The following is a 55778-nucleotide window of genomic DNA, read 5'->3' as shown; positions in this document are numbered from 1 at the left end:
AAGCAGTGGGCATCGCGGAGGAATTCTGCCGATCAAAATTAAAGCCGCAGCAAACTGCGGTGTTGGATCGGCTACCACATTAGCAGTCTGGATTCGCCGGATCGGCGCTGGAGTAAATCAAAAAATCAAGTGTGACTGCTGCTGACCGAAGCGGACATCCGGGGCCTGAAGAAACAGTACTCTGCATTCGACAATGTGACGAAGCGCATATGAGACCGAACAAGATTGCGCCTTCACGCGGCCGCGACGGGCTTTTCGATCGTCTTGATGGCTCTCTCTGGCTCCTCCTCGGAGATCAACTCGTTCGTGAGCGGGCCGAGAACCTTGCGAAGCGCTGCGCAAAAGCTAGCATCTCGCTGGCAGAGGGCGACGACCGCATTCTCGTAGTTTTCCTTGGCCGGGAAGAGGAGCTTCGTAGAAATCGCACCATAGCATCCAGACTTCCGGAGCTGATATCTGGTCATTAATTCGTCGAGTTTCTTGTCCCTGACCAAGCTCTCGAAGACCTCAATTTCGTCGTTCAGCACTGTCTCGAAGTCGAGAGTGATCGGAGTCGCCGTTCCTTCCAGCAAATCTTTTGCTTTCGGCAGACAGCCGAACACGCTATCGCGCGCCTTCCTTTCACAGCGAAGGGCGCACAGGTTCCTCATAGTATTCGGATCACTTAAGGCTTTCAGTGCAGCCGCTTCGCATGCCTCAAGCAATTTCGAGGCATCCTTGCCCTGATGCTCGGCCTGTTGCTTTGCCATCGCCTCCCGGGCCACCCGGCCGAAGTAAAGGGATTCGATGGAGCATACGCTGAGCGCATGGATGTGTTCGGTGGCCAGCTTTTCGACTTCCTCTTCGGGCCTGTTGTCACGATCCACCAAGCCGAAGGCTTCGACCCAGTGAAGGTTTTCCGCTGACCTCAGCCCGCGCACCGCTTCAATTACATTCGGGCAACCACCCTTTGGAGTCACGGAGACCGTCGGGAACAGAATACCGTAGAGGCGTCGATCAAGACTGGTCTCGTCCCCTTCCACGAACAGGATTCGCTTCCGAGACCCAAGGATTGCTGCGCGAAGGTCCTGGGGTAGGTCGGACCGGGGTTCGAGTAGCTCCAAGTCAAAACTTTGAGGCTCCTCACCCGCCCAGGTGCAGCTTCGGAGGATGAGTGTGGAAGCCCCTTCTTCCACAGTGGGAAGAGCAATCTCGTGGGTGCCGATGATGAAAGCGCAGTCAGGTCGTCTCTTGAACAGCGCAGCTAGCAGGGGTTCGGTTATTGATCGGTGCAGGTGCCGTTCCGGCTCGTCGACGAGGAAGATTGTTCCTGCTCGTGCCGATACGACGTCGGTTGCCAGCAAGATCGCGTTTCTTTCTCCGTCCGAAAGCTTCGACACGCCGATCAGAGTGGTATCGCCATGGCAGCCCTTGAGGAGATCGTCATCCGTAATCTCTATCTGAACGGAAAGGGCGCCTTGGCGGAGGATCTCATTTAAATCTTGGAGGGGAGAAGGATTCTTACGTTTGTAGCTCTCGACACTTTCTCCGCTCGCTTCACATGCCTTAATTAACTCTCGATGCCAGTGGTTCTCTTTCGATATAAATGAAGAAATGGCAAGCCCAATCCGTTCACCCGCGTGTTCTTCGATATACCGGGCGCGATGATTGCGGGAATGGGTAAGAATACTGCTTTCATAAGTGTGGCGCTGGAATGGAGCGAATGTCGCTCCATCGCCTGACAACCAATTCTGCCGATGTGCGGAAATCCGCTTGATGAGTGTCATAGGCAGTTGCTGGATGATAACGGAAAGGAGCGCGGATTTCCCTGCGCCGTTCGGTCCCACAATGTAGAAGACCGACCCCGGAACGATCGTCATTCGAAGCTCTCCAGCAGCTTTCTTGACGACGACACTGTGCGTATCGGCTTTACCCCCGTTAGCCATTTCTGGTCCCCCTTCACCGGTGCAGCAACTCTGGTCCATGCAATCAGCTAATCCGCCACCACGACTATGCCATTGAACTCGATAGCGGCCTTGAGGTTGAGCCGACCATTTAAACGGCCTCTGGACCGGCTCGGCCAAACCATGGATAGCTTGTCCTCGAATCAGACCGCTTGTGCAAGGGAGGCCCTATGACCGTCGAACTTTGGCTCGCCTTCACGGCCGCGGCAGCGATCATGGTTGCGATTCCGGGGCCGACCGTGATGCTCGTCGTCAGCTACGCCCTCGGCGAAGGGCGCCGCTCCGCCTGGGCGACCGTGGTCGGCGTCGCGCTCGGCGACTTCACCGCGATGACGCTCTCGCTTCTCGGCCTCGGCGCTCTGCTGGCGACGTCGGCGGCGCTGTTCACCCTGCTGAAATGGGTCGGCGCGGCCTATCTGATCTATCTCGGAATCAGGCTCTGGCGTGCCGAGCCGTCCGTCGATCAAGGCGGAGCCGGGAACGGCGGGCGGTCGCACCGGTCGATGATGGGGCATGCCTTCGCGGTCACGGCGCTCAATCCCAAGAGCATCGTGTTCTTCGTCGCCTTCCTGCCGCAGTTCATCAATGCGGGCGCACCGCTCCTGCCCCAGATGGCGGTGCTGGAGGCGACGTTCCTCATATTGGCGACGCTGAACGCCGCGCTCTATGCCTATCTGGCGGGCCGCCTGCGCGGAGCCATCCGGAAGCCCTCGGTCCTGAAGGCGATCAACCGGGTCGGTGGCGGCATCTTGATCGGCGCCGGTGTGGCTACCGCCGCGCTGAAGCGCGCCACCTAACCCGGTAGCTTTCTCGGGGCCTTTACTCCCCGGTGCCGCCGACGGTGAGCGCCTCGATCTTCAGGGTCGGCTGGCCGACGCCGACGGGAACGCCTTGGCCCTCCTTGCCGCAGGTGCCGATGCCGGGGTCGAGCTGCATGTCGTTGCCGATCATGCTGACCTTGGTCAGCACATCGGGGCCGTTGCCGATCAGCGTCGCGCCTTTCACCGCCGGGCCGATCTTGCCGTCCTCGATTTTGTAGGCCTCGGTGCAGGTGAAGACGAACTTGCCGGAGGTGATGTCGACCTGCCCGCCGCCGAAATTCACGGCGTAAAGGCCCTTCTTCACCGAACGGAGGATCTCCGCAGGGTCCTGCTTGCCGGACAGCATGCAGGTGTTGGTCATGCGCGGCATCGGGATATGCGCGAAGCTCTCCCGCCGCCCGTTGCCGGTGGGCTTCATGCCCATCAGCCGTGCGTTCTGCCGGTCCTGCATGAAGCCGACCAGGATGCCGTCCTCGATCAGCGTCGTCGATTGCGAGGGCGTGCCCTCGTCGTCGATGGTGAGCGAGCCGCGCCGGTCGGCGATCGTGCCGTCGTCGACGACGGTGACGCCCGGGGCCGCGATGCGCTGTCCGAGCAGGCCGGCGAAGGCCGAGGTCTTCTTGCGGTTGAAGTCGCCCTCCAGCCCATGGCCGATCGCCTCATGCAGCAGGATGCCGGGCCAGCCGGGGCCGAGCACGACCGGCATCTCGCCCGCCGGCGCCGCCACGGATTCGAGATTGACCAGCGCCTGGCGCAGCGCCTCGTCCACCCCAGCCTGCCAGCTCGCCGGGTCGAGATAGGCCTGGTAGGAGGTCCGCCCGCCGGTGCCATGGCTGCCGGTCTCCATCCGGTCGCCCTCGCCGACCATCACCGTGATGTTGATCCGGACGAGTGGGCGGACGTCGGCCACGCGCACGCCGTCGGCGCGGATGATCTGCACCGCCTGCCAGACGCCGGAGAGCGAAGCCATGACCTGGCGCACGCGGGGGTCCTTCGCCCGCGCATAGGCGTCGATCTCGGCGAGCAGCTTCACCTTCGTCTCGAAATCGACTTGGGCCAGCGGGTTTGCGTCCGTGTAGAGGCCGCGGTTGGTACCCGTCGGCGCCATCGCCATGCTGCCGCCCCGCCCCGCATGCACCGCCTTCACCGTCTCGGCGGCGCGGGCGATCGCTTCTTCCGACAGCTCGCTGGCATGGGCATAGCCGGCGGCCTCGCCGGCGATCGAGCGCAGGCCGAAACCCTGTGTCGTGTCGAAGCTCGCGCTCTTCAGCCGACCGTCGTCATAGCTCAGCGCCTCCGACTGGCTGTATTCCAGGAACAATTCGCCGTCGTCGGCGCCCTTCAGCGCCTCGTTCACGCGGCTCTCGACGCGGCCGCGGTCGAGGCCGGCGCGCACGAAGAACAGGTCGTCCGTCAAGGCGAGGTTGGTCATCGATGAATTCCTTAGTCTGCGTGGGTCTGCGCGGGTTCGGTCGTTTCGTGGCGCGATTGCCTGTTGGAGATATAGGCGCGTTCGCCCGCGATGTCACCGCGGCCGGCTCTCGTGAGAGGCGCTTTATCTGCTTCGGCTCTGATGTATCATCCCGCCCCGGCCAGCACCCGGCGAGAATGCCGGGAAGAATGCCAGAAAGAATGAAGGAGGCGAAGCGATGGTGACTCCCCCGACGGTCGACGAAATCGCTGAAATGCGCGCCCGACTCGGCGACCGGATCGTGGAGACGCCGGTGCATCGTTGGCGCAGCGCCGATCTCGCCCAGGCCGTCGGTCCCGAAACCGATGTCCTCCTGAAGCTGGAGCTCTTCCAGCACACCGGGACCTTCAAGCCGCGCGGGGCCCTCTCGGTCATGTTGAACCTGCCGGACGAGCAGGCGGCGCGCGGCGTGACGGCGGTAAGCGCCGGCAACCACGCCATCGCCGTCGCCTACGCCGCGCGGCTTCTGGGAACCTCCGCGAAGGTCGTGATGCCGAAGACGGCGAGCCCGTTCCGGGTGGAGCGATGCAAGCAGTACGGTGCCGAGGTCGTGCTCGCAGACACGATCGCGGCGGCCTTCGACACGGTGCGCCGGATCGAGGAGACCGAGGGGCTGACCCTCGTCCATCCGTTCGAAGGGCCCTTCACGGTCCTCGGGACCGCCACGCTGGGGTGGGAACTCTGCCGTCAGGCGGGCGACGCCCTCGATGCCGTGATCATCCCGATCGGCGGTGGCGGCCTGAGCGCCGGCGTCTCGAGCGCACTCAAGGCGGTCTGGCCCGAATGCCGGGTCTTCGGCGTCGAGCCCGAGGGTGCGCCCACTTTGTCCAAAAGTTTCGCCGCCGGCGAGCCCATGGCGATTGACAGGGTGGACACCATTGCCGACAGCCTCGGGGCACCGTACGCCATGCCCCTGACCTTCGGGATCCTCCGCCGGAACCTCGAACGGATCGTCCTCGTCGACGATGATGCCCTGCGGCGGGCGATGCACCTCCTGTTCCGGGACATGAAGCTGGCGGTCGAGCCGGCCGGGGCCGCCGCGACGGCGGCGCTCATGGGCCCGCTCCGCGACGAGCTTCGGGGCAAGCGCGTTGGGCTCATCGTCTGCGGCGCGAACATCGATACCGCGACCTATGCCCGCCACATCGGCGCGGCCGAACAGGCACTCTCCGGCGGTTAAGCGCCGATCATCTGCTCGACATCGCGGAGCGCGGACAGCGCGAACCGCTTTTCGACGTCAAAACGCTCATCGGCTTGCGATGCCTTGTCGCACGGCCGGCTCTCGGCCATGAGGAGACGCAATACCTGAAGCTTGAAGGCGACGCCCGCGAGCGTAAGGGCCGGCGTGGCGACGATCCGGCGCTCCAGGGCGAACCGACGATCTAGAGTTGCCTCAAACCGCCGTTCCAGTTCCGCCTCTTCTGGACGACCCTCCGCGTCATCATACAGTTTCCACAACCGCGCCTGCTCGGCGACGACCTCTCGCCACTCTTCGGTGAGTGCCGTCAGGGCGTCTTCGGCGGGCGCGGCAGCGGGGCTTGTGCTGCCGTGGGTTCGAATGGTTCTGGACATGACGACACCTCCATCGGTCTCGGGCCGGAACCGGTGCGGGTGTCGGTGGCACTCCGCCGGTCAGCCAAACCTCTCGAATCGCGAGTCTTAGAAGCGCCCCACGAGGATCGGTCTGCGAGAGGTGGTGCCGCGTCCAGGATTTGCCTGCGGCGGCTCTCAGGGAGCATGCCCCAGAGCCGCAGGATGGCGACAACGGTCGGGGGAACCGCCCGGCGGCCGGTGGCCCATCGGTTGATGGTTCCCCGGTCTGCCGGCTGACCGGACAGATATTGCAGGATCCGGCCAAAATCAGCTTGCGTCAGGTCGAGCGAGGCAAGTGTCTCGCGAAACTCCCCATCGATCATGACCAAGATCATAGACGATCCAGCTGTTAGTGTCACGATACCTCCAGACCTACCAAACCTTGTGTTCTGGCCAAATCTTGTGTTCTGGCGACCCTCTCCCGCAGTGATCTGCACCTCTGCGGACGCTGTAGCCCGCCGCGACGCTTTCGCCTCATTCCGCCGCCACGGTCCGGAAACTCGCCCTTTTGAGCTTCGCCCGCGCGTCCGCGACCTTCTCGCTCCAGATCCGCACCGACTCCTTGTTGTGCTGGATGGCGTCGCGGGCGAAGGCGATCTGGTGCGCCCGACCCGCGGAGTCCGGCCGTCGCAGCACGGCGCGGAATTGGCGGACCGAGATGCGCAGCCACCGCAGATGCTCGGCCCGGATGTTCTCGTAGCGCAGCAAATCTGCCCGTAGCACGGCCCGTGGACGGTAGTGCTCCCAGCGGTGGCGCTGGGCCGCTTCGTCGAGAAGCCGGCTGCGGTCGTGCGGGCCGTTGTAACGGCGCTCCAGCTGTCCGAGTTCGGCAAGGATATCCGCCTCCGAACGCGGCGGGCGCGCGAAGCGACCGGTGGTATCGGTCATGACGCGATCCTCCCGCCTTGGGACCGGGCGGCGGCGCTCGCATCGAATGCCACGGCTCGGGCGTCATGGTCGAAGACGGCGCGCGACAGTGCCGAACAGCCGCTCGCCACATCGCGGGGCGCGAGCTCGATTCGCATGGGTATTCCTTTTTTGTTCATAAAAATAGGCCATTGGCCTATGGAACGCAAAGGGAATTATAGGCCAATGGCCTATTTTCGGGATGGCTGCCCGCGGAATGGGGCGGAGGGCGATGACCGCAGAGGCGGGCGCGCCATCCATTGGCGCGCCCGCCCTCGCCGCGACAGATCGTCGCACATTTACCCTCTCGCAAGTCTGGAGCTCTATAAGAGCGTCCGAACCGCGCGGGAAGCGGCTGGACTCCCCGCGGAATCAAGCGGCGCCCGGCTTTCCGGGACTTGTGATGTTGCTACCGTCCGTGTAGGTTCCGCCGCGGCGGGGTCGACGCTCTTGGGGGGCCTTGCCAGCGAACATCACGAACGGTCGAGTGGCGGGGGACCTTTCGCCCGGTCCCGCCGGTGCTCGTGATGGCGCCGATTCGGGCCGATTTGGTGGGGCGAGCTTGGACGGAGAGAGAATGTCTTTGGCGAGAGGTTTTGCGTTTCTCGGAACGCTGACGGTTTCGGCTGCCGCGCTGGCGGCGCCGGCGTTGGCGGGCGCTCCGGAGCCCTGGCAGTTGGGTTTCCAGGAGGCAGCCACGCCGACGATGGAAATGCTCCATGAATTCCACAATTGGCTGCTGGTGATCATCACCGCCATCTCGGTCTTCGTTCTGGCGCTGCTGATCTATGTGATGGTCCGCTTCAACGAGAGGCGGAACCCGGTTCCCTCGAGAACCTCCCATCACACCGTCATCGAGGTGATCTGGACGGTTGTGCCGGTCCTGATCCTGGTCGGGATCGCGATCCCGTCTTTCAAGATCCTGTACTTCACCGACCACGTCGAAAATGCCGACATGACCATCAAGGCGGTCGGCCATCAGTGGTACTGGTCCTACGAGTACCCGGACAACGGCAACTTTACCTTCGATGCCTTCCCTGTCGCGGAAGAGGACCTCGGTCCCGGACAGCTCCGGCTGCTGGAGACGGACAACCGCGTCGTGGTGCCGGTCGACACGAACATCCGGGTTCTAGTGACGGGCAGCGACGTGCTGCACTCCTGGGCGATTCCCGGCTTCGGCGTGAAGAAGGATGCCGTTCCCGGCCGATTGAACGAGACCTGGTTCCGCGTCACGAAGGAGGGCGTCTATTACGGCCAGTGCTCGGAACTCTGCGGTGTCGGCCACGCCTACATGCCGATCGCCGTCGAGGCGGTCTCGAAGGAAGAGTTCGCGCAGTGGGTCGCCGAGGCTCAGCAGAATTTCGCGCGGGTCGACGGTCCGACGACGACCGTGGCCCAGACGCAGAGCGCGAACTAAGGCGTAGAGGAAGGAACGGATCATGAGCAGCGGGACGGTCCAGCACACCGACCATCACGACCACCATCCGACGGGATGGCGTCGTTACCTCTATTCGACGAACCACAAGGACATCGGCACGATGTACTTGGTGTTCGCCATCATCGCCGGCCTCCTCGGCGGCGCCGCTTCCGTGATGATGCGCATGGAACTGCATGTGCCTGGACTGCAGTACCTGATGGTCGATGGGCAGCCGGACGGGCAGATGTGGAACGTGCTGATCACCGCGCACGGCCTGATCATGATCTTCTTCATGGTCATGCCGGCGATGATCGGCGGATTCGGCAACTGGTTCGTGCCGCTGATGATCGGCGCGCCGGACATGGCCTTCCCGCGGATGAACAACATCAGCTTCTGGCTGCTCGTGCCGGCCTTCCTGCTGCTGCTCGGCTCCGCCTTCGTCGGCCAAGGCGCGGGCACCGGCTGGACAATCTATCCGCCGTTGGCGTCCGTCCTAGGCCATAGCGGACCATCGGTCGACCTGGTGATCTTCGCGCTCCACCTTGCCGGCGCCTCGTCGATCCTGGGCGCGATCAACTTCATCACCACGATCTTCAACATGCGCGCGCCGGGCATGACGCTCCACAAGATGCCGCTGTTTGTCTGGTCGGTGCTGGTGACCGCGTTCCTGCTGCTCCTATCCCTGCCGGTGCTGGGCGGCGCGATCACGATGCTGCTGACCGACCGCAACTTCGGCACCACCTTCTTCGATCCAGCCGGTGGCGGCGATCCGATCCTGTTCCAGCACCTGTTCTGGTTCTTCGGCCATCCCGAGGTGTACATCCTGATCCTGCCGGGCTTCGGCATGATCAGCCATATCGTCTCGACCTTCTCGAAGAAGCCGGTGTTCGGCTATATGGGCATGGCCTACGCGATGGTCGCGATCGGGGTGGTCGGCTTCGTCGTCTGGGCGCACCATATGTTCACGACCGGCATCGGCGTCGACACCCGGGCCTATTTCACGGCGGCGACGATGGTGATCGCGGTGCCGACCGGCATCAAGATCTTCTCCTGGATCGCGACGATGTGGGGCGGCTCGATCCGCTTCGACACGCCGATGCTGTGGGCGATCGGCTTCATTTTCCTGTTCACCGTCGGCGGTGTTACCGGAATCGTGCTGGCGAATGCCGGCATCGACATCGCGATGCACGATACCTATTACGTGGTGGCCCACTTCCATTACGTACTGTCGCTGGGCGCCGTGTTCGCGATCTTCGCCGGATTCTACTACTGGATCGGGAAGATGTCGGGGCGCCAGTACCCCGAGTTCTGGGGCAAGGTACACTTCTGGTTGACCTTCGTCGGCGTCAATATCACCTTCTTCCCCATGCACTTCCTCGGCCTTGCCGGGATGCCGCGGCGCTATCCGGACTATCCGGATGCCTATGCCGGGTGGAACGAGGTGGCGTCGATCGGCTCCTATGTCAGCTTTGCCGCAACGATCCTGTTCGTTGTGATCGCCATCTATACGGTGTTCTTCGGCAAGCGTATCGGCGCCAATCCCTGGGGCGAGGGTGCGACGACCTTGGAGTGGACGGTCAGTTCGCCGCCGCCGTTCCACAGCTTCGATGAGTTGCCCCGGGTCAAGTGACCGAGTCGAGCGATCGATCAAGCGATCCGGGGTCGGCGATGCCGGTAGCCGGGGTGGAGTCTTGAGCCGTGTCTGACGCGAGTATACAGCTTGGAGCTTCGGGCGAGGGCGTTCTCCGCGAGGAGGACGCCCGGGTCGCCGACTTCTTCGTGCTGCTGAAGCCGCGGGTGATGTCGCTCGTTGTCTTCAGCGGGCTGGCAGGCCTCGTGGTCGCGCCCGGTGATCTCCATCCGGTGCTCGCTTGCGTCGCGGTGCTCTGCATTGCTGTGGGTTCGGGCGCCGCGGGCGCCATCAATATGTGGTATGACCGCGACATCGACGCGGTGATGCAGCGCACCCGTCGCCGGCCGATTCCGGACGGCCGCGTGGAGGCGAGCGAGGCGCTCGGGTTCGGCGTCGTGCTGGCTCTCGGCGCGGTGATGATGATGGGGCTCGCCGTCAATTGGCTTGCGGCCGGGTTGCTGGCGGCGGCGATCGGTTTCTATGTCTTCATCTATACGATGTGGCTGAAGCGTCGGACCCCCCAGAACATCGTCATCGGCGGTGCCGCCGGGGCCTTTCCACCGATGATCGGCTGGGCGGCGGTCACCGGCGAGGTCGGTGTTCCGGCGATCGTTCTCTTCCTGCTGATCTTCATGTGGACGCCGCCGCATTTCTGGGCCCTGTCCCTGTATCGCCAGGGTGATTACGCCAAGGCCGGCGTGCCGATGCTGCCGGTCGTCGCCGGGCCGCAGGCGACGAAGCGGCAGATGCTGATCTACACGTTACTGCTGTTTCCCCTGGCGCTGATGCCGACGCTGCTCGGCATCGCCGGCTGGGTCTATGGCGCGGCCGCCCTGGTGCTCGGCGCTCTCTTCATCCTCATGGCCGTCCGGGTCCTGCTCGGCGAGGGTGATCGGGGCGAACGCAGCGCGCGGCAGATGTTCGGCTTCTCAATCCTGTACCTATTCCTTCTCTTCGCCCTCCTGATCATCGACCGGTCGCCGGGGCTTCTGGGGGGATGGTCGTGAGCCAGCGCGATCGTAACGGGCCGGGGGAGCGGGCGACCTCCCAACCGCCGGCCAATGGCGACCCGCGCCTTCAGCAGCGGCATCGGCGGTCGAAGAATATCGCCCTGCTACTGATCCTGGTGGGCTTCGCCGTGCTGATCTATATCGTTGCCATCATCCGCATGAGCGGCGGCTGAGGACGGTCGAGGATGAGTAGGACAACCGCGAGCAAGAATCTGAGCGTCATGGCCATACTCCTCGGCGTCGTCGCCGGCATGGTTGGGCTCGCCTTCGCATCCGTCCCGCTCTACCGCCTGTTCTGCCAGGTGACCGGCTATGGCGGCTATACGCAGCGGGCCGATGCGGCGCCCGATGTGGTCAGCGATCGGCTGATGACGGTCCGCTTCAATGCCGACGTCGACGACCGTCTGCCCTGGTCCTTCTATCCGGAGCAGCGGAAAGTCACGATGCCCATCGGCGAGACCTCGCTGGCCTTCTACAAGGCGGAGAACCGGTCGAGCCGGGCCGTGACCGGCACGGCGACGTTCAACGTGACGCCGGCCAAGGCCGGCCAGTATTTCGCGAAGATCGACTGCTTCTGCTTTACGGAGCAGACCCTGCAGCCGGGGCAGAGCGTCGACATGCCGGTCAGCTTCTTCGTCGATCCGGCGATCCTCGACGATCCGAACCTGGACGAGGTCAAGACGATCACGCTGTCCTACACCTTCTTCGAGGCGCTCGATCAGCCGGATGCCGCGCCGGAGGTCAGCAGCGCAACCGGTGCGAACGACACGAATTCAGCAAGAGAAGGCTCAGTCAATTGACGGCCGCCGTACCACATAGCAAGGATAAGCAAGGGATGAGCGACACGCACGCCGCCGGTCATCAGCACAAGCACCCGTACCACCTGGTCGACCCGAGCCCTTGGCCGGTATTCGGCTCCTTTGCCGGATTCGTCGCGGCGGTGGGGCTGGTGCTCTACATGCACGACTACACGCCCTGGGTGCTGCCGATCGGCGTTTTCCTGATCGCGCTGACGATGTTCATGTGGTGGCGCGACGTGATCAAGGAGGCGACCTACGAGCGCCTGCACACGCCGATCGTGAAGATCGGCTTGCGCTACGGCATGGCGCTGTTCATCGCCTCCGAGGTGATGTTCTTCGCCGCCTTCTTCTGGGCCTATTTCAACGCCGCGTTGTTCCCGACCGAAGCGATCGGCTCCGTCTGGCCGCCGGAGAACATCCGCACCTTCGATCCCTTCGACATTCCGCTGCTGAACACGTTGATCCTGCTAATGTCTGGCGTGACCGTCACCTGGGCGCACCACGCCCTGCGCGAGCGCGACCGCCAGGGTATGCTGCAGGGGCTGGCCCTCACCGTCATGCTCGGTGCGATCTTCACCGCGCTTCAGGCGTATGAGTATGCCCATGCCGCGTTCGGCTTCACCGACGGCATCTATCCGTCGACCTTCTTCATGGCGACCGGCTTCCACGGCTTCCACGTGATCGTCGGGACGATCTTCCTGATTGTCACCTTCTGGCGTGCCTACAAGGGGCACTTCACCCCGGACGAGCATTTCGGGTTCGAGGCCGCCGCCTGGTACTGGCACTTCGTCGATGTCGTCTGGCTGTTCCTCTTCGTCTCGATCTATATCTGGGGCGCCGGAACGCCGGCCGCGCATTGAGGCCGGGCAGGCATTGAGTCATGCAGGCAGGTGGGTACCATCTGCGGCAGTCGCCGTTCCGGACCGGGCTCGCCTGCCGCTGCCCACGCTGTGGCCGGGGACGGCTATTCACAGGCTTCCTGACGCTGCGGGCGACATGCCCGGTCTGCAGCCTCGATTACAGCAAGGCGGACACCGGCGACGGCCCGGCGGTTCTGATCATCCTTCTGCTCGGCGCTCTCGTCGTGCCGATGGCGCTGGTTCTCGAAGCGCAGGCCGGGCCGCCCTTCTGGGTTCACGTGCTGATCTGGCCGCCGCTGATTCTCGGCGGCGCGCTTGGGCTGCTGCGGCCGATGAAGGCTGTCATGGTCGCGCTGCAGTTCCGCCACAAAGCAGGGGCATAGCCGCGGCCGAACCTCGCGCCGCCACCATGCCGATTGCCCAGTCATGACATCGATGAAGTTCCGCCCGATCTTCTGGCCGACTGTCTTCACCATCCCGGCGGTGTTGATCCTGCTCGCGCTCGGCACTTGGCAGCTTCAGCGCATGCAGTGGAAGGAGGCGCAGATCGCCGAGCGCGTCGAGCGGACGACCTCGGCACCCATCCCGCTGCCGCGGGGCGATGACCTGTCGGCGGACGAGCGCGACGCCCTCCAGTACCGCCGCGTCGTCGTCACCGGCGAGTTCCTGCATGATCGCGAGATGTACCTCGCCGCCCGCTCGATGCGGGGCAATCCGGGTTATCAGGTGGTGACGCCGTTCCGGCTCGCAGAACCTGGGCCCGGGGCAGACCCTGGGGCAGACCCCGGGGCAGACCATGTGCTGATCAACCGCGGCTGGGTCCCGATCGACAACAAGGACCCGGCGACGCGACAGCCCGGGCAGATCGAGGGGCAGGTGACTGTCGACGGGATCATCCGGCTGGACGGCCGGCCCGGCTGGCTGGCACCCGACAACCAGCCGGAGGACAATATCTGGTTCTGGGTCGATCTGCCGACGATGGCGGCGCATGCGGATCTTGCCGGCGATGTGGCGCCGGTCTATCTCGATGCCGGCAAGGCCGAGGTCCCCGGCACTTATCCGCTCGGCGGCCAGACCCGCATCCAGCTTCCCAACGACCATCTGCAATATGCGCTCACCTGGTACAGTCTGGCGGTCGCGCTCGTGGTGATCTACCTTGTCTATCACCGGCAGAAGCCGGAACAGGAAGCTTCCCAGTAGGAATCTCCCAGTAGGAGTCTCGATGTCCGCCTATCAGGAGCTTGAACGGCGCTTCCATCGGCTGCGCGCGCTGCGCGACGCGACCGGGGTGCTGCATTGGGACATGTCGACGATGATGCCGTCGGGCGGGGCCGCGGCGCGGGCGGAACAGCTCGCCAGCCTGCAGGTTGTCTGCCATGGCATCCTGGTCGATCCGGCCTTGGCCGATCTGATGGACGAAGCCGGCGCGGGGGTGGAGGCGCTCGATCCGTGGCAGGCGGCAAATCTGCGCGAGATGCGGCACCAGTGGATCCACGCCACGGCTGTCGATGCGAAGCTTGTCGAGGCGCTGTCGAAGGCCGTCAGCCTCTGCGAGACGGTCTGGCGCAAGGCTCGCCCGGCGGCGGATTTCACCATGGTGCGGCCGGCGCTAGCCGAGGTTCTCGCGCTGGTGCGCGAGGCCGGTCAAGCCAAGACGGCCCGTCTCGGCTGCTCGACCTACGAGGCGCTGCTCGACGAATATGAGCCGGGCGGGCGGACGGTGGAGATCGACCGCATTTTCGACGATCTCGCCGCCTTTCTGCCCGACTTTCGCGAGGCCGTGCTGGCGCGCCAGCGGACGCTGCCGGACTCGATCGAGCCTGCCGGGCCGTTTCCCGTCGCGGCGCAGCGCGCGCTCGCCGAACGGCTGATGACGCAGCTCGGCTTCGAGTTCGATCACGGGCGGCTCGACACCAGCCTGCATCCGTTCTGCGGCGGCGTGCCGGACGACGTCCGCATCACCACGCGCTATGACGAGTCCGATTTCGCCTCGGCCCTGATGGGCGTGCTGCATGAGACCGGCCATGCGCTCTATGAGCGCGGCCTGCCGGTCGATTGGCGCTTTCAGCCGGTCGGGCAGGCGCGCGGCATGAGCGTGCATGAAAGCCAATCGCTGCTGATCGAGATGCAGGCCTGCCGCTCGCGCTCCTTCATCGAGTATCTGGCCCCGCTGCTGCGCCAGACCTTCGCCACCGGCTCTCCTGCGCGAGCCTGGGATGCGGAGAACCTCTATCGCCTCTATACACGGGTGGAGCCGGGCTATATCCGGGTCGACGCCGACGAGGTGACCTATCCGGCGCATGTGATTCTCCGCTATCGGCTGGAGAAGGACATGATCGCCGGCGCGCTCGACCTGGCCGATCTACCGGCGGCCTGGAACGCCGGGATGCAGGACCTGCTCGGCATTACGCCGCCCACCGACCGCGAGGGCTGCCTGCAGGACATCCATTGGTTCGACGGTGCCTGGGGCTATTTCCCGACCTATACCCTGGGCGCGATGACGGCGGCGCAGCTCTTCGACGCCGCCCGCCGCGCCCACCCCGAAATTCCCAAGGCGATCGCCCGCGGCGATTTCACGCCCTTGCTCGGCTGGCTTCGGGAGAAGGTCCATTCGAAGGGCTCGCTGCTGTCGACCGACGATCTGCTGCACCAGGCTACCGGCCGACCGCTCGATCCGGCGATCTTCAAGCATCATCTGCGGAGCCGCTATCTCGATTAATGACAAGGGATGACGTGCCCTGGTCGGTGTTGCACCGTCAGGGGGCGGTCGATAGTCTAGGCCGCCTTTAGTCCAGGCCCTAAATCCGAACTGGATCGGAGCACCTCCTGTTGCGTTATATCAGTACTCGGGGCGCCGCCCCGGCACTTGCCTTCGACGAAGCGTTGCTGGCCGGGCTGGCGCGCGACGGGGGCCTTTATGTGCCGGAAAGCTGGCCGCAGTTCAGCGCCGCGGATATTCGGTCCCTGTCCGGTCTCGACTATGTTGAGTTGGCGGTCCGCGTGATGGCGCCGTTCCTCGGCGGCCGGATTCCCGAGGCGGACTTCGCCGCCCTCGTCGAGGACGCCTATGCCGGCTTCAACCACGCCGCCGTGGTCCCCCTGAAGCAACTCGACGGGCGGACCTGGCTGATGGAGCTGTTTCACGGCCCGACGCTGGCTTTCAAGGACGTGGCGATGCAGCTCCTCGGGCGGCTCTTCGACTATGTCCTGCGCCGGCGTGGCGAGCGCGTCACCATCGTCGGCGCGACCTCCGGCGATACGGGATCGGCGGCGATCGAGGCCTGCCGCGACCGCGACACGATCGATATCTTCATTCTGCACCCCCTCGGCCGTGTCTCGGAGGTGCAGCGCCGCCAGATGACGACTGTCGATTCACCGAACGTCTGGAACATCGCGGTCGAAGGAACGTTCGACGACTGCCAGGATCTGCTGAAAGCGATGTTCAATGACGCCCAGTTCCGCGACGAGATGAACCTGTCGGCCGTCAACTCGATCAACTGGGCGCGGGTGATGGCGCAGGTCGTCTATTACTTCGCCGCGGCCGTCGCACTCGGCGCGCCCGAGCGGGCGGTTGCCTTCGCCGTTCCGACCGGAAATTTCGGCAATGTCTATGCCGGTTATGCGGCCCGCGAGATGGGCTTGGCGATAGACCAGCTGGTGATCGGCTCCAACAGCAACGACGTGTTGACCCGCTTCCTGGCGACCGGCCAGATGACGATCGAGTCGGTGCGCCCGACCTTGAGTCCGAGCATGGACATCCAGGTATCGAGCAACGTCGAGCGGCTCCTGTTCGACCTCTATGAGCGTGACGGCGTGGCGCTCTCCAAAGCGATGGCGAGCTTCCGCCGGAACGGCCGTCTCGCCGTCGGCGACGACCGCTGGCGCGCCGCCAGGGCGCTGTTCGACGGCTTCCGCTTGGACGACGCCGACACGCTGCAGGCGATCGCCGAAGTCTACCGCCAAAGCGGCGAGCTACTCGATCCGCACACCGCGATCGGCGTCGCCGCCGGCCATGCCTGCTATCGCCGCCATGGGGCGGTGCCGATGGTCGCGTTGGCCACCGCGCACCCGGCCAAGTTCCCCGAGGCGGTCGAGCGGGCGACGGGCCTTCGACCGGCGATGCCGAACCGTCTCGCCGACCTGTTCGGACGGCCGGAGCGGGCCGATATCCTGCCGAATGATCTCAGGGTCGTGCAGGCCTTCATGCGCGACCGTCGCACCAAGGGGGGCGCGTGAGCGAGAGTATGATCGAAGACACCGGCATTCGCGTCACCACGCTCGACAACGGCCTGCGCGTCGCCACCGACGCGATGCCGGCGGTCGACACGGTCTCGCTCGGCATCTGGGCCGGCGTCGGCACGCGCAACGAGCCGGCGGCGGTCAACGGCGTCGCGCATCTGCTGGAGCATATGGCCTTCAAGGGGACGGATCGGCGCTCGGCGCGCGACATCGCGGTCGAGATCGAAGCCGTGGGCGGCCACCTGAACGCCTACACCTCGCGCGAGCAGACGGCCTACTATGCCAAGGTCCTGGTCGAGGACCTGCCGCTCGCGGTCGACATCATCGCCGACATTCTTCAGCATTCGACCTTCGACGAGGGCGAGCTGGCGCGCGAGCGCGCCGTGGTGCTGCAGGAGATCGGGCAGGCGGAGGACACGCCGGACGACATCATCTTCGACCATTTCCAGGAGACCGCCTATCCCGGCCAGGCGCTGGGCCGCCCCGTGCTGGGCTTGGCCGAAATCGTCGGCAGCCTTCCGCGCGAGGCGATCCGCGGCTATCTGCACCGCCACTATCGCGCCGATCGCCTCGTTCTCGCCGCCGCTGGGCGGATCGAGCACGACCGGCTGGTCGAACTGGCCGCCGCCGCGTTTCGAAACCTGCCGACCGGAGAACCGGAATCGATCGAGCCGGCTCGATACCAGGGCGGCGACTTCCGTCAGCCCCGCGATCTCGAACAGGTCCATCTGGTCCTCGGGTTCGATGGCGTCGGATACCGGGACCCGGACCACTATGCCGCGTCGGTGCTGTCGACATTGCTCGGCGGCGGCATGTCGTCGCGCCTGTTCCAGGAGATTCGCGAGAAGCGTGGTCTCGTCTACAGCATCTACAGCTTCGCTTCCGCCTATACCGATGGCGGGCTGTTCGGCATCTATGCCGGGACCGGCGAGACGGAGGCGGCGGACCTGGTTCCGCTGATCTGCGATGAGCTCGTCCGGTTGCCCGAGACGCTCGATGACGAGGAGATCCGGCGTGCCCGCGCGCAGCTCAAGGCTGGCATCCTGATGGCGCGCGAGAGCACCGGCGCGCGCTGCGAGCAGCTGGCACAGCATTTGCTCGTGTTCGACCGGCCGTTGTCGACCGCCGAGGTCGTGGCGAAAATCGATGCCGTCGATGGCCCGCAGTTGAGCCGTGTCGCGCGTCGCTTGGCGGCGAGCCGGCCGACCGTGGCGGCGCTTGGCCCGATCGATCGGGTCGAGGCGTTCGACGCCATCGCCGCCCGGCTTCGCTGACGGAGAGATCATGGACGGGTCCCCGGCGCGGGGTCTGCCGATCGGCGGAGAGGGCCGGTGATCCGCTTCGGCTGGACGCGGTTTTACATTCCGCGCACTGCCAAGCTCACCGGACCGCGCGTTTATCTCTCTCCGCCACGCTTCGCGGATTGGCACGCCTGGGCGGACCTGCGCGCCCGCAGCCGCGATTTCCTGATTCCATGGGAACCGGCCTGGTCGTCCGATGCTCTGGGACGGGCAGCCTATCGCCGGCGGCTGCGGCATATCGCGCTCGAATGGCGCGACGATGCGGGCTACAGCTTCGCGATCTTCCGACGCGAGGACGACGCGCTGCTCGGCGGCGTCACGCTCAGCAACATTCGCCGCGGCGTCGCCCAGACGGCGAGCCTCGGCTACTGGATCGGGGCGCCCTTCGCCCGGCAGGGCTTCATGACCGAGACGCTCCAGAGCCTGCTGCCCTTCGCCTTCGATCGTCTCGGGCTGCACCGGATCGAGGCGGCCTGCCTACCGCACAACGCAGCCAGCCGCGGGCTATTGACGAAGATCGGATTCCGCGAGGAAGGCTATGCCCGGGCCTATCTGAAGATCAATGGCAGCTGGCAGGACCACGTGCTCTACGGGCTGCTGCGCGACGATCCGTGGCTGAAGAAGTAAGGGCAGGTTTCAAACCCGGCCCTTGCGATAGGATCAGGGCGACAGGATCAGGCGTGTCCGGCTTCACCGGACAGCTGGTTGATGTCGATGCCGATCTTGCCGATGGCATGTTCCCACTTTGTGTCGAGATCGTTGCCGAAAATGAGCTGCTCGTCCGGGGGGACGGAGAGCCAGCCGTTCGCCTGCATCTCGGCATCGAGCTGGCCCGGCCCCCATCCGGCATAGCCGAGCGCGAGCAGGCTGTGCCGCGGCCCGGTTCCGTCGGCCATGTCTTTCAGGATGTCGATGCTGGCCGTCAGCGCCACGCCCTCGTCTACGAGCATCGTCCCGTTATGCACGTAATCCGCCGAATGCAGGACGAACCCGCGGCCCGACTCGACCGGCCCGCCGAAATGCACGCGGATCTCCTCGCCCAGGTCGCCGCTGTCGATTCCGAGCTGCGCCAGCAGGGCCGGGAAGCTGATCGACTCGACCAGCCGGTTGAGCACCAGCCCCATCGCCCCATCGGCATTGTGCGCGCAGACATAGATGACCGTCCTGGTGAACCGGACGTCCCGCATCTGCGGCATCGCGACCAGCAACTGACCGGTCAGATAGCCATTCGTTGAAAATGCCGAATTCATAGTCATTTAGCTAGGATCTCCGGCAACGGATCGCAAGGATATCGGTGGTCTGTCGAGTGATTATACACGGATTTGTGAGGCCGGAAGGCTGCCGGATGCCTTACAATCGCAATCCATGAGCAACGCATCCGAATATCCGGCTCGGAGGCCCTCCGGCCCGGGCTCCACCCGGCGGTTCGTCGCGGCGGCGTTTGCCGCTGTCCTGATGGCCCTCCTGCCGATTGCGGTTTCCGCCGAGCAGGGGGCGGCGTCCGATTGGGCCCATACGGATCAGACAGCTGTCCGGCTGGTCTCGGCGGTCGCGGGCGTCGGCGATCTCGACGCGATTCCGCTCGGCCTTCAGTTTACGCTGAAGCCGGGCTGGAAGACCTACTGGCGTTCGCCGGGCGACGCCGGCATTCCGGTGACGGTGGATTGGACCGGATCGGAGAATCTGGCCTCGGCGGACATGGCCTGGCCCGTGCCGCACCGTTTTACCCTGTTCGGACTCGACACCTTCGGTTATGAGCGCGAGGTGGTGTTTCCGATCGCGGTCCGCCCGACTCGGGCCGGCGAGCCGGTCAGGTTGCGCGCCGCGGTCAATTATCTGGTCTGCGAGCAGATCTGCATCCCCCATCAGACGGTGCTCGCGCTCGATCTTCCCGCGGGACCGGCGAGCCCGACGGGCCACGGTCAATTGATCGACCGCTTCGCCGATCAGGTCCCGGGAGACGGCGTCGCGCACGACCTTCGTCTCGAGCGGATCGGCCTTACTGGCGGCCCGGAGGCCCCGGTGCTGGAGGTGGTGGCGCAGTCGCGCATTCCCTTCGCGGCACCGGATCTGATCGTCGAGGGGCCGCCCGGCCTCTATTTCGCCGCGCCGGAGGTGACGCTGAGCGACGGCGGCACCCGGGCGGTCCTGCGGGCGCCGGTAACCCTTGATGAGGGGGCGCCTGCCCTGACCGATGCCTCGCTGACCCTGACGCTGGTCGACGGCACACGCGGTCTGGAGCGGGACGTGGCGAGCCTTGCCGCCGGACCGGGGCATTCGGCTCCATTGGCCGCCTCTACGGCGCTTCTGCCGATGCTGATGGTGGCCCTGCTGGGCGGGCTGATCCTCAATTTGATGCCCTGCGTCCTTCCCGTCCTTTCATTGAAGCTTCTGGGAGTCGTCGGTCATGGTGGCGGCGCGGCGCGCGCCGTCCGCGCCTCGTTCCTCGCTTCGGCCGCGGGTGTACTTGTTTCGTTCCTGGCGCTCGCCGGCGTTCTGGCGTCCCTGAAGATGGCGGGGGTGGCGGTCGGCTGGGGTATCCAGTTCCAGCAGCCACTGTTTCTGGTCGCCATGGTGCTGATGCTGACGCTCTTCGCCTGCAATCTGTGGGGCTGGTTCGAGATCCCGCTGCCCGGCTGGCTAGGCGGGGTCGCCGGCGGCAAGCCGGGCGCGCCGGAAGGGCACGGCCTGGGCGGTCATTTCGTGACTGGCGCCTTCGCGACGCTCCTGGCGACGCCCTGCTCGGCGCCGTTCCTCGGCACCGCCGTCGGCTTCGCCCTGGCGCACGGCGGCGGCGAAATCTTCGCGATCTTCGCCGCGCTGGGCCTGGGCCTCGCCGCGCCGTACCTTCTGGTCGCGGCGGTTCCGTCCCTGGCGACGCGGCTGCCGCGTCCTGGCCGCTGGATGATCACGCTCCGGCGCATCCTGGCCGTCGCCCTGGCGGGGACCGCCCTGTGGCTCCTGAGCGTTCTGGCGGCGCAGATCAGCCCGACGGCGGCCCTGCTGGTTGGCGGGCTGATGCTGGCAGTCGCCGGCGCACTCTGGGCCCGTCGCCGACTGCCGGATGGATTCCGCCTTGCGACGCCGGCGGCGGTCGGCCTGTTGGCCCTGGTCGCCTTTCTTCTGCCGGCGGAGATGTCGGAGCGGCCGGCCGCTGCCGAGGTGGAAGTGGGCGAAGGGCTGTGGCGGCCCTTCGAGGCCGCGCAGATCGCGGAGTTGGTGGCTTCGGGGAAATCGGTATTTGTCGACGTGACCGCCGACTGGTGCATTACCTGCCAAGTGAACAAGCGCATGGTGCTGGGGTCCGCAGATGTCGCCGAGCGGCTGGCCGGCGAGGGCATGGTCGCGATGCGTGCCGACTGGACGCGTCCCGATGACGCGATCGCCGCCTATCTCGCCTCGTTCGGCCGCTACGGAATTCCGTTCAACGTCGTCTATGGCCCCGGCGCGCCAGAGGGTGTTCCGCTTCCCGAATTGCTGACCGAGGGCACCGTGCTCGACGCGATCGACCGAGCCGACGGACGGGCGGCCGGGCGGGCTGGGGGCTGACGCCGATCGGATTCTGACTCTGGACAGAAGTCGCGGCATGCCTATGTTTCGGAAGCGGCCAGCCAAGGCCTCGATGTTCCGGTTCTCAAAGTTCTTAAAAACGAAAGGACGCAGTCATGACGATCAAGGTCGGCGACAAGATCCCCTCGGTCACCCTGAAGGCGATGCAGGACGGCAATATGAAGGCGGTCACCACCGACGAGCTGTTCAAGGGGAAGAAGGTGGTGCTGTTCGCGCTGCCCGGTGCCTTCACGCCGACCTGCTCGGCAAAGCATCTGCCGGGATTCGTCCAGAACGCGGACGCGCTCAAGGCGAAGGGCGTCGACGCGATCGCCTGCCTGTCGGTCAATGATGCCTTTGTCATGAACGCCTGGGGCAAGGACCAGAAGGTCGAGGACAAGGTGATGATGCTGGCCGACGGCAATGGCGAATTCTCGCGGGCGGTCGGCCTCACCATGGACGGCACCGGCTACGGCATGGGCGAGCGCTCGCAGCGCTATGCCATGGTCGTCGACGACGGCGTGGTGAAGACGCTCAATGTTGAAGCCCCCGGCGCCTTCGAGGTGTCGAGCGCCGAGGCGGTCATGAAGGCGCTTTGAATTGTACCCTCTCCCAGTTTGCGGGGAGAGGGAGGGATCCGCAGAGCGGGAGGGTGAGGGGTTATCCAAAAATTCATTTGCGCGCGTCCGCGCGCAAGCCCCTCCCCTTGGTCCCGTCCCGCAATAAGAGGAGTAGACTCCGTGCTCTAACGACCGAAGCGCTTCAACCCGTCGCGGGCCAGCGCGTCGGCGCGCTCGTTCTCGGGGTGTCCGGCATGGCCGCGGACCCAGTGCCATTCGATCCGGTGCGGCAGGGTCGCCGCTTCCAGCCGCTGCCACAGATCGATATTCTTGACCGGCTTCCGGTCGGCCGTCTTCCAGCCCTTGGCTTTCCAGCCGCGCAGCCATTTCGTGATGCCGTCACGCAGATACATGCTGTCGGTGTGGATGCGTACCGTGACCGGTCGCTTCAGGCTCTCGAGCGCCTGGATCGCCGCCATCAGCTCCATCCGGTTGTTCGTCGTCGGTGATTCGCCGCCGCTCAGCTCCCGTTCGACGCCGTTGTAGCGCAGTACCGCGCCCCAGCCGCCGGGCCCTGGATTTCCACTGCAGGCACCGTCGGTATAGATGTCGACGACTCGCCCCTCTTCTGATTTCGCCGCCATTATTCCAATCCGTAAGCGCCGGGGCCGCGCACCTCGGTGTGGAAGCGCAGCTTGTGCAGATATTCGAGCGGATCCTTCGGCTTGACGAAGGCCCCTACCGGATGATGCAGCCAGTCATAGAGTCGGGTCAGCAGGAACCGGATGGCGCTGCCGCGCGCCAGGATGGGCAGGGCGGCAAGCTCGCTCACCGGGAAGGGACGCACCTTCCGATAGCTCGCCAGCATCAGCCGCGCCTTGGTCGTATTGAAGCTGCCGTCCGCCTCGAAGCACCAGGCATTGAGGCAGATCGCCAGGTCGTAGGCGAAGAAGTCGTTGCAGGCGAAGTAGAAGTCGATCAGGCCGGAGAGCCGGTCACCGAGGAAGAAGACGTTGTCGGGAAACAGATCGGCATGGATCACGCCGGTCGCCAACTCCGTCGGCCAGCAGGATTCGAGCTTTTCGAGCTCCGCCGAAAGCTGATCGGCGAGGCCCGGCCGAACCTCGTCGGCGCGGTCCGCGCAGGCCGCGAACAACCGCCGCCACCCGGCGAGCGACAGGTCGTTGGGCCGGGCACCATCGAAGCTGCTGCCGGCCAGATGCATGCGGGCGAGGGTCTCGCCCAGAAGCTGGCAGTGGCGCGGCGTCGGACGGCGCGGCCACATCCCTTCGAGAAAGCTGATGATCGCCGCGGGCCGGCCGCACAGCTCGCGCAGGGCGTCGCCGTCGCGGCCCTTGATCGGGGTCGGGCAGGCGATGCCATGGGCGGCCAAATGCTCCATCAGGCCGAGGAAGAACGGCAGATCCGCCCGCGCCACCCGCTTCTCGTAGAGAGTGAGGATGTAGGAGTCTTCGCCGGCGCGCAGCAGGAAGTTGCTGTTCTCGACGCCTTCGGCGATGCCCTTGCAGGAGATGACGGGCCCGATCTCGTACTGCGCGACGAACGCCTCGAGCTCGCCGTCGGGAACTTCGGTGTAGACAGCCATGGCGCGCTCAGGCCCCGTGCAGGAAAAAGCTATGCACTAAGCGCCCGCGGCAGCTTGAAATGGACGTCCTCACGGCTGACCACGGTCTCCTCGATCGTGACCGTGAACCGCTCGCGGCAGGCGGCGATCACTTCCTCGACAAGCGTTTCCGGTGCCGAGGCGCCGGCGGAGACGCCGAGCTTGCCGACGCCTTCGAGCCAGCGCCAGTCGATCTCCTCGGCGCGCTGCACCAGCAGCGCGCGCGGGCAGCCGGCGCTCTTCGCCACTTCCACGAGCCGCACCGAGTTCGAGGAATTGGGCGCGCCCAGAACCAGGACTGCATCGCATTGCGCGGCGATAGCCTTGATCGCCTGCTGCCGGTTCGTGGTGGCGTAGCAGATATCTTCCCGCTTCGGCCCCTGGATCTCGGGGAAGCGGCGCTGCAGCACGGTAATGATGTCCGCCGTGTCGTCGACCGACAGCGTCGTCTGTGTGATGTGGGCGAGATTGTGCGTATCCGCCGGCTGCACGCTTTCCGCCTCCGCGCGCGTCTCGACCAGCGTGACCGCGCCGGGTGGCAGCTGCCCCATGGTGCCAACGACCTCGGGATGGCCGGCATGGCCGATCAGGATGATGTGCCGCCCCGCCGCATGATGGCGCTCGGCCTCGCGATGAACCTTGCTGACCAGGGGGCAGGTGGCGTCGAGATACAGCATGGCGCGCCGCTTCGCCTCCTCCGGCACCGATTTCGGCACGCCATGGGCGGAGAATACCACGGGCGCGTCGTCGGGCACCTCGTCCAGCTCGTCGACGAATACCGCGCCCTTGGCCTCCAGGCTTTCGACCACAAAACGGTTATGGACGATCTCGTGCCGGACATAGACCGGCGCGCCATAGGTCTCCAGCGCCTTCTCGACGATCTGGATCGCCCGGTCGACGCCGGCGCAAAATCCACGCGGCGCCGCCAGCAGGATGGTCAGCGGCGGACGTTCCATGATTCCTGTCCCAATCCGAACGGCTTAGGTCCTCTCGGCCAAGCCCTCGGGAACCAAAACCTCTGGGGCTAAGCCTTGTGCGGCAATCCGTCGTTCTCTAAAGTTCCCCGCGCAACGGGCCGGGATCCGGCGGAACGACGCTGCCCGGAAATTAATACAGTCGCCAGCGTGAAGGAAGGGGAAGATGTCAGGAGCGATCCCGGCGCGGAAGGCGCCCTGTGCCACGGTCGAGGCTAGCGCATCGTGACACGGCTTTCCTCCTCCCTGCCGGCCGTGCTGCTGTCGGCTCTGGCCCTCGCCGGTTGCGGTTTGACTGGGGAATCAGCCCCACCGCCGCCCTGTCCCCGGATCGTTGCCCTTGATGGTGCCGACTCGCTGACCCGATTCGCCGGGGCTGGCCGCGACCTGACCGACATTGCCTTCGAGGCGGAGATTGCCCAGCTGACCGGCAGCTGCAGTTATGACGATGAGGGCATCGACGTCACGTTTCAACTTCGCATTATCGCCGCGCGCGGACCCGCGGACACCGACCGCCGCGCAGCCTTCGGCTATCTCGTCGCGGTCGCCGACCTAGACCAGCAGGTCCTCAGCCGGGAGGGCTTCGACACGGCGATCGAATTCCCCGGCACCGCCACGCGGGCCAGCATCATCGAGGAGGTGGAACGGCGCGTTCCCCTCGCCGAGGGCCGGACCGGGGCCGACTATGTGATCTATGTCGGCTTCGAGGTGAGCCGCGAGGAGCTCGAGTACAACCGGCGGCAGGGCTCATAGAGCGGGTTACCAAGCTGCCCGGTTGCCCGATCTTGACTCCTGTTCGCGGCGCATTGTTTGTCATCATGGCTTTCCGGCTTGACCGGGCGGGCAAGTCCGGGGAAGCTGGGATACCACGCTAGCGACCCCTGTGGGAGAGATCGGCCGGGACAGATCGTCCATGTCCCGCCGGCGCCGAAGGAGCAACCGCCCCCGGAAACTCTCAGGCAAAAGGACCGCAGGGGGAAGCACTCTGGAAAGCAGGCGCGCGGCGGCCGGGTCGGATCGGCGCCGCTCGTCTCACCGAAGAGGTAAACCGGGGCGACCGGCGCAGTCTGCCGGGCCGGTGAATCTTTCAGGTTCCGAAGACAGAGGGGGCTCACGAGACGCCGAGAGGCGTCCGACGAGTTCGCAACCCTGTCGGAGGACGGCCTTGACCAATAACACCGACACCACTCCCTCGAAGCGCACGCCGCTTTACGTCCTGCACCAGGAGCTGGGCGCGAAGATGGTGCCGTTCGCCGGCTATGACATGCCGGTGAGCTATCCTGCCGGGATTCTGGCCGAGCATAAGCAGACACGGGCCGCGGCCGGGCTGTTCGACGTCTCGCATATGGGGCAGGCCCGGATTATCGCCGGAACCGGCTTCGCGGACGCCGCGGCCGCGCTCGAGACGCTGGTGCCCGGCGACATCCAGGGGCTGGCGCCGCTGCGGCAGCGCTATACCCTGTTCACCGACGAGACCGGCGGCATTCTCGATGATCTGATGGTGACGAACGCCGGCGATCATCTGTTCCTCGTCGTCAACGCCGCCTGCAAGGCACAGGACCTCGAGCATCTCCGCACCCGTCTCGGTGACCGATGCACGGTGCAGGAGCTTGCCGACCGCGCTTTGCTGGCGTTGCAGGGGCCGGCCGCTTCATCGGTGCTGGGCCGCTTCGCGAAGGCGGCGGAAACCATGCCCTTCATGTCCGTCGAGGATCTGCTGATCGGCGGCATCGCCTGCTTCGTCTCGCGCTCCGGCTATACCGGGGAGGACGGCTTCGAGATCTCGGTCGCCGGCAAGGAGGCGGAGCGCTTGGCGCGTCTTCTGCTCGCCGAGCCGGAGGTGAAGCCGGTCGGCCTCGGCGCACGGGATTCGCTGCGCCTCGAAGCGGGGCTCTGCCTCTACGGTCAGGACATCGACCGGACGACGACGCCGATCGAGGCGGGGCTCGCCTGGACCATCGGCAAGCGCCGGCGTGCCGAGGGCGGGTTTCCGGGCGCGGAAATTATTCTGGAACAGCTGCGTGCAGGCGCGCCGCGCCGTCGCGTCGGCATCAGGCCCGAGGACCGGACACCGGCCCGCGCCCATACCGAAATCCGTGACGAGGCGGGGCGGCGCATCGGCGAAGTCACCAGCGGCAGTTTCGGCCCCAGCGTCGGCGGCCCGATCGCGATGGGCTATGTCGAGAGCGGCTCCGCCGCTGAAGGCACCGCCCTGCGCCTCGCCGTCCGCGGCCGGGATCTGCCGGCCAGAGTGGCGCCGCTTCCCTTCGTGCAAACTCACTATTATCGAGGCTGAAAGGACAGACCAATGAGCAAGGAGCGCTATACCGAAGAGCATGAGTGGATCCGGGTCGATGGCGACGTCGGAACCATGGGAATCACCGTCTACGCCCAGGAGCAGCTTGGCGACGTCGTCTATGTCGAGCTGCCGGAGGTCGGCCGCAAGGTCGAGAAAGGCAAGGAGATGGCCGTCGTCGAGTCGGTGAAGGCGGCAAGCGAGATCTACGCCCCGGTCAGCGGCGAGGTGGTCGAGGTGAACGAGGCGCTGACCGCCGACCCGGCCACGGTCAATCGCGACGCGGCGGGCGACGGCTGGTTCGTCAAGATCCGCCTGTCCAACACAGGGGAGCTCGACGGCCTGATGGACGAGGCCGCCTACAAGAGCTACGTCGAAGGGCTGCATTGATGCGCTACCTGCCCCTGACCGACGCCGACCGCCGCGCCATGCTGGCGACGATCGGCGCGCCGTCGGTCGACGACCTGTTCCGCGACGTGCCCGAACGCGCGCATCTCAAGACCCCTGTCGACCTGCCGAACCACCAGGGCGAGATGGAGGTCGAACGCGCGATCGCGGGCCTCGCGGCGAAGAACCTAGGCGTCGGCGCCGCTCCCGCCTTTCTCGGCGCCGGCGCCTACAAGCATCACGTTCCGGCCGCGGTCGACTATCTGATCCAACGCGGCGAGCTGCTGACCTCCTACACGCCCTATCAGCCGGAGGTGTCGCAGGGGACGCTGCAATATCTGTTCGAGTTCCAGACCCAGGTCGCGCTGATCACCGGCATGGATGTCGCCAACGCCTCGATGTATGACGGCGCGACGGCGACGGCCGAGGCGGTGATGATGGCGAACCGCGTGACCCGCCGAAGCCGGGCCGTGCTGTCCGGCGGCCTGCATCCGCACTACCACGAGGTGACGCAGACCCACGCGCGGTTCCTCGGTTTCGAGCTTGCGATGGCGCCGCCCGATGCGCGCGGCACGGAGGATATCATCGGCCTGATCGACGACAAGACCGCCTGCGTCGTCGTCCAGAACCCCAGCTTCTTCGGTCATGTTCGCGACCTCCGGAAGCTTGCCGAGGCCTGTCACGCCGCCGGCGCGCTGCTCGTCGTCGCAGTCGGCGAGGTGGTCTCGCTCGGCGCGCTGATGCCGCCGGGCGCGATGGGCGCCGACATCGTCACTGCCGAGGGGCAGTCGATCGGCAATGCACTCAGCTTCGGCGGGCCGTATGTCGGTCTGTTCGCGACGCGCGAGAAATATGTCCGCCAGATGCCGGGCCGCCTTGCCGGCGAGGCGGTGGACGCCGATGGGCGGCGCGGCTGGGTGCTCACGCTCTCGACCCGCGAGCAGCATATCCGGCGCGAGAAGGCGACCAGCAACATCTGCACCAATTCCGGCCTCTGCGCGCTGGCCTTCACGATCCATCTGTCGCTGCTGGGCGAGGCCGGCTTCACCCGGCTGGCGGCGCTCAACCATGGCAAGGCGGTGCAGCTCGCCGATCGCCTTACCGCGCTCAAGGGGGTCGAACTGCTGAACGACAGCTTCTTCAACGAATTTACCGTCAAGCTGCCGCGCCCCGCGGCCGAGGTGGTGGATCGGCTGGCTGAGCGCGGCATTCTCGGCGGCGTGCCGGTCTCGCGCCTCTATCCGGACGAGGCCGATCTTGCCCCGCTGCTGCTCGTCGCCGCGACTGAAGCCAACAGCGACGCCGACATGGACGCCCTCGCCGGCACGCTCGAGGAGGTTCTGTGATGGACCGCAATCCCGTGACCGGCACCTTCAGCGGCAATCGCGGCCTGCAGATCGAGGAGCCGCTGATCTTCGAGCAGGACCGGCCCGGCCGCACCGGCGTCGATCTGCCGGAGCCTCCGAAGATCGAGAGCCGGCTCGGCGGGCTTGATCGCCAGGGGGCGATCGGTCTCCCCGGGCTCTCCGAGCCGCAGGTGGTGCGGCACTATACCCGGCTCAGCCAGAAGAACTACGCGATCGATATGGGGCTCTATCCGCTCGGCTCCTGCACGATGAAGCATAATCCGCGGCTGAACGAGAAGCTCGCGCGGCTGCCCGGCCTGGCCGATCTGCATCCGCTGCAGCCGCGCCGCACAGTGCAGGGCGCGCTGGAGCTGATCGACACCCTGGCGCACTGGCTGAAGACGCTGACCGGCATGCCGGCGGTGGCGATGTCCCCGGCTGCCGGTGCCCATGGCGAACTCTGTGGTATCATGGCGATCCGCGCCGCGCTGGAGGCTCGCGGCGATCCGAGGCGGCGCATCCTCGTGCCCGAATCGGCGCACGGCACCAACCCGGCCACGGCGGCGGCCTGCGGTTATGCCGTCGAGGCGATCCCCGCGAACGAGCGCGGTCGCGTCGACCTCGCCGCCTTCAAGGAGGCGCTGGGGCCCGACGTCGCGGGGATCATGATCACGAATCCCAACACCTGCGGCCTGTTCGAGACCGACATTCTCGAGATCGCCGAGGCAATCCATGGCGTGGGCGGGTACTTCTACGCCGACGGCGCGAACTTCAACGCGATCGTCGGCCGGGTCCGGCCCGGCGATCTCGGCGTCGACTGCATGCATATCAACCTGCACAAGACTTTCTCCACTCCGCATGGCGGGGGCGGCCCCGGCAGCGGGCCGGTGGTGCTGTCGGAGGCGCTCGCGTCCTTCGCGCCGCTGCCCTATGTCGTCCACGGAGCCGACGGCTTCCGGCTGGTCGAGCAGGACGGTGACCCCGCGGCGACCGGCAAGGCGTTCGGCCGGCTGAAGAGCTTCCACGGCCAGATGGGCATGTTCATCCGGGCGCTCGCCTACATGATGAGCCACGGCGCCGACGGGCTGCGCCAGGCCTCCAGCGATGCGGTGCTGAACGCCAACTATCTGATGGCCAGCCTGCGTGACGAGCTGACGCCGGCTTTCGACGGCCCCTGCATGCATGAGGTGCTGTTCGACGACCGGTTCCTCAAGGATACCGGCGTCTCCACCTTAGATTTTGCCAAGGCGATGATCGACGAGGGCTTCCATCCGATGACGATGTACTTCCCGCTCGTCGTCCATGGCGCGCTGCTGATGGAACCGACCGAGACGGAGAGCAAGGATGCGCTCGACCAGTTCATCGCGGTGGTTCGGGCACTGGCGCTGCGCGCCAAGGCGCGGGATGCCGTGTCGTTCCAGGAGGCGCCCCGGCTCACGCCGCGCCGGCGGCTCGATGAAACCGCCGCCGCGCGCAATCCGGTCCTGCGCTGGCGCCCGCCGCAACCGCGAGGAGAGGCGGCGGAGTAGAGGCATCGAACGGCCGGTTTGGACAATCCGTCGCGAGGCTGTAGTCTGTCTGACGTGGGGAGGGGGCCGCGTGACGATGATTTCGACCACCATCGAACAGATGGGATGCCGCCGTTTGCGGGGGCTTCGGCGGGCATGGCTCCTGCCCGTGGGCCTCGCCCTTTTGAGCGCCTGCACGGCCAAGGACGCGCGACAGGCGAGTGAACCGGTGGTCGCTTCCGAATCCGTCGAAACTTCGGGGGTGACGACGATCGTCTATGAATGCGAGCCCGCCTTTGAGTTCGTTGCGCAACTGAAGGACGGGCAGGCGGAGCTGTTCCTGCCGGATCGAACGCTCACCCTTCAGCGCGCGCCCGCATCGACGCTTGCGATCTATGGCGGCGAGGGGGGCACGGCGTTTTCGATCTTCGGCGAGAGCGCGCGTCTCGAGGTCGCTCCGGATCGGTCCTATAGCTGCGCAAGCGATCCCGGGCGGGCGGTCTGGGAAGCAGCCCGGCTCCGGGGTGTCGACTTCCGGGCCACCGGCAACGAACCGGGATGGCTCCTGGAGATCACGGAGGGAGAGACAATCCTGTTCGTCACGGATTACGGCGAGCGCCGATATGAGTTTCGAACTCCCGAGCCGCGCGTTCATCAGAAGGTGGCGATGACCGTCTTCCAAGCCGGAAATGATGCGCATGCGCTGTCCGTCACCCTCCGCGGCGAAGGGTGCCAAGATACGATGAGCGGCGCGATGTTCGATACACGAGTTTCAGTTCGCCTTGACGAGGATGACTATACGGGATGCGGAAAGACCCTGCGTTAGCCGTCGATTTCATCGTTCGACCGGCCACGCCTGAAGACGCCACCACCATCCTGCGGCTGGTGCATGAGCTGGCGGCGTTCGAAGGCGAGCCGCCGTCGAGCGTGAAGCTCGCCGAAGCCGACATCCTGCGCGACGGTTTCGGGCCGGAGCCGCGCTTCGAGGTGCTGCTCGCCGAATCCGACGGCATCGCGGTCGGCCTCGCCCTGTTCTTCGCAACCTGGTCCACCTGGGAGGGCCGGGCGGGCCTGTATGTTCAGGATCTCTATGTCGGCGAGCAGGTCCGCGGTCATGGCCTCGGCCGTCGCCTCCTCGCCGAGGTCGCGGCGATCGCCGAGGCTCGCGGCTACACGCGGATCGATCTCAGTGTCCTCGACTGGAATCCGGCGCGTCAATTCTATGAGCGGCTCGGCTTCACCGAGATGGCCGAGTGGCGATCCTACCGGCTGGACGCCGCCGCAATCGCAGAGCTCGCAACGGAGGCCGGAGCTAAGCAAGGATAGGGCGCCGATAAGGCTGGGCGAACGCGGATTGCGCGCTGGGAGAGCCGGCAAGATGAACGACCTGCACGCCTCATCCGAGCCGGAGACCAGGACTGACCTTGCCGAGGATCGCACCGAATACGCGGCGGACCGAACCGCCTTGGCCAATGAGCGAACCTGTTCGGCCTGGATTCGCACCGGATTGGCAGCCTTGGCCGCTGGCCTCGGCGTCGCCCGCTTTCTCGGCGGCACACTGCCTGAGTGGGCGGTCGAGATCATTGCCGCGATGCTGGTTTTGTGTGCCGTCGCTGCATTCAGCTTCTCGGCATGGCGCTATCACGGTTTGCAGGCCCGTTTGCAGCGCGCCCGAGTTCGCTCGATCCCCTTTCCTTTGATTCTGATGCTGAATGGCGTGCTGATCCTGGCCGCGGTCGTCGGCCTTGTCGGTCTCTGGTTCGGTTGACAGGAATCGTCAGACGGATCAGTTCAGGACGGGGCGGGCACTTACCGATAATCAAAAAAATGGCCGGGACGAGCCCGGCCATCTGGCACCCAGTGGAACGGCGCGTCGGACCGCGTCCTAATGCAGTTGCTTGCTCAAGTCGGTGATGGCCGAGTCGACCAGGGCGCCGGCCTGATGCGCGTCGATCGTGTCGGAGAGCAGGCGGGTCGTCGCGCCGATGGCGACATCGACGGCCCGGTTGCGGACATCGGCGATCGCCTGTGCTTCAGCCTGGGCGATCTTGTCCATAGCCATCCGCTCGCGCCGGGCGAGCGCCGCGTCGAGATTGGCGGAGGCCTCGCGCTGCATCCGCTCGGCCTCGGCCACGGCATGGGCCAGAACGTCCTCGGCTTCCTTTAGCGCGTCGCGCTGCTTGCGCTGGTAATCGGCAAGCAGGCTTTGGGCCTCCTCACGCAGCTTGCGCGCTTCATCGAGCTCCGCCTTGATGCGGCTGCTTCGGCTGTCGAGATTGCCGCCGATCATGCGCCCTGCCGGCCGTGCGACGAGTACGACAAAAATCACGAACGCAACGGCAACCCAGAACCTCGGATCCTGTAGGAGTTCCATCAGCTGCGCGCTCCAATCGCGGAATCGACCGCTGCTTCGATCTGCGCCGGCGGTACCTTGGTATCGGTGAGCTTGGTCATGACGGCTCCCGCGACGTCGGTTGCGATCGTCCGCAACTCCGCCATGGCTGCGGTCTTGGTTGCGGCGATGCGCTGTTCGGCCTCGGCGCCGCGCTCGGCCAGAGTCGCGGCGAATGCTTCCTCGCGTTTCGCTGCTTCGGCGGCGATCGCCGCGGCTGCCTTCTGCAGCTCCGCCTGCGCCTGGGCTCGGGCATCTGCCTGCGCCTTGTTATAGGCGGCAAGCACCTCGTCCGCTTCGGCCTTCAGCTTCTCGGCCTTCTCCAGATCGCTCTGGATACGCTGCTCGCGATTCTCCAGCACTCCGGAGATGCGCGGCAGCACGATCCGCGCCATGAGGAAATAAAGGATGGTGAAGGTGATCGCGAGCCAGACAAGCTGCGGCGCGAAGAATTCGGGATTAAGCTGCGGCATCGGTCGTCCTGCGGTTCAGGAGCCACGCCGGAGGCATCCGGCGTGGCTACCGTCATAGATGGTCCGAAATCAGACCGCGAAGAGCAGCAGGAAGGCGATCAGCAGCGCGAACAGCGCGATGGCTTCCGTGAGCGCGAAGCCGAGCAGCACGTTGCCGAACACCTTCGGCGCTGCCGCAGGGTTGCGCAGCGCGCCCGAGACGAAGCTGCCGAAGATATTGCCGATGCCGACGCCGACGCCAGCAAGTGCGATGGTGGCGAGGCCGGCGCCGATGAGCCTGGCGGCTTCTGCTTCCATGATCTTTCCTCTCTCTTCCGTAGGGGTCGTGGGTTGAAGGCTGACGGCGCTTCGCCTCAGTGATGCGGGTGAAGTGCGTCGTTGAGATAGATGCAGGTCAGGATAGTGAAGACATAGGCCTGCAGCATAGCGATGCCGACCTCGAGCCCGGTCAGGGCAACGATGAAGGCAAGTGGCGCCCAGCCGCCGAGGATGCCGAGCGCGATCACGAACCCGCCGAACACCTCCAGCATCGTATGTCCGGCCATCATGTTGGCGAACAGACGCAAGGAGAGGCTGACCGGGCGCGTCAGATAGGACAGCAGCTCGATCACCACCATCAGCGGCAACAGAAAGATCGGAACGCCCGACGGCACGAACAGCTTCAGGAAGCTGGCGCCATGCCGGATGAAGCCGATCGCCGTGACGCCCAGAAAGACAACGGCGGCAAGCGCAAAGGTCACGATGATATGGCTGGTCACCGTGAAGGAGAAGGGGATCATCCCGATCAGGTTGGCGAACAGGATGAACATGAACAGCGTGAAGATGAACGGAAAGTACTTCCGTCCTTCGCTGCCCGCATTGTCGCGGACCATCTTGGCGATGAACTCGTAGCTGAGCTCCGCCATCGACTGCCACCGGCCCGGCACCAGCGCGCGCCCGCGCATGCCGACCGTCAGGAACAGCGTGATCGCCAGCACCGCGATTATCATGTAAATCGCGGAGTTCGTGATCGACACGTCGATGCCGCCGATATGCATCGGGATCACGCGTTCAATCTCGAACACCGACAGCGGGCTGTGGCCACCGTGAGCCGCCTCTGCGCCGCCGTGGCCCGCCTCAGCGCCATGGCTCTCCGCTCCAGCGAGGCTTTCCGGGTTCTGCTCTTCCATGACGCCGTTCTGACCCTATCGTTCTTCTTTGCGCCGGACGGGGCCCGGCTTGTCCTTATCCGCGATCGTCAGGATCGAGGCGGTTGATCCGCCGGGCGAGCCTGAACACGTTCAACATTCCCGCGCCCGAGCCGAGGAAGAAGAACAGAACCATAAGGAACGGCCCGGTCCCCAACCAGCGATCGAGAAGCCAACCGATCCCGCCTCCGACGACCAATCCCGCCACCAGCTCGACGCCTGCCCGCAAGGCGACGCCGAATGTCGTCTGCGGCACACCGAGCGGCCCACCTCGATCGCCCTGGTCTTGCGACGTCCGTTTGCGCAAATCGCGCAACCGCGTCTCGAAGTCCTTCGGCGGCGGAGGCTTATCCTCAGTCATCGGCTTGGCGCGCAAAAGACAGGTCGGTCACGTCACGTCCGCGGCGCAAGCGGCGCGCACCATAAGGTGTGGTGAATACCCTGTCAAGGTTCAAAGGGTGCCCGCCAACTGACTGAAAGAACAACCATTTTCACATCCCGTTCAGGCGCTTGCACGGATCTGTATGGCGCCTTGCAAGTCGACGGAAACCAATTGCGAGACGCCGCGTTCGCCCATCGTCACGCCGAACAGACGATCGACGCGCGCCATGGTCATCCGGTGGTGGGTGATGACGAGGAAGCGCGTCGCGGTGCTGTGGGCGAGCTGCTCGACCAGACTGCAGAAGCGATCGACATTGGCGTCGTCGAGCGGCGCATCGACCTCGTCGAGCACGCAAATCGGCGCGGGGTTGGTCTGGAATACGGCGAAGAGCAGGGAGAGCGCCGTCAGCGCCTGCTCGCCGCCGGACAGGAGCGACATCACCTGTAGCCGCTTGCCGGGCGGGCTGGCCATGATCTCGAGCCCCGCTTCCAGCGGGTCCTCGGCCTCGGTCAGCTTGAGATGCGCGCGACCGCCGCCGAACAGATGCATGAAGAGCTGCTCGAAATGGCCGTTCACCAGCTCGAACGCGGCGAGCAGCCGCTCCCGGCCCTCGCGGTTCAGGCTGGCGATGCCCTGCCGCAGGCGGCTGATCGCCGCGATCAGGTCGGATCGCTCCGACTGCAGGCCGGTGATCTGCTGCTCGAGCTCGGCGGCTTCGGTTTCGGCCCGCAGATTGACCGGGCCGATCGCATCGCGCTCGCGCAGCAGGCGCTGCAAGCGGGTTTCGGCTGCCTGCCGGTCCGGAAGAGTGGCGTCGGCGGCGAGTTCGGCGATCGCGGCGACCTCATCGGGCGCGCAGTCGAGCCGCTCGCGGATCCGCTCGGTCAGAATGCTGGTCGTTTGGCTGGCCTGGGCCACCGCCGCCTCGGCGCGCACGCGGTCTTCCCGTGCCTCGGCCAGCCGCGCCTCTTCCTGCCTGAGCCGGCGGTCGGCCTCGGTCAGCCGCGTCTCCGCTTCGGCGAGGCGATCGGCCGCGTCCCGCCGCTTCGCCTTGGCGGCTTCGATATGCTCGACCAAAGCCCGGCGCTGTTCGGAGATCTCGTCCGGCCGGCCGGCGAGGCGTTGCAGGTCCTCATCCAGCTCGGCCCGCCTTGTCGCGAAAACCTCGAGTTGGCGCATTGCCGCCGCCGCTCGTTCCGCCCATGAGCTCCGCTCCTGCGCGATCGCGTCCAGGCGACGGCGGCGCATTTCGGCTTCGCGCCGGAGGCGGTCGTCGGCGCTACGGCATTCGATGAGCTCCGCGCGCCTCTCCGCAAGCTGCGGCCGGAGAAGGGCGACGCGCGCTTGCGCGGCGGCGAGATCGGGCAGCGATGCCTGATCCTCCCGCGCGGTAGCGCTGTCATCCTCCGCTTCCGCCAAGTCGGCGGCCACGCTCGCCGCCGTCTCGTCGAGGGCCGTCAGGCGAGAATTGGCCGCGGCGGCGGCGCGCTCCGCCCCTGCGAAGGCCTCGCGCGCCTTGTTGGCGCCGCCGTAGGCCGCCTGCACCGCCTGGCGCGCGGCCTGCTCGCGGTCCGCCGCCGTGGCGGCGGCCGAGCGGACCTCGGCGAAGCGAGCCTCTTCTTCGGCATGCGCGGCGCTTGCCATCTCCAGCTCGCCGCGCAGTTCCTGCAGCCGGTTGCGCTGCTGCATCCGCGTGACGGCCGCGGTCGGCGTGCCGGCGACGACGGTATAGCCGTCCCATCGCCACATCGCCCCGTCGGCGGTGACGAGGCGCTGACCTTGGGCAAGTGTCGAAGCGAGCGCCCGTCCGGCTGCTTCGTCGGGGACAAGGCCGATCTGGCTCAGCCGCCGCGCCAGCGCGGCGGAGCCCCGGACATGCCGGGACAAGGGTTCGGCGCCCGCGGGCAAAGCGGGCGCCGAGGAATCCTCCGGCGGGACCAGCCAATGGACGGGCGCGCCGGCATCGGTCGAGGCGGTCAAATCGTCGCCCAGCGCCGCGCCGAGCGCGGCTTCATATCCCGGCGCCACGCTCAGCGAATCGATCAGCGGCGGCCAAAGATCCGAGTCGGTCGCCGCGAATAGCGCGGCCAGCGCCTCGACCTCCGCGGTCAGCTTCTGGCGCGCCGTCTGCGCGGTCTGCAGGCTATCGCGGGCGGTCGCCTCGGCGGCGGCGGCGGACTGCCGCATCTCCTCCGCCGCGCTTGCCTCTGCCTGGGCGCGTTCCAATTCGGCCTCCGCCGTATCCAGCGCGTCGCGAGCGAGGGCGAGCGTCGAATCGTCCTGGGCCGCGGCTTCGAGCCGGCTGCGTTCCTCGGCGATCTCCGCGCTGCGCTGGCGCAGCCGCATCAGGCGGTTCTCCAGATCGGCGATCCGCCGCGCCAGCGCCGTTTGACGCGCCTCGCCGGTCGCCACCTCCTGGGTCAGCTCGGTCAGCTCGCCTTCGCAGGCCTCGACGGCGGCCTGCGCCGCGGCGACCGCCTCGACGGCCTCTTCCGCCGCCGACTTCTCGCGCATCGCCGCTTCGGTCAGGTCCTCCTGCTCGCTCTCCAACCGCGCCTGCGCTGCCGCGGCGTCCGCGGCCAAGGCGGTTTCGCGGCGGATGTCGTCGTCGATCTGGGCGAGCCGGCGGCTCGCCTCCGCGCGGGCGGCCTCGACGCGCGCTTCCTCCTGATCGAGCCCCTCGCGGGCGAGGTTGAGGCGCTGCAGCTCCGCGGCGGCTTCCGCCTCCGTGCGGCGCAGTTCGGGCAGCGCCACTGCCGCCTCGCCTTGCTCGGTCGCGGCGGCCGCGGCGGTCGCGGTCAAGGCCGTCACCTGCGCTTCCGCCGCGGTGAGCGCCGTCGCCGTCGTCTCCGTCGCCGCTGCCGCCTCGAGCCATTGCAGGTGCAGCAGCACGGCCTCGGCGCGCCGGACATGATCGTTGATGTTGCGATAGCGGGTTGCCTGGCGCGCCTGCTTCTTCAAGGCCTGAAGCTGGCTCTCCAGCGTGACGATCACATCGTCCAGCCGGGCGAGGTTCGCCTCCGCCGCGCGCAGCCGCAGCTCGGCCTCATGCCGGCGCGAATGCAGGCCGGTGATCCCGGCCGCCTCTTCGAGCAGCGACCGCCGGTCCGTCGGCTTGGCATTGATGATGGCGCCGACCCGGCCCTGGCTGACCAGGGCCGTCGAGTGCGCGCCGGTCGCCGCATCGGCGAACAGCAACTGCACGTCGCGCGCCCGCGCCTCGCGGCCGTTCACCCGATAGACCGATCCGCTGCCCCGCTCGATCCGCCGTTCGATCTCCAGCTCGTCGAAATCGTTGAACTGGGCGGGGACCTTGCGCGCCGCATTATCGAGCGTCAGCACCACGTCGGCGACGTTGCGCGGCGGCCGGTTCGAATTGCCGCCGAAGATCACGTCGTCCATCTCGCTGCCGCGCATCCGCTTGGCGGAAGTCTCGCCCATCACCCAGCGCAGGGCCTCGACCAGGTTCGACTTGCCGCAGCCGTTGGGGCCGACGATTCCGGTGATTCCGGGCTCGATCAGCAGCTCGGTCTGCTCGACGAAGGACTTGAAGCCGGTAAGCCGGAGTTTTGTGAACTGGACCAATCGCTGCTCCGCCGCGTCGCTCGCAACCCGCCGTCAGGAATCCGGCAGCAGATCCTTGAGGATCTCGTCGAACTGCTCGAACGACAGGGCGCCGGCATGTGTCGTCCCGTCGACGATGAAGCTCGGGGTCGAACGGATGTCGAATTCGCTCTGGGCGGCCTGCAGGCCGGTCAGGATGTTCTCGACCATTGCCTCGTTCGCCATACAGCGGTCGAATTCCTCCTGGCTCATTCCCCCGAGCCGGGCGATCTGTGACAACGCCGCCATCGGATCCTCGGCGGTCGCCCAATCGCGCTGGGTGCGGAACAGCACGTCCAGCATGCTGAAATAGCGGTTTTCCGGCATGCAACGCGCCAGCATGCTGGCGCGCAGCGCCCGCTGGTCGAGCGGGAAATCCCGGAAGACGAGGCGGACCTGCCCCTTGTCGATATATTCGGACTTCAGCTTCGGCAGCGTCTCGCTATGGAAGCTCGCGCAGTGGGGGCAGGTGAGCGAGGCGTATTCGATGATCGTGACCGGCGCATCGGCTTCGCCAAGGACCCGGTCATCGGGCTGCACCGCCGCCTGGTCCGTATCCTGGGCAAGCTGCACCGTGGCCGGCGCCGTCGATGCGGTGGCCTCGGTCACGGTCGCGGGTGGCGTTTCGGTTGTGGTTACGTCGGAACTCGCAACTGCCGAGATTGGCGATTCCGGCTCCTCGTTGCCGCCGAAGGTCTGCCAGCCGCCGACCGCGACACCCAGCACCACCACCACGGCTGCGCCTGCCCAGAAATTGCGCACCCTTGCCTCCGATCCGCACGTCACCGTGCGCCTGAATGTTCCACTCGCGCGGCAACGGCAAGGCGCCGTGCGCCGCCCCCAATACCCGATCGCAGCACGCTCGTGGATCGGGTCCTTGATTGACTTCCGGCAGATCGACTTTCGATGAAAGCCGATGCTGGCCGGCTATTTCGCAGGATTCGCGGCCTCGCGCAATCCTTATTAACGATCCCCGGCGGCGATCCTCGGGCTCGATCTCAGCGCCGGCGCGGCGCCTTGCCGTCGCGCCGGACCGCCCGGCCGAGACCGGCCAGTGCTTCGCGCAGGCGCTCGTCGGCGATCGTCGCGACATCACGCGCGATCTCGGCTTCCTCGACGGGCTCGAGCGGCGGCGGGTCTGCCCGTGCGTTGGGCGGTATCGGCAAGGGTCCCTGCTGGATCTTCAGCCGGCCGACAGCGCGATATCCGAAATAGCCGTTCAGGCGCTCGAGGATCAGGGGCTCGAGATGCTGCAGCTCGAGGGCGAGCGAGCCGCCGACGCGGACCGTCAGCGTCGCTTCCCGCCGCTGACCGGGCGGGAAGGCGAGCTTGACGGGCGCGCTGCGGGCCGCGAGCGTCGGGCCGACGATTGCCGGCCAGTCCGTGATGATCCCGTTCTCCGCGAAGCCGCGCTGGCCGAGAGCCGATCGCGCGACTTTGGGCAGCATCGCCGCGAGCGATCGCAGGCTCCCGCGCCGCTCGGTCGTCTCGCGCTCCGGCTTCGGTCGCACCGCCTTGCCCCCGGGTTTGCTCATCACCTTGCCCATTGGCCCAGTCTGGCCCATTTATTGGCCGGTCCATTTATTGGAATGCCGCCTCGGCATCTTCACGCAACAGCGACTCGCTCCGCAAGACATCATGCAGCCCCGCCATAGTTTCGACGCGGTGGATCTTCCGCATCGCCTGCTGACCTGGTACGACCGCCATGCGCGCATCTTGCCGTGGCGGGCGCGACCGGGCGAGCCGGCGGACCCCTATCGGGTCTGGCTCAGCGAAATTATGCTGCAGCAGACGACGGTGGTGGCCGTCGCCCCGTACTATCAGGAGTTTCTGCGCCGCTGGCCGACGGTACAGGCTCTCGCCGCGAGCGATCTCGACGCCGTTCTGCACGCTTGGCAGGGCCTTGGCTATTATGCCCGGGCGCGCAACCTCCATCGATGCGCGCAGGTCGTCACGCAGGATTATGGCGGCCGCTTTCCGAGCGACGAGGCGGAGTTGTGCCGGCTGCCCGGCGTCGGCGCCTATACCGCGGCGGCGATCGCGGCGATCGCCTTCGGGCGGCGCGCGACGGTCGTCGACGGCAATGTCGAACGGGTGATCGCGCGGCTGTTCGCGGTGACGACGCCGCTGCCCGCGGCGAAGGCGGAACTCCGGCGGCTGGCCGAAAGCCTCACGCCGGGGGACCGCTCCGGAGACTACGCCCAGGCGATCATGGATCTCGGCGCCACGGTCTGCGTTCCGCGCAAGCCGAAATGCCTGCTCTGCCCCTGGGCCGAGGCCTGTGCCGCCCGGGCAGCCGGAACGGCGGAGGCGCTGCCCGCCAAGGCGCCTAAGGCGAAGAAGCCGACGCGCCACGGCGTCGCCTTCTGGGCGGTGAACGAAGCGGGCGCGGTTCTGCTGCGCCGCCGGCCGGAAACCGGGCTGCTCGGCGGCATGATAGAAGTTCCGTCGACGGACTGGCGCTCGGCGCCCTGGACAGTCGAGGAAGCGACGGCGCTGGCTCCCGTCCCCGCAAGCTGGGTGCCGCTCGCCGGGCGCGTGCGGCACGCCTTCACGCACTTCAATCTCGAATTGACTCTGTTGGCCGGGCGAGTTGCCGAAGCCGAAGATGATGGTGCGGGTCTCTGGTGTCCGATCGATCGCCTTTCCGAACACGCCCTGCCGACGGTCATGAAGAAGATCGCCCGGCACGCGCTGGGTAAGTCCTAGCGAAAGGAATTTATCGAGGCTCGTCGATCTGCGGCCGAACGCCCGCAGGTTTGTTCTGCCCGCCATGCGTCGAAAGATGCCGCCAAGGGTGAATCATCGGTGAACGATTCGTGATCGCTGCGATTGGGTCGATCCCTCGGTTTGTGTGTCCATGTTCTTATCGTCATCGGATGAAAGGAGAAAGACATGTGTGGACAGGCTGAGAGGCAGAAATTCGACCGTCGCTCGTTTCTGGTGGCTGGCATTGCTGCCGGTGCGACGACCGGTGCACTCGTCACGCCTGCGGCAGCCCAGACAGCCGCGCCGGGCGGGCAGCCGGATGAAGCCACCGTCAATCAGATCATCCAGGATTGGCCCGAGAGCGCGACCGAGGCCGCCAAAGCGATGATCGAAAAATACGGGCAGCCCCAGGAGGCGACCCCCAGCCGGTTGATCTGGTTCGACAACGGGCCGTGGCTGCGCACGACCGTCTACAAGGAGGAGATCCCGCACGATTTCCCGATGCCGCACAAGGACGTGCTCGAGCAGGTCGTTCCCTACGGCGTCGCTCCCGATATGTTCGACGAGTTGGCCAATTACGATGGCAGCGTCATCGTGGAACGCACCAAGGGCGAAATAATGGCGCGCTGCGACAAGGAGGCCGCCAATCTCCTCGCGATCAATCTCGCCAATGATATCCTTCAGGGCAACAAGAGCGTGGAGGAGGCCCGGCAGGCCTACGCCGATGCGATGCAGGCGATGATGCAGGGCAACCCGCCGGAGAATACCCAAAAGCTGGTCTTCGACGTGCCACGCGATTACGCCGGCGATCCGGGCGAAGCCATCATGGATGTCGCCGAGCAACAATGACCGAGGCGCAGTTGGTCGATCGTGGAGCCCCGCCCTACGCGCGGGTTTTTTTTGCCCCACAAGGGCAGTCCGCCGACGGCGGTATAGGGGTGTCGCGGGCCTCACCGCCGCCGGACGAACATACCTCTGCCCATGGTCGATTTCTGGGCAGAGTGCGTTCGGATCGGGAGAGCTGCGGGCGAAGGTAGCCAAGCATTGGCGGCCGGCCTTCAGCCGATCCGTCTCCCCTCTACGAACAGGTCGCCGGCTCGGATGCACCTATGTGGTTTCTTTTTTCAGATCGGCTGAAAGCGACCGGCCGCTGGAACATTCTTTTGCCCCGCATGTTGTTCCTGACGGTGTTGCGCCAACTCGCATCAGGGAGAAAGCCTCATGCGACTATTCGCGATATTGGCTGTCGGCGTTCTTGCGGCAGCCCCATCCTTGGCCTTGGCCGCCCCGATACAATTCACCGCTCCGATGGTCAACATCAACCCCGAGTCACAAACCGGGGTGCCGAACCCGGCCAGCGGCACCGTGGATTTGACGCTGGATTTGGACAACCGCACGTTGACGACGCACTTCCAGCTCAGCGGTCTCGAGATTGGTCAGGATCACCCGCGTCACATTCACGGCAATGTCGATGCGAACCTTCAGCCGCTTGAATCGACCATTCCGACGCTGGCCCAGGACGTTGACAACGATAACTTCATCGAGTTTCTGGAGGGGGCTCAGACCTATGGGCCGGTCATCCTTGATCTGGGTGCGTTCCGGGCCGAGGCCGACGGCACCTACGACGCGGTCGAGGTGTTCGACCTCCACGATTCGAGTCTCTACGGGACGGTCGATCCGCTGGACCCGACCAGCCAGCAATTCGACATAACCGCTCTCCTGGGAGACAGTCTCGATCCATCGGCGTTGGAACTGCGCCACCTGGTGGTACATGGGCTGACATTGCCGGAGGGCGCCGGCGTCCCCAATCCGGATTTCCCGATCAACGAGGCCGACGGCACTGCCGGCTACAAGGCGGTTCTGCCGGTTCTGAACGGCGACATCGTTCAGGTAACCGAGGTGCCGGAGCCCGGGACCATGGCCATGCTCGGGGCTGGTCTCTTCGGCCTCGGCTTCATTGCAAGGCGCCGGGGCAAGACGGCGTAAACCGGGCGATCGGCAGCCTCGACGGCGGGTCCGAGGGTGGGGCCCACCTTATTTTTACGCAAGCTCAGCGCGCAGCTTCTGCCGCAGCAGGTCGATCGGGCGGAGCTCGCCAGCCTCCTCCTTGCACCAGAACTGCCAGCCGTTGCAGGCCGGCGCGCCCTGGACCTGGGCGCCGACCTGATGGATCGAGCCGCGGAATTCCGCGGTCATCAGCGTGCCGTCGGCGCGGACCCGGGCGGTCCAGCGGCGGTTCGGGCTGATGAGGATATCTCCGGGAGCGAGCAGGCCCCGCTCGACCAGCCAGCCGAAGGGAATGCGCGGCTCCTCGCGCTTCGAGCGCGAGCCGATCAGTTCCGGATCGACGATTGCCGAGGTCGCGGCCAGCCGCGCCTGCGCCGCCGCGATATAGTCCGGATCGCGTTCGATGCCCAGATAGTGCCGGCCGAGCCGCTTGGCGACGACGCCGGTCGTTCCGGTGCCGAAAAAGGGGTCGAGCACCAGATCGCCGGGCCGGGTCGCCGCCAGGATCACCCGATGCAGGAGCGCTTCCGGCTTCTGCGTCGGATGCACCTTGCGGCCGTCTTCGTCCTTCAGCCGCTCGCCGCCATTGCAGATCGGCAGCAGCCAGTCGCTGCGCATCTGCAGCTCGTCGTTCAGCGCCTTCATCGCCGCGTAGTTGAAGGTGTAGCGCGCCTCGCGGCCTTTGGCGCACCAGATCAGCGTCTCATGCGCGTTGGTGAAGCGACGGCCGCGGAAGTTGGGCATCGGGTTGGTCTTCCGCCAGATCACGTCGTTGAGGATCCAGAACCCCAGATCCTGAAGCCGTGCGCCGACGCGGAAGATGTTGTGATAGCTGCCGATCACCCAGAGGGTGCCGTCATCCTTCAGGATGCGGCGGGCGGCGCCGAGCCAATCCGAGGTGAAGCGGTCATAGGTCGCGAGATCGTCGAACTTGTCCCAGGCCTGATCCACCCCATCGACGCGGCTGTTGTTCGGCCGGCGCAGATCGCCCTCGAGCTGCAGGTTGTAGGGCGGGTCGGCGAAGATCATGTCGACAGACTTTTCCGGCAGGCCGTTCATCACGGCGGTGCAGTCGCCGACGAGAATCTCGTCGGCCGCGGGGCCGGAAGCAGGCTGGTCGGGGGAGGGTTCCGCCTGGCTGGTCATGGCCTGCACCATGAGTCAGGACGATTCGGCCGTCAAGAGTCTTGCGAATCAGGCCCTTGGCGCTGGCGACTGAGACATTGCCTGACGGGCAGGAACGAGCGGCGGTGCTCCGGCGTGGCGCCGAGCCGTTCCAGCGCCGCCCGGTGCTCGGCCGTGCCATAGCCGGCATTGCGCTCCCAGCCATAGCCCGGATGGGTCTGGGCGAGATCCGCCATGATCCGGTCTCGCGTCACCTTGGCGATGATCGAGGCGGCGGCGATGGAGAGGCTGAGCTGGTCCCCCTTGACCACCGTGCGCGCGGGGCAGCGCAGGTCCGGCGCCTGGTTCCCATCCACCAGCGCGACGTCCGGCGATACGGGGAGGCTCTCCACCGCTCGCCGCATGGCGAGAAGGCTGGCGGCCAGGATGTTCAGCCCGTCGATCTCCTCGACGCTGGCCGCGCCGATGCCGAGCTGCGCGTGCTCCTGGAGCCGCAGGAACAGCTCGCGGCGTGCGACGGGGCGAAGCGCCTTGGAATCGTCGATCCGCAGCGCGAGGTCCATCGGCAGCCGGGTTGCATCGAGGATCACCGCGCAGGCCACCACCGGACCGGCCAGCGGCCCGCGGCCGACCTCGTCGATCCCGGCGACGAGCCGGCCATCGATGCAACCGGCGGCGTGTTCGAAGGTGAAGTCAGGCACGCGCCGCTTCCCGTCCATTGTCCGATCTAGGATCCCGCGCCTCTTCGGCGGGCGGCTCGCTCCGCCCTTCGCTATGCTCCGCAGCGGTGTCTTGTACCCGCTCTTGCCCCTGGGCGTCGAGCCGTTCTGCGCGCAGCCGGCGCGCGCGGCGGCCGACGGCCCGCGCCGCTGCAACGGCGCCGCGTCCCATCCGGCCGGAAAACTGGACGAAGGCGCGGGTCTCGTCGCCATAGAGCAGCCGCAGGATCTCGCGGCTCGAGGTGATGCCGAGCAGCGTCATCCGGTGAAGGCGCCGCGCGCTCTCGAGCCAGAACGGGCTGATCATCAGCGACAGCACGGTCACGGCGACGATGAGACTGTGATTGTAGGAATCGATCAGGCCGTTCCCCAGGCCGATGGCAGCCAGCAGGAACGAGAACTCGCCGAGCTGCGCCAGCAGAACGCCGGCGAGAAAGGCGCGGGCCCAAGGCTCGCCGAGCAGCCGCAGCGTTCCGACATTGAAGACTGTCTTCACCACCGTCACCATCAGCAGCAGGACCAGGACTTCGCCCAGATTGTCGCGCAGGAAGCCGAGGTCAAGCAGCAGGCCGATCGACAGGAAGAAGATCATCAGCAGCACGCTCTGGATCGGCGCCGTGCTGCGGATCATCACCGGCCGCGCCGTGCTGTTGCCCAGCACAAGACCGCCGATGAACGCGCCATAGGCCGGCGACAGGCCGAGGAGGCCGGTGATCGACGCCGCGCCGAAGCAGAAGACCAAGCCCACCAGGGGCGTCAGGTCGGCGCTGCCGCGCACGACCGAGGCGAAAGGCAGCGCCACCCGCCGGCGCCGGCTGAGATAAAGAATCAGCAGCGCGAGAAAGCCGATCGACAGCGCGACCTTGGCCAGGGCGGCCCAGCCGAATCCGGCGCCGGCCATGCTGCCGACGACGATCATCATCGGCACCACGGCGAGATCCTGGGCGATCAGGATGCCGAGCGTGATCTGCCCGGTCTGCGTGCGCAGCTCGCCGATATCCTGCAGCATCTTGATGGTGACGGCCGTGCTGCTGAGGGCGACCACGAAGCCGAGAAGGATCGCCAGCTCCACCGACCAGCCGAGCACCCGCGACACCGCCAGCATTACCAGCACGCCGCCGCCGATCTGCATCAGGGTCGCGAGCAGCGCCACCCGCCAGATCGCCTTGAAGCTGCGCAGAGACAGCTCCATGCCGACCAGAAACAGCAGCATCAGCACGCCCAACTCGGCGAGCAGTTGAACATGGTCGCGATTCTCGACGAAGCCGAGCGCAGAGGGCCCAAGCAGGATGCCCGCCAGGATGTAGCCGACGACTGCCGGCTGTTTCAGGCGGGTCATGACCATGCCGCAAACCAGCGCCGCGAGGGCGACGATCGCGAGGCCGGTCAACGATTCATGGCCATGCATGGTGGCACCCTAGCATAAGAGCGCGACGGCGCATCCGCGGATCGCCGCAGTCAGGCGTTCTCCGCGCCATTCTCCAGGACAATTCTTGATCGATTGTTATTGCCGAAGATTCGATTGGTCCGGTCGGATCTACAGCAATCTGAACTGCTCTCCAGCCGGGGGCGGCGGGCGGAACTGCGAGCAATCGAGCCGGTAGGACCGCTTATTGAGGCCGAGGCGGCGGCAGGCGAGACGGAAGCGTTGGCGTAGCAGCGCGGCATAGGGGCCGTCGCCGGCGAACCGGCTGCCGAAATCGGGATCGTTGAGCCGGCCGCCGCGCATCTGCCGGACCAGGCTCATCACATGCTTCGCCTTGCCGGGCGCATGGGCTTCGAGCCATTCCGCGAATAGATCCTTGATCTCGAGCGGCAGGCGCAGCAGCACATAGGCGGCGCTGGTCGCGCCCGCCGTCTCGGCGGTCTGAAGGATCGCCTCCAGCTCGGAATCGTTCAGCGCCGGGATCATCGGCGCCGCCATCACGCCCGTGGGGATGCCGGCCGCGGCGAGAGTGCCGATGGTGGCGAGCCGCCGGCCGGGCGTCGCGGCCCGCGGCTCCATCCGCCGGGCGAGCTCGCGATCCAGCGTCGTGACTGAGATGCAGACCTGGGCCAAGCCCTTGGCCGCCATCGGCGCCAGGATGTCGATGTCCCGTGTCACCAGCGTTGACTTGGTGACGATCGCGACGGGATGGTTGAAGGCGGCCAGCACCTCGAGAACGCGGCGGGTGATGCGATGCTCGCGCTCGATCGGCTGGTAGGGATCGGTGTTGGTGCCGAGCGCCATCACGTCGCATCGATAGCTTTTGGCGCTCAGCTCCTTGGCCAGCAGCTCGGGCGCATCGAACTTCGCTACCAGCCGCGTCTCGAAATCGAGGCCCGGGGAGAAGCCCAGGAAGGCATGTGTCGGGCGGGCGAAGCAGTAGACGCAGCCATGCTCGCAGCCGCGATAGGGGTTGATCGACCGGTCGAACGGAATGTCAGGTGAGCGGTTGCGGGCGATCACCGTCCGGCTCGCATCCGGCATGACCGTCGTGCGCAGCGGCGGCAGATCGTCGTCGCTCTCGTCGATGCGCCAGCCGTCGTCGCTTGCCTCGCGCGCTGCCGCCTCGAACCGGCCGCTCCGGTTGCTGACGGCGCCGCGCCCTTTCAGCGGCTGGTCCGGCAACCGGTCGTCGGGAATCGAATCCGGCGGTTCGGTATCGGTAACGCCCATCCAGAAATGCTATTCGCAAATCTAGAACAAATCAAGAACATACGATGCAATGCTTCGCTGCGGGCCTGTATTGATGGAAGGTCGGTCGCCGGCAGCAAGAATGCCTTATCCGCCCGTGGTCAGATGCTCCTTCAGCCTCGGCATCAGCTCCACGAGGTTGCAGGGGCGGTGCCGGCTGTCGAGCTGCCAGCGCAGGATCTCGTCCCAGCCGTCGCGGCAGGCGCCGGGCGAGCCGGGCAGGGCGAAGAGGTAGGTGCCTTCGGCGACGCCGCCGGTCGCCCGGGACTGGATCGTCGAGGTCTTGACCTTCCCATAGCTGATCATCCGGAACAGCTCGCCGAAGCCCTCGATCTCCTTTTCATAGACCGTCTTGAAAGCCTCCGGCGTCACGTCCCGGCCGGTGAGCCCGGTGCCGCCGGTCGAGATCACCACGTCGATCGCGGGATCGGCGATCCAGGCGCGCAGCTGATTCACGATCGCTTCAATCTCGTCGCGGACGATGGTGCGCGCCGCAACTCTGTGGCCGTCGCGCTCGATCATCTCGACCAGGGTCCGGCCGGATTTATCGTCGACCTCGCTGCGCGTGTCCGAGACGGTCAGGACGGCGATACTGACCGGGAGAAAGGGTTGGGATTCGTCGATACGTGCCATGACCTGCCACCGATCCGGGATGTTGAAGATCTTGGGCGGACTCTAAGCGCTGTTAACAGGAGCGGAAAGCCATAGTTCGATGGCGATCGCAAGGGAGGAAACATGACGACATCCGAGAAGCCCGCCTTCGACCTCTCCGGCACTTATGTGGATCTCAAGGATGGAGGCGTCACGACCCCGATCGAACTGACGGCCGATTTTTGGGCCGAGCTCGAGTCCGGCGCCCTCCGCGTCGGTGGGCGGCTTATGGGGGCTTTTCCTTTGACCGGGGACATGACGCATTGGGAGATGCATCCGGCCGGCGACGAGCTCCTCTATCTTCTGTCGGGTGCGGCCGACATCCTCCTGGAGGAGATGGGGGGCGAGCGGCGTATCGCGCTGCGGGCGAAAGAGGCCTGCATCGTGCCGAAGGGGGTATGGCATCGGATCATCGTCCGCACCCCGGGCGAGCTGATGTTCGTCACCGCCGGCGAGGGGACGCAGCACCGCCCGCTCTAATGTCGCGTGCGATGCCGGCGAGCGTCACCTTATTCTGGCCGTCTCCAAATCCTGCGGATGATACACCGGCCACCCTCCGGCGACGATGGCGTCGAGCGACGGTGCCCGCTGGTCCATGCGTTCGCGATAGATCCACAGGTTGGTCAGCACCCGCTCGATGAACAGGCGCGTTTCGCGCACCGGGATGGTTTCGATGAACAGCAGCGGATCGTCCTCATAGCTGAACCGCCCGCGCCACTTGGCAAGGTTGCCCGGGCCGGCGTTATAGGCGGCGGCGAGCAGCAGAAGGTCGCCGCCGATATCCGCGTCGGTGAGCAGATAATCGACATATTTCTGCGCAAGCGTCAGGTTGAGCGCGGGGTCGCGCAGGGCCAGGCGGTTCATCCCGGTGAAGTCGGCCCCGTTGCCGGCGATATAGCCCGCCGTCTGCGGCATCAGCTGCATCAGGCCCATCGCGCCGGCCGGACTCTCCGCATCCGGATTGAAGGCCGATTCCTGACGCATCAGCGCATAGAGCAGCGCACGGTCGACGATGAAACCGCCCTCGGGCCGCCAAGCCGGCAGGGGATAGAGCGCCGCGTCGAGCGGCTTGCCCTCCCGCAGTTTGACGACCGCCCCCAGCCGCAAGGCGAGGGCAGGCATCTCCGCTGCCTGCGAGATGGCGAACAGGGCATCGGCCAGCTCCGGCCCGGCCCGGGTCTGCAGAATCCGCAATTCGCGCTCGGCCCTGTCCCTCTGGTCGATCTGAAGCAGCGCCAGCGCGCGCTGCCCGGCGCGTGTGCCGAGCAGGGCCCGGGCTTCCGCCTGAACCAGCGGCCGAACCTCCCAATCCAAGGCCGAGTCCATGCCCAGCGACCGGCGGGCGATCTGGCCGTAGAAGGTTCTCGGATGCTCGGCCGCCATCGCCAGCCAGCGACTGACCTGCTCCGGCTGGCGCGCCCTAAGATGGCTGCGCGCGGCCCAGAACGCGCCGGCCGCTTGGTTCCAAGGCGATCTTTCCTCGGCGAGAGCCACCTTCTCGAAGTGGCGCGCTGCCGCGGCGATCTCGCCGCGGCGCCAGGCGTCGAGCCCGGCCTGCCAATGCGGACTCTCCGGCTCGACGGCCTTGTCGGGCGTTCCGGTCGCGGGAATCGAGACCGTCGGTTCCGCAGGCGGCGTGCCGCCGATCGGCATCCGCTTGACGGCGAGCCGGTAGATCGCGGGCGCGTCCGAATGGTCGGCATAGGCCGCCAGCCAGTCGCGCAACTCCCGATAGCTCGAGCGGTAAGCCGTCGGATGGAGATAGCGCTGCGCGAGCACATGGCCGAGCAGGCGGAGGTCGGTCAAGCTGCCGATCAGGGCGTCCGCGGCGCGCCAATCGCCCTCGCGCTGCAGTCGGAAGATGTCGCGATACCGATCCGCGTCGATGGCGGTGAGCGGCTTCGGAAATTCGGCGATTCCGGCTTTGCCTTCTCCCACCGCCGCACCCGGCGGCAGTGCCGCGGTCCGTGCCGAGTCCTTCGATGATTGTGACCAAGCGGACGGCACGGCCAGCAGGACTCCGGCCGCCACCATCACAAGAAAAAAACAAATCCGCTGCTTTCCGCTCATGCGGAAAGCCATTAATCTTTTATTAATACCCATCGGCCGACTTCTATAACAAGCCGACTGTTGGGGCAAGAAATTTGGGTATTAAGTACTAAGCGTCAGACACGAAGAAGAAGCTTATAATTTTCCTGTATTCAGCGGCGACCTCGGGGAATGCTGTCTGGATTCGCTCTCTGACGCGCAAGTTACGTTTGCGCATCCAGGCCATCGATCTTTTCGCGAATGGCCAGGAGATCCCGCCAAGCCATGCGTTTCTGGCTCGCCTGACGCAGAAGAAAGGCCGGATGATAGGTCGGGATCGTCGGGATCGGATGGGGCATGCCGGGGGACTGATACTGAAACCATCGGCCGCGCAGCTTCATGATGCCCTCCTTGCGGGCGAGAAGCGCGCTCGTCGGCGTGCCGCCGACCAGGACCAGGATCTCCGGCGATACCAGCTCGATATGCCGCTCGATGAAGGGAAGGCAGGCGGATAGTTCCGCGGCAGTCGGCTTCCGGTTTCCCGGCGGACGCCAATAGACCACGTTGGTGATGTAGACGCTCTGGCGGTCGAGCTGGATGCAGGCCAGCATCCGGTCGAGAAGCTGCCCGCTGACGCCGACGAACGGCCGGCCCAGGCGATCCTCGTCGGCGCCTGGCGCCTCGCCGACAAGCATGATTCGCGCTTCCGGATTGCCGTCACCGAAGACGGTGTTGGTCGCAGTTTCCTTCAGCGCGCATCCCTTGAAGGCGTTCAACGCCTTTTCCAGTTCATCCAGCGTGCGTGCCGATGCCGCGAGACCGCGCCCGTCATCGGCCTCAGCGGGCGCTGTGCGCCGGGCGGCTTCCGGGGCTGTCACAACCGCCGGCCGGGGCGCGGCAGGCGCCGCCCGCGACTCAGGCGGCGGAGGCTGTGGGGAGGTCGGCACGGCCGCGATCGCGTAGCGGTTAATCGCCACTTCGCCGATCGCCTCGTCGGCACCGGCGTCGACCTGCCAGCGCAACAGGTCGCGAAAAGTGTCTGAACTACGCTGAAACGAGTCGCTGTCGGAGGACATCGACATAACCTGCCACGGCCATTATCTGACTTACAACGACGTGCGCGCCCATGTTACACGGCCGTGCGGCCAGTGTCGTGAACTGTAGTGTAGTTTAGTCGATGGAGATCGATATGCAACGCGAGGCCATGGAATATGACGTGGTGATCGTCGGCGCGGGGCCGGCCGGCCTCGCCGCGGCGATTCGCCTGAAGCAGCTCAGCCTCGAGCAGGAGCATGAGCTGTCCGTCTGTATCGTCGAGAAGGGGTCGGAGGTCGGCGCCCACATCCTGTCTGGCGCGGTGGTCGAGCCGCGCGCCTTGAACGAGCTGATTCCCGATTGGAAGGAGAAAGGCGCGCCGCTCAACACGCCGGCGGCCGACGACCAGTTCCTATTCCTGACCGCGACGCGGGCGATTCGCCTGCCCACCCCGCCGCAGATGCACAATTCCGGCAATTATATCGTCAGCCTCGGCAATCTGTGCCGGTGGCTGGCCGGCCAAGCCGAGGAGCTGGGCGTCGAGATTTATCCGGGTTTCGCCGCGGCCGAGGTCCTCTATGACGAGAGCGGCCGGGTCAAGGGCGTGGCGACCGGTGATATGGGCATCGGCAAGGATGGCCAGCAGACGGACAACTATCAGCCTGGCGTCGAGCTTCACGGCCGGCTGACCTTCTTCGCCGAAGGCGCTCGCGGCTCGCTCACCAAGGGCCTCGTTGAGCGGTTCTCCTTACGCGACGGCGCCGATCCGCAGACCTATGGCATCGGCATCAAGGAGCTGTGGGAGGTCGATCCGGCCAAGCACCAGCAGGGCAAGGTGGTGCACACCGTCGGCTGGCCACTCGATCGGTCGACCTATGGCGGCTCGTTCCTCTATCACCTCGAGAACAACCAGGTGGCGGTCGGTTTCGTCATCGGGCTCGACTACAGCAACCCGCATCTCAGCCCGTTCGACGAGATGCAGCGCTTCAAGACGCATCCGGCGATCCGCCCGATCTTCGAGGGCGGGCGGCGCGTCGCCTATGGCGCGCGCGCCCTCAACGAGGGCGGCTTCCAGTCGATCCCGAAGCTGACGGTGCCTGGCGGCGTCCTGGTCGGCTGCGCCGCCGGTTTCCTGAACGTGCCGAAGATCAAGGGTACGCATACCGCGATGAAATCCGCGATGGTTGCGGCGGAAGCGGCGTTCGATGCGCTGCGCCAAGCTGAGCCGGCGGGGGAGGCGGTGGGCGAGCTGACCACCTATCCGGAGCGGTTGAAGCAGAGCTGGCTGTGGGACGAACTCGCCAAGGTCCGCAATATCCGGCCGTCCTTCCAGCGCGGCCTGTGGGGCGGGCTTGCCTATTCGGCGGTCGACACCTACCTGCTGCGTGGACGGGCGCCCTGGACCTTCCATCACCATGCCGACAACACGACGCTCAGGAAGGCCAGCGCCGCGCCGCGCATCGACTATCCGAAGCCGGACGGCAAGGTCACCTTCGATCGGCTGTCCTCGGTCTTCCTCTCCGGCACGAACCATGAGGAGAACCAGCCGAGCCACCTGACGCTGAAGGATCCGGCGGTTCCGATCACCGTCAACCTTGCGCTCTATGACGCGCCGGAGCAGCGTTATTGCCCGGCCGGCGTCTATGAAATCGTGCGCGACGCGGCCGGAGACAATCCGCGCCTGCAGATTAACGCCCAGAACTGCGTGCACTGTAAGACCTGCGACATCAAGGATCCGCAGCAGAACATCAACTGGGTCGTTCCCGAGGGCGGCGGAGGGCCGAACTATCCGAACATGTAGCCCCACCCAAGGCTTCTCACTAGATTCTCACCAGGCGCCCTCGGGGGGCTTTCGAGGGGTGGCGGAGTCGCCGATCGTTCGTTAAGGTTTGGCATTCGTTAAGCTGCCATGCGTTAAGCTGTGGACGTATTGGGTTTTCGAGCGGCAGAATGAGGCAGATCCGGCCGGCCCCCCGACATACCCGTGGCGGCCGGTCCGAAATCGGCCGCTTCCGAAGGAGTTTCATGTGAGAAGAATCCTGAAGAGCCGATCTCTGCCTTTGCTGCTGAGCCGCGGCATGCTTGCGGGATTGCTGCTGTTGCCCGCCTGTGCGGCGAGCGGGGGCGCGACCACCGAGACCGGCGCCGCAACTGCCGCCCTGCCGATGGGCACATCGACATTCGGCCAATATCTGGCCGGCCGCCATGCCCAAAACGAGCGCGATCTCGATTCGGCCGCCGACTTCATGGCCCTCGTGTTGGCGGACGATCCGCAGAATCTGGAGTTGCTGCAGAACACCTATCTGCTGATGGCCAGCGAAGGCCGCATGGCCGAAGCGGCGGAACTCGCCCGTCGGCTGGAGGCGCGCAATGCCGACATTTCAACGGCGGGATTGTCCGTCGTTCTGGCGGAGGTTTCAGCCGGCAATCTGGAGGCGGCGAAGGTACAGCTTGCGGAGATGCCGTCCGACGGCCTCAGCAAGTTCATCACGCCGATCCTGCAGGCTTGGCTTGCGCTCGAACTCGAGGGCATCGATCCCGCGCTCGCCATCTTGGCCCCGTTGAGCGAGGTGGACGGCTTCACGCCGGTCTATCACCTACATGCCGGTCTGCTGAACGAACGCGCCGGTCGGTTGGCCGACGCGGAGAAGAGCTATCGGGCGGCGATCGACGATGCGGTGCAACCGTCGTTCCGGCTGGTCGAGCTTCTGGGAAGCTTCTATCAGCAGCACGGCCGTTCGGATGAGGCGCGGACCCTCTATCGGGAATACGCCGCGCAGAATCTGGGAACGGTGCTGATCGAGCCGCTGCTGCGGTCGCTCGAGTCCGACACGCCGCCGCCCCCGGTCGTGGCGACGTTGCGCGAGGGGTTTGCCGAGGCGCTGTTCGACCTCGCGACGGTACTCTATCAGGAGAACGCGAGCGACCTGGCGCTGATCTATACCCGCATGGCGCTCGACATGCGTCCGCAGCTTCCGATCGCGCAGATGCTGCTGGGCGACATTCTTATCGGGCAGGAGCGGATCGCCGATGCGGTCGAGGCCTACCGGGACATTCCGCGGAGTTCGCCGCTGCACTGGCAGGCGCGCCTCAATATTGCCGAGTGCCTCGATATGCTCGGCGAGACGGAGGAGGCCATCGCAACGCTCCGGGCAATGTCGGAGGAGCGGCCGGATCGACAGGACGCGCCGCTGCGGCTGGGCAATCTGCTTCGCAGCAAGGAGCGCTTTGCCGAGGCCGCGGAAGCCTATGACGTCGCCGTGGACCGGATCGCCAAGCTTGAGCCGCAGCATTGGTCGACATTGTATTTTCGCGGCATCGCGCGCGAGCGCAGCGACCAGTGGCCGCTTGCCGAGGCCGATTTCCTGAAGGCGCTCGAGCTGGAGCCCGAGCATCCCTATGTAATGAATTATCTCGCCTATTCCTGGGTCGAGAAGGGCCAGAACTATGACCGCGCGCTGGACATGCTGCGTCGCGCGGTCGACCTGCGGCCGCAGGACGGCTACATCGTCGACAGCCTCGGCTGGGTGCTTTACCGCCTCGGCGACTATGGCAAGGCGGTGAAATATCTGGAGCGGGCGGTCGAGCTGAACCCGACGGACCCGGTGATCAACGATCATCTCGGCGACGCCTATTGGAAGGTCGGGCGGCGGAATGAGGCCCGCTTCCAATGGACGCGGGCGCTGAATTTCGAGCCCGAGGCGGAGCAGATTCCGCATATCGAGTCGAAGATCGAGCGCGGACTCGCCAGCACGCACGCCTCCGGTAGTTGATTTGGGCGCCGATGGAGGTTGACAGCGGGGCGACCTCGGCTCGGCGAACCGTCCGTGTCGACGCCCCCGCCAAGGTCAATCTCTATCTGCATCTTCTCGGCCGCCGTGCCGACGGTCTGCATCGGCTCGACAGCCTGATCGTTTTCGCGGGCGTGGGCGACAGCGTGACGGTGGAGGCGGCGCCCGACCTCACGCTCGCGGTGGACGGGCCGTTCGCCGACCGCCTGCCGTCCGATGACGACAACCTCGTCCTGCGCGCGGCCCGTTTCCTGGCTGAGGCCTTCGGATCGGATAATCGGACTGGTGCGACGATCCGCCTGACGAAGCGGTTGCCGGTCGCGGCCGGCGTCGGCGGCGGCTCCGCCGATGCGGCCGCCACGCTGCTCGCGCTGATGCGGCTTTGGAAGATCAGGCCGGGCGAGAAGCAGCTCGATCGGATCGCGTTGATGCTCGGTGCCGACCTGCCCGTCTGCCTCGCCGGATCGCCCTGCTTCGTCGGCGGAATCGGCGAAGAATTAGCACCTGTGCCGCCGTTGCCGCCGGCTCATCTCGTCCTCGTGAATCCCGGCGTGCCACTGCCGACCGCCGCGGTCTTCCAGGCGCGATCGGGCCCCTTCTCGGAGGCCGCGCGCTTTGCCGAGGCACCGGCCGATGCCGCCGCGCTCGCCGCGCTGCTTGCCGCGCGCGGCAACGACCTGACCGTTGCGGCCTGCGGCCTCGCGCCGGCTGTCGCCGCGATGCTGGCGGCGCTGGATGCCACGCCCGGCTGCCTGCTCGCG

At 66.1% G+C, this 55778-nt stretch carries 54 protein-coding genes and 1 riboswitch; of the genes, 31 read left to right on the top strand and 23 right to left on the bottom strand.

The annotated features are described in order from the left end of the window. Window positions 1-233: 233 nt before the first annotated feature. Window positions 234-1859 carry a DUF4435 domain-containing protein gene (locus DT069_RS20245; RefSeq protein WP_162913322.1) on the bottom strand — a complete coding sequence of 542 codons (1626 nt, stop codon included), beginning with the start codon at window positions 1857-1859 and terminating at the stop codon, window positions 234-236. A gap of 254 nt (window positions 1860-2113) precedes the next feature. On the opposite strand from DT069_RS20245, the gene DT069_RS20240 reads away from it, so the two are divergent. After that, window positions 2114-2740 (top strand): LysE family translocator, encoded by a 627-nt coding sequence (locus DT069_RS20240; protein WP_119462142.1) that lies wholly within the window; start codon window positions 2114-2116, stop codon window positions 2738-2740. Window positions 2741-2762: 22 nt separating this feature from the next. Here DT069_RS20240 and tldD read toward each other — a convergent pair whose 3' ends face one another. Next, window positions 2763-4196 carry a metalloprotease TldD gene (tldD, locus tag DT069_RS20235; protein ID WP_119462141.1) on the bottom strand — a complete coding sequence of 478 codons (1434 nt, stop codon included), beginning with the start codon at window positions 4194-4196 and terminating at the stop codon, window positions 2763-2765. Between the two features lie 217 nt (window positions 4197-4413). On the opposite strand from tldD, the gene DT069_RS20230 reads away from it, so the two are divergent. Next, entirely contained in the window at window positions 4414-5415 is a 1002-nt protein-coding gene (locus tag DT069_RS20230; protein WP_119462140.1) for a threonine ammonia-lyase, read from the top strand. Here the strand turns inward: DT069_RS20230 and DT069_RS20225 are convergent. Together DT069_RS20225 and DT069_RS20220 are read right to left on the bottom strand one after the other, a co-directional pair. Beyond that, a complete protein-coding gene (locus DT069_RS20225) occupies window positions 5412-5807 on the bottom strand; it encodes a hypothetical protein (protein WP_119462139.1) in 396 nt (131 codons plus the stop codon). The two genes, DT069_RS20230 and DT069_RS20225, sit on opposite strands and share 4 nt — an antisense overlap. Window positions 5808-6302: 495 nt before the next feature. Continuing rightward, the gene (locus DT069_RS20220) at window positions 6303-6716 is read right to left on the bottom strand and encodes a hypothetical protein (protein WP_119462138.1); all 414 of its coding nucleotides are present in this window, start codon (window positions 6714-6716) and stop codon (window positions 6303-6305) included. A 595-nt stretch (window positions 6717-7311) separates the two neighbouring features. Here DT069_RS20220 and coxB point away from each other — a divergent pair. The 12 genes from coxB (at window position 7312) to DT069_RS20160 (ending at window position 18621) form a co-directional block, all read left to right on the top strand. Beyond that, window positions 7312-8151, top strand: coding sequence for a cytochrome c oxidase subunit II (gene coxB, locus DT069_RS20215; RefSeq protein ID WP_119462137.1), 840 nt, complete (start codon window positions 7312-7314; stop codon window positions 8149-8151). 22 nt (window positions 8152-8173) lie between these two features. Continuing rightward, entirely contained in the window at window positions 8174-9781 is a 1608-nt protein-coding gene (gene ctaD, locus DT069_RS20210; protein WP_119462136.1) for a cytochrome c oxidase subunit I, read from the top strand. 68 nt (window positions 9782-9849) lie between these two features. Then, entirely contained in the window at window positions 9850-10791 is a 942-nt protein-coding gene (locus DT069_RS20205; protein ID WP_425450420.1) for a heme o synthase, read from the top strand. Continuing rightward, a complete protein-coding gene (locus tag DT069_RS20200) occupies window positions 10788-10967 on the top strand; it encodes a hypothetical protein (protein WP_162913315.1) in 180 nt (59 codons plus the stop codon). Before DT069_RS20205 ends, DT069_RS20200 begins: the two co-directional genes overlap by 4 nt. A 12-nt stretch (window positions 10968-10979) precedes the next feature. Then, entirely contained in the window at window positions 10980-11594 is a 615-nt protein-coding gene (locus DT069_RS20195) for a cytochrome c oxidase assembly protein (RefSeq protein ID WP_119462134.1), read from the top strand. A gap of 35 nt (window positions 11595-11629) precedes the next feature. Continuing rightward, on the top strand, window positions 11630-12454 hold the full coding sequence (locus DT069_RS20190; protein ID WP_119462133.1) for a cytochrome c oxidase subunit 3: 825 nt from the start codon (window positions 11630-11632) through the stop codon (window positions 12452-12454). 20 nt (window positions 12455-12474) lie between these two features. Beyond that, window positions 12475-12837 (top strand): DUF983 domain-containing protein, encoded by a 363-nt coding sequence (locus DT069_RS20185; protein WP_119462132.1) that lies wholly within the window; start codon window positions 12475-12477, stop codon window positions 12835-12837. Between the two features lie 43 nt (window positions 12838-12880). After that, entirely contained in the window at window positions 12881-13654 is a 774-nt protein-coding gene (locus DT069_RS20180; RefSeq protein ID WP_119462131.1) for an SURF1 family protein, read from the top strand. 22 nt (window positions 13655-13676) lie between these two features. Further along, window positions 13677-15173: a carboxypeptidase M32 gene (locus DT069_RS20175; RefSeq protein WP_119462130.1), complete on the top strand. Its 1497-nt coding sequence runs from the start codon at window positions 13677-13679 to the stop codon at window positions 15171-15173. A 110-nt stretch (window positions 15174-15283) separates the two neighbouring features. Then, window positions 15284-16690 carry a threonine synthase gene (gene thrC / locus DT069_RS20170; protein ID WP_119462129.1) on the top strand — a complete coding sequence of 469 codons (1407 nt, stop codon included), beginning with the start codon at window positions 15284-15286 and terminating at the stop codon, window positions 16688-16690. A gap of 8 nt (window positions 16691-16698) precedes the next feature. Then, window positions 16699-17967, top strand: a complete 1269-nt coding sequence (locus tag DT069_RS20165) for a M16 family metallopeptidase (protein WP_119462128.1) — start codon at window positions 16699-16701, stop codon at window positions 17965-17967. A 57-nt stretch (window positions 17968-18024) separates the two neighbouring features. Next, window positions 18025-18621: a GNAT family N-acetyltransferase gene (locus tag DT069_RS20160; RefSeq protein ID WP_425450419.1), complete on the top strand. Its 597-nt coding sequence runs from the start codon at window positions 18025-18027 to the stop codon at window positions 18619-18621. A 47-nt stretch (window positions 18622-18668) separates the two neighbouring features. Here the strand turns inward: DT069_RS20160 and DT069_RS20155 are convergent, their stop codons facing one another. Continuing rightward, entirely contained in the window at window positions 18669-19250 is a 582-nt protein-coding gene (locus tag DT069_RS20155) for a YqgE/AlgH family protein (protein WP_119462127.1), read from the bottom strand. Between the two features lie 109 nt (window positions 19251-19359). Between DT069_RS20155 and DT069_RS20150 the strand changes: the two genes are divergently transcribed. Then, entirely contained in the window at window positions 19360-21543 is a 2184-nt protein-coding gene (locus DT069_RS20150; RefSeq protein ID WP_425450418.1) for a protein-disulfide reductase DsbD family protein, read from the top strand. Between the two features lie 116 nt (window positions 21544-21659). Next, window positions 21660-22142: a peroxiredoxin gene (locus tag DT069_RS20145; RefSeq protein ID WP_119462126.1), complete on the top strand. Its 483-nt coding sequence runs from the start codon at window positions 21660-21662 to the stop codon at window positions 22140-22142. 146 nt (window positions 22143-22288) lie between these two features. Here the strand turns inward: DT069_RS20145 and rnhA are convergent, their stop codons facing one another. The 3 genes from rnhA to ispH are packed head-to-tail and all read right to left on the bottom strand — an operon-like array spanning window position 22289 to window position 24683. Further along, complete coding sequence (rnhA, locus tag DT069_RS20140; RefSeq protein WP_119462125.1) at window positions 22289-22747, bottom strand: ribonuclease HI; 459 nt, start codon at window positions 22745-22747, stop codon at window positions 22289-22291. Next, window positions 22747-23709 carry a homoserine kinase gene (locus tag DT069_RS20135; protein WP_119462124.1) on the bottom strand — a complete coding sequence of 321 codons (963 nt, stop codon included), beginning with the start codon at window positions 23707-23709 and terminating at the stop codon, window positions 22747-22749. The genes rnhA and DT069_RS20135 overlap by 1 nt, the downstream gene beginning before the upstream one ends. A gap of 29 nt (window positions 23710-23738) precedes the next feature. Beyond that, window positions 23739-24683, bottom strand: coding sequence for a 4-hydroxy-3-methylbut-2-enyl diphosphate reductase (gene ispH, locus DT069_RS20130; protein WP_425450417.1), 945 nt, complete (start codon window positions 24681-24683; stop codon window positions 23739-23741). A 243-nt stretch (window positions 24684-24926) separates the two neighbouring features. Here ispH and DT069_RS20125 point away from each other — a divergent pair, with 243 nt between their 5' ends. The 8 genes from DT069_RS20125 (at window position 24927) to DT069_RS20090 (ending at window position 32006) form a co-directional block, all read left to right on the top strand. Further along, window positions 24927-25454: a hypothetical protein gene (locus DT069_RS20125; RefSeq protein ID WP_119462122.1), complete on the top strand. Its 528-nt coding sequence runs from the start codon at window positions 24927-24929 to the stop codon at window positions 25452-25454. Between the two features lie 121 nt (window positions 25455-25575). Beyond that, window positions 25576-25682, top strand: a riboswitch (glycine riboswitch). Window positions 25683-25866: 184 nt separating this feature from the next. After that, the gene (gcvT, locus tag DT069_RS20120; RefSeq protein WP_119462121.1) at window positions 25867-26997 is read left to right on the top strand and encodes a glycine cleavage system aminomethyltransferase GcvT; all 1131 of its coding nucleotides are present in this window, start codon (window positions 25867-25869) and stop codon (window positions 26995-26997) included. Window positions 26998-27009: 12 nt separating this feature from the next. Continuing rightward, on the top strand, window positions 27010-27387 hold the full coding sequence (gene gcvH / locus DT069_RS20115) for a glycine cleavage system protein GcvH (protein ID WP_119462120.1): 378 nt from the start codon (window positions 27010-27012) through the stop codon (window positions 27385-27387). Further along, window positions 27387-28730, top strand: a complete 1344-nt coding sequence (gene gcvPA, locus DT069_RS20110) for an aminomethyl-transferring glycine dehydrogenase subunit GcvPA (protein ID WP_119462119.1) — start codon at window positions 27387-27389, stop codon at window positions 28728-28730. Before gcvH ends, gcvPA begins: the two co-directional genes overlap by 1 nt. Beyond that, entirely contained in the window at window positions 28730-30259 is a 1530-nt protein-coding gene (gene gcvPB, locus DT069_RS20105) for an aminomethyl-transferring glycine dehydrogenase subunit GcvPB (RefSeq protein ID WP_162913321.1), read from the top strand. Before gcvPA ends, gcvPB begins: the two co-directional genes overlap by 1 nt. A gap of 70 nt (window positions 30260-30329) precedes the next feature. After that, window positions 30330-31064: a COG3650 family protein gene (locus DT069_RS20100; RefSeq protein ID WP_162913320.1), complete on the top strand. Its 735-nt coding sequence runs from the start codon at window positions 30330-30332 to the stop codon at window positions 31062-31064. Next, window positions 31043-31564, top strand: coding sequence for a GNAT family N-acetyltransferase (locus DT069_RS20095; RefSeq protein ID WP_119462117.1), 522 nt, complete (start codon window positions 31043-31045; stop codon window positions 31562-31564). The genes DT069_RS20100 and DT069_RS20095 overlap by 22 nt, the downstream gene beginning before the upstream one ends. 52 nt (window positions 31565-31616) lie before the next feature. Continuing rightward, on the top strand, window positions 31617-32006 hold the full coding sequence (locus tag DT069_RS20090; protein ID WP_162913319.1) for a YidH family protein: 390 nt from the start codon (window positions 31617-31619) through the stop codon (window positions 32004-32006). 117 nt (window positions 32007-32123) lie between these two features. Here the strand turns inward: DT069_RS20090 and DT069_RS20085 are convergent, their stop codons facing one another. The 8 genes from DT069_RS20085 to DT069_RS20050 form a co-directional block, all read right to left on the bottom strand. Next, entirely contained in the window at window positions 32124-32612 is a 489-nt protein-coding gene (locus DT069_RS20085; RefSeq protein ID WP_119462115.1) for a F0F1 ATP synthase subunit B family protein, read from the bottom strand. After that, window positions 32612-33103 (bottom strand): F0F1 ATP synthase subunit B family protein, encoded by a 492-nt coding sequence (locus tag DT069_RS20080; RefSeq protein WP_119462114.1) that lies wholly within the window; start codon window positions 33101-33103, stop codon window positions 32612-32614. Before DT069_RS20080 ends, DT069_RS20085 begins: the two co-directional genes overlap by 1 nt. A gap of 69 nt (window positions 33104-33172) precedes the next feature. Further along, window positions 33173-33400 carry a F0F1 ATP synthase subunit C gene (locus DT069_RS20075; protein ID WP_119462113.1) on the bottom strand — a complete coding sequence of 76 codons (228 nt, stop codon included), beginning with the start codon at window positions 33398-33400 and terminating at the stop codon, window positions 33173-33175. 56 nt (window positions 33401-33456) lie between these two features. After that, window positions 33457-34272, bottom strand: a complete 816-nt coding sequence (locus tag DT069_RS20070) for a F0F1 ATP synthase subunit A (RefSeq protein WP_119462112.1) — start codon at window positions 34270-34272, stop codon at window positions 33457-33459. A gap of 55 nt (window positions 34273-34327) precedes the next feature. Next, window positions 34328-34651, bottom strand: a complete 324-nt coding sequence (locus DT069_RS20065) for an AtpZ/AtpI family protein (protein ID WP_119462247.1) — start codon at window positions 34649-34651, stop codon at window positions 34328-34330. 141 nt (window positions 34652-34792) lie between these two features. Beyond that, window positions 34793-38257 (bottom strand): chromosome segregation SMC family protein, encoded by a 3465-nt coding sequence (locus tag DT069_RS20060; RefSeq protein ID WP_119462111.1) that lies wholly within the window; start codon window positions 38255-38257, stop codon window positions 34793-34795. Window positions 38258-38290: 33 nt separating this feature from the next. Beyond that, on the bottom strand, window positions 38291-39037 hold the full coding sequence (locus tag DT069_RS20055; protein WP_425450416.1) for a DsbA family protein: 747 nt from the start codon (window positions 39035-39037) through the stop codon (window positions 38291-38293). Between the two features lie 236 nt (window positions 39038-39273). Then, a complete protein-coding gene (locus DT069_RS20050) occupies window positions 39274-39810 on the bottom strand; it encodes a DUF721 domain-containing protein (RefSeq protein WP_425450415.1) in 537 nt (178 codons plus the stop codon). 103 nt (window positions 39811-39913) lie between these two features. On the opposite strand from DT069_RS20050, the gene mutY reads away from it, so the two are divergent. The 3 genes from mutY (at window position 39914) to DT069_RS25075 (ending at window position 42970) form a co-directional block, all read left to right on the top strand. Then, window positions 39914-40984, top strand: coding sequence for an A/G-specific adenine glycosylase (gene mutY / locus DT069_RS20045; RefSeq protein WP_119462244.1), 1071 nt, complete (start codon window positions 39914-39916; stop codon window positions 40982-40984). 186 nt (window positions 40985-41170) lie between these two features. Beyond that, window positions 41171-41833 (top strand): hypothetical protein, encoded by a 663-nt coding sequence (locus DT069_RS20040; protein ID WP_425450414.1) that lies wholly within the window; start codon window positions 41171-41173, stop codon window positions 41831-41833. 372 nt (window positions 41834-42205) lie between these two features. Further along, window positions 42206-42970: a PEP-CTERM sorting domain-containing protein gene (locus tag DT069_RS25075; RefSeq protein WP_425450413.1), complete on the top strand. Its 765-nt coding sequence runs from the start codon at window positions 42206-42208 to the stop codon at window positions 42968-42970. Window positions 42971-43024: 54 nt separating this feature from the next. Here the strand turns inward: DT069_RS25075 and DT069_RS20030 are convergent, their stop codons facing one another. The 5 genes from DT069_RS20030 to moaB all read right to left on the bottom strand — a co-directional run bounded on the left by DT069_RS20030 (window position 43025) and on the right by moaB (window position 48145). After that, window positions 43025-44137, bottom strand: a complete 1113-nt coding sequence (locus DT069_RS20030) for a site-specific DNA-methyltransferase (protein ID WP_119462241.1) — start codon at window positions 44135-44137, stop codon at window positions 43025-43027. A 32-nt stretch (window positions 44138-44169) separates the two neighbouring features. Next, window positions 44170-44817 (bottom strand): ribonuclease HII, encoded by a 648-nt coding sequence (locus tag DT069_RS20025; RefSeq protein ID WP_162913318.1) that lies wholly within the window; start codon window positions 44815-44817, stop codon window positions 44170-44172. Beyond that, window positions 44810-46243 carry a cation:proton antiporter gene (locus DT069_RS20020; protein WP_119462109.1) on the bottom strand — a complete coding sequence of 478 codons (1434 nt, stop codon included), beginning with the start codon at window positions 46241-46243 and terminating at the stop codon, window positions 44810-44812. Before DT069_RS20020 ends, DT069_RS20025 begins: the two co-directional genes overlap by 8 nt. Window positions 46244-46372: 129 nt before the next feature. Further along, window positions 46373-47494, bottom strand: a complete 1122-nt coding sequence (locus tag DT069_RS20015; RefSeq protein WP_119462108.1) for a PA0069 family radical SAM protein — start codon at window positions 47492-47494, stop codon at window positions 46373-46375. Window positions 47495-47599: 105 nt separating this feature from the next. Further along, window positions 47600-48145, bottom strand: coding sequence for a molybdenum cofactor biosynthesis protein B (gene moaB, locus DT069_RS20010; RefSeq protein ID WP_119462107.1), 546 nt, complete (start codon window positions 48143-48145; stop codon window positions 47600-47602). A gap of 102 nt (window positions 48146-48247) precedes the next feature. Between moaB and DT069_RS20005 the strand changes: the two genes are divergently transcribed. Continuing rightward, entirely contained in the window at window positions 48248-48643 is a 396-nt protein-coding gene (locus DT069_RS20005) for a cupin domain-containing protein (RefSeq protein WP_119462106.1), read from the top strand. 24 nt (window positions 48644-48667) lie between these two features. Here DT069_RS20005 and DT069_RS20000 read toward each other — a convergent pair whose 3' ends face one another. Both DT069_RS20000 and DT069_RS19995 read right to left on the bottom strand, forming a co-directional pair. Then, the gene (locus tag DT069_RS20000; protein WP_162913317.1) at window positions 48668-50233 is read right to left on the bottom strand and encodes a lytic transglycosylase domain-containing protein; all 1566 of its coding nucleotides are present in this window, start codon (window positions 50231-50233) and stop codon (window positions 48668-48670) included. Window positions 50234-50415: 182 nt separating this feature from the next. Further along, a complete protein-coding gene (locus DT069_RS19995) occupies window positions 50416-51267 on the bottom strand; it encodes a uracil-DNA glycosylase (RefSeq protein ID WP_119462240.1) in 852 nt (283 codons plus the stop codon). Window positions 51268-51380: 113 nt separating this feature from the next. On the opposite strand from DT069_RS19995, the gene DT069_RS19990 reads away from it, so the two are divergent. The 3 genes from DT069_RS19990 to DT069_RS19980 all read left to right on the top strand — a co-directional run. Then, window positions 51381-53027: an electron transfer flavoprotein-ubiquinone oxidoreductase gene (locus DT069_RS19990; protein WP_119462239.1), complete on the top strand. Its 1647-nt coding sequence runs from the start codon at window positions 51381-51383 to the stop codon at window positions 53025-53027. A gap of 226 nt (window positions 53028-53253) precedes the next feature. Beyond that, window positions 53254-54999, top strand: coding sequence for a tetratricopeptide repeat protein (locus DT069_RS19985; RefSeq protein WP_162913316.1), 1746 nt, complete (start codon window positions 53254-53256; stop codon window positions 54997-54999). Between the two features lie 11 nt (window positions 55000-55010). Continuing rightward, the coding region (locus tag DT069_RS19980) for a 4-(cytidine 5'-diphospho)-2-C-methyl-D-erythritol kinase (RefSeq protein WP_119462238.1) at window positions 55011-55778 on the top strand (768 nt) is incomplete at its 3' end.

Origin of the sequence: Virgifigura deserti, from assembly GCA_003576685.1 — a bacterium.
Classification (GTDB): Bacteria; Pseudomonadota; Alphaproteobacteria; order Dongiales; family Dongiaceae; genus Virgifigura; species Virgifigura deserti.
This window is presented reverse-complemented; position numbering and strand designations above follow the sequence as displayed.

What these genes read in the sequence shown, in the direction of transcription:
- DT069_RS20245 (WP_162913322.1), bottom strand. Translation starts at nt 1,859, where the DNA reads ATGACGATCGTTCCGGGGTCGGTCTTCTACATTGTGGGACCGAACGGC.
- DT069_RS20240 (WP_119462142.1), top strand. Translation starts at nt 2,114, where the DNA reads ATGACCGTCGAACTTTGGCTCGCCTTCACGGCCGCGGCAGCGATCATG.
- tldD (WP_119462141.1), bottom strand. Translation starts at nt 4,196, where the DNA reads ATGACCAACCTCGCCTTGACGGACGACCTGTTCTTCGTGCGCGCCGGC.
- DT069_RS20230 (WP_119462140.1), top strand. Translation starts at nt 4,414, where the DNA reads ATGGTGACTCCCCCGACGGTCGACGAAATCGCTGAAATGCGCGCCCGA.
- DT069_RS20225 (WP_119462139.1), bottom strand. Translation starts at nt 5,807, where the DNA reads ATGTCCAGAACCATTCGAACCCACGGCAGCACAAGCCCCGCTGCCGCG.
- DT069_RS20220 (WP_119462138.1), bottom strand. Translation starts at nt 6,716, where the DNA reads ATGACCGATACCACCGGTCGCTTCGCGCGCCCGCCGCGTTCGGAGGCG.
- coxB (WP_119462137.1), top strand. Translation starts at nt 7,312, where the DNA reads ATGTCTTTGGCGAGAGGTTTTGCGTTTCTCGGAACGCTGACGGTTTCG.
- ctaD (WP_119462136.1), top strand. Translation starts at nt 8,174, where the DNA reads ATGAGCAGCGGGACGGTCCAGCACACCGACCATCACGACCACCATCCG.
- DT069_RS20195 (WP_119462134.1), top strand. Translation starts at nt 10,980, where the DNA reads ATGAGTAGGACAACCGCGAGCAAGAATCTGAGCGTCATGGCCATACTC.
- DT069_RS20190 (WP_119462133.1), top strand. Translation starts at nt 11,630, where the DNA reads ATGAGCGACACGCACGCCGCCGGTCATCAGCACAAGCACCCGTACCAC.
- DT069_RS20185 (WP_119462132.1), top strand. Translation starts at nt 12,475, where the DNA reads ATGCAGGCAGGTGGGTACCATCTGCGGCAGTCGCCGTTCCGGACCGGG.
- DT069_RS20180 (WP_119462131.1), top strand. Translation starts at nt 12,881, where the DNA reads ATGACATCGATGAAGTTCCGCCCGATCTTCTGGCCGACTGTCTTCACC.
- DT069_RS20175 (WP_119462130.1), top strand. Translation starts at nt 13,677, where the DNA reads ATGTCCGCCTATCAGGAGCTTGAACGGCGCTTCCATCGGCTGCGCGCG.
- DT069_RS20165 (WP_119462128.1), top strand. Translation starts at nt 16,699, where the DNA reads ATGATCGAAGACACCGGCATTCGCGTCACCACGCTCGACAACGGCCTG.
- DT069_RS20155 (WP_119462127.1), bottom strand. Translation starts at nt 19,250, where the DNA reads ATGACTATGAATTCGGCATTTTCAACGAATGGCTATCTGACCGGTCAG.
- DT069_RS20150 (WP_425450418.1), top strand. Translation starts at nt 19,360, where the DNA reads ATGAGCAACGCATCCGAATATCCGGCTCGGAGGCCCTCCGGCCCGGGC.
- DT069_RS20145 (WP_119462126.1), top strand. Translation starts at nt 21,660, where the DNA reads ATGACGATCAAGGTCGGCGACAAGATCCCCTCGGTCACCCTGAAGGCG.
- rnhA (WP_119462125.1), bottom strand. Translation starts at nt 22,747, where the DNA reads ATGGCGGCGAAATCAGAAGAGGGGCGAGTCGTCGACATCTATACCGAC.
- DT069_RS20135 (WP_119462124.1), bottom strand. Translation starts at nt 23,709, where the DNA reads ATGGCTGTCTACACCGAAGTTCCCGACGGCGAGCTCGAGGCGTTCGTC.
- ispH (WP_425450417.1), bottom strand. Translation starts at nt 24,683, where the DNA reads ATGGAACGTCCGCCGCTGACCATCCTGCTGGCGGCGCCGCGTGGATTT.
- gcvH (WP_119462120.1), top strand. Translation starts at nt 27,010, where the DNA reads ATGAGCAAGGAGCGCTATACCGAAGAGCATGAGTGGATCCGGGTCGAT.
- gcvPA (WP_119462119.1), top strand. Translation starts at nt 27,387, where the DNA reads ATGCGCTACCTGCCCCTGACCGACGCCGACCGCCGCGCCATGCTGGCG.
- gcvPB (WP_162913321.1), top strand. Translation starts at nt 28,730, where the DNA reads ATGGACCGCAATCCCGTGACCGGCACCTTCAGCGGCAATCGCGGCCTG.
- DT069_RS20095 (WP_119462117.1), top strand. Translation starts at nt 31,043, where the DNA reads ATGCGGAAAGACCCTGCGTTAGCCGTCGATTTCATCGTTCGACCGGCC.
- DT069_RS20090 (WP_162913319.1), top strand. Translation starts at nt 31,617, where the DNA reads ATGAACGACCTGCACGCCTCATCCGAGCCGGAGACCAGGACTGACCTT.
- DT069_RS20085 (WP_119462115.1), bottom strand. Translation starts at nt 32,612, where the DNA reads ATGGAACTCCTACAGGATCCGAGGTTCTGGGTTGCCGTTGCGTTCGTG.
- DT069_RS20080 (WP_119462114.1), bottom strand. Translation starts at nt 33,103, where the DNA reads ATGCCGCAGCTTAATCCCGAATTCTTCGCGCCGCAGCTTGTCTGGCTC.
- DT069_RS20075 (WP_119462113.1), bottom strand. Translation starts at nt 33,400, where the DNA reads ATGGAAGCAGAAGCCGCCAGGCTCATCGGCGCCGGCCTCGCCACCATC.
- DT069_RS20070 (WP_119462112.1), bottom strand. Translation starts at nt 34,272, where the DNA reads ATGGAAGAGCAGAACCCGGAAAGCCTCGCTGGAGCGGAGAGCCATGGC.
- DT069_RS20065 (WP_119462247.1), bottom strand. Translation starts at nt 34,651, where the DNA reads ATGACTGAGGATAAGCCTCCGCCGCCGAAGGACTTCGAGACGCGGTTG.
- DT069_RS20050 (WP_425450415.1), bottom strand. Translation starts at nt 39,810, where the DNA reads ATGAGCAAACCCGGGGGCAAGGCGGTGCGACCGAAGCCGGAGCGCGAG.
- mutY (WP_119462244.1), top strand. Translation starts at nt 39,914, where the DNA reads ATGCAGCCCCGCCATAGTTTCGACGCGGTGGATCTTCCGCATCGCCTG.
- DT069_RS20040 (WP_425450414.1), top strand. Translation starts at nt 41,171, where the DNA reads ATGTGTGGACAGGCTGAGAGGCAGAAATTCGACCGTCGCTCGTTTCTG.
- DT069_RS25075 (WP_425450413.1), top strand. Translation starts at nt 42,206, where the DNA reads ATGCGACTATTCGCGATATTGGCTGTCGGCGTTCTTGCGGCAGCCCCA.
- DT069_RS20030 (WP_119462241.1), bottom strand. Translation starts at nt 44,137, where the DNA reads ATGACCAGCCAGGCGGAACCCTCCCCCGACCAGCCTGCTTCCGGCCCC.
- DT069_RS20020 (WP_119462109.1), bottom strand. Translation starts at nt 46,243, where the DNA reads ATGCATGGCCATGAATCGTTGACCGGCCTCGCGATCGTCGCCCTCGCG.
- DT069_RS20015 (WP_119462108.1), bottom strand. Translation starts at nt 47,494, where the DNA reads ATGGGCGTTACCGATACCGAACCGCCGGATTCGATTCCCGACGACCGG.
- moaB (WP_119462107.1), bottom strand. Translation starts at nt 48,145, where the DNA reads ATGGCACGTATCGACGAATCCCAACCCTTTCTCCCGGTCAGTATCGCC.
- DT069_RS20005 (WP_119462106.1), top strand. Translation starts at nt 48,248, where the DNA reads ATGACGACATCCGAGAAGCCCGCCTTCGACCTCTCCGGCACTTATGTG.
- DT069_RS20000 (WP_162913317.1), bottom strand. Translation starts at nt 50,233, where the DNA reads ATGAGCGGAAAGCAGCGGATTTGTTTTTTTCTTGTGATGGTGGCGGCC.
- DT069_RS19995 (WP_119462240.1), bottom strand. Translation starts at nt 51,267, where the DNA reads ATGTCCTCCGACAGCGACTCGTTTCAGCGTAGTTCAGACACTTTTCGC.
- DT069_RS19990 (WP_119462239.1), top strand. Translation starts at nt 51,381, where the DNA reads ATGCAACGCGAGGCCATGGAATATGACGTGGTGATCGTCGGCGCGGGG.